This window comes from Pseudomonas sp. 7SR1, from assembly GCF_900156465.1.
Lineage (GTDB): Bacteria > Pseudomonadota > Gammaproteobacteria > Pseudomonadales > Pseudomonadaceae > Aquipseudomonas.
Map to the genome: position 1 here is coordinate 2,426,654 of NZ_LT707064.1, position 56,390 is coordinate 2,483,043.

Here is a 56,390-nt window from a genome sequence, read left to right on the forward strand (position 1 = left end):
GTTGTTATGGGTCACCGTAAGGATGTGACCCACCAGCTGGGTCATGAACATCCCGCCGATGGCGGCGCACATGCCGCCGAAGCCGAACACGGTACTCATCATGTGCTTGGGGGTGTAGTCCATCACCAGGCTCCAGATGTTGGCGGTCCAGGCCTGGTGGGCGCCAATGGCCAGGGAGATGGCGAACACCGCCATCCACAGGTTGCTCGCACCGGCGGCCATGATCACGCCGACGATGCAGCAGGCGAACAGCAGCATGGAAACCAGCCGCGCCTTGATCGGGTCGAGGCCGCGGCCGATCAGGAACGAGGAGAGGATGCCGCCGCCCACGCTGCCGAAGTCGGCGGTGAGGTAGATGATGATCAGCGGGATGCCCATCTGGGTCACGTTGATGCCCAGGTTGTATTGCTGGTTCAGGAACGGTGGCAGCCAGTAGAGGTAGAACCAGAACACCGGAGCCGTGATCGAGTAGGCCAGGGCGAAGGCCCAGGTGCCGCGCATGCGCAGGATCCGGGAAAACGGTACGCGGACCTGGGGCGGTTCGACTTCGCGCTGGATGTAATCCAGTTCCGACTGTCTGACCGTGGGGTGGTCTTCAGGATTGAAGTATTTCAGGCCCCAGAACAGCAGCCAGATGCCGCCCAGCGCGGCCATGCACAGGAATGCGGCCTGCCAGCCCCATACGTGCAGCACCAGCGGTAGCAACATCGGTGTGAACATGGCGCCGACGTTGGTACCGGCGTTGAAAATACCGGTGGCCACCGCCCGTTCGCCCGCCGGGAACCACAGCCGCGTGGTTTTTACACAGGCCGGGTAGTTGGCGGCCTCCGTAAGGCCCAGGATGAACCGGCAGATCATGAAGCCCATTGCCGAAGTGGCCAGGCCATGAGCGCCGGTGGCCAGGCTCCAGAGCAGCACGGCGCAGAAGAACACGCGCTTGACGCCGATCCGGTCGATCAACCGTCCCTGCAGCACGAACCCTACGGCATAGCCCACCTGGAACCAGAAGTTGATGTTGGCGTAGTCCATCGCCGTCCAGCTCATTTCCTTGGCGAGGATCGGCTGCATGACGCCCAGGGCGGCGCGGTCGATGTAGTTGAGGGTGGTGGCGAAAAATACCAGCGCGAGCATGCCCCAACGGGTCTTGCCCACGGCCATGGCGCCGCGGATCTTGGCGCCGATGCCGCTGGTCGTGTCCCTCAGGCCGGCAGTCAGGAGGGAGCTTTGGGAAGGATTCATAGCATGTACCCGTTTTTGAAATTCTTATGGGTGAACGTATTGACCGTTGATTCCGACGGTCTGGCCGGCATCGACGTGGGGCCGATGGTGCGCAGTGGACAAAAAATCGTCAATTCGGTGATCGGCATTTCGTTCGATAATCGCACATAAAACTAACTGAATGGTACGTATTGAATTGCCGAATGAAGGGGGGCGTCCAATAATCGGCACACTAAAAAGGCGCCACGAGCGCTGTTCCAAGCGGCGCATTCTGTCGCCCATGCCTGTCCGGGAGCCCAAGCCATGCAGCGTTCCATTGCCACCGTTTCCCTGAGCGGTACCCTGCCGGAAAAACTCGAGGCCATCGCCGCCGCCGGTTTCGACGGGGTGGAAATCTTCGAGAACGACCTTCTCTATTACGATGGCAGTCCTCGGGAAATCCGGCAGATGTGCGCCGACCTCGGCATCGCCATTACCTTGTTCCAGCCGTTCCGTGATTTCGAAGGCTGCCGTCGCGATCGCCTGGCGCGCAACCTGGAACGAGCCGAGCGCAAGTTCGACCTGATGCAGGAATTGGGCACCGATCTGGTGCTGGTGTGCAGCAACGCCTCGGCCGACAGTGTCGGCGATGAGCGGATTCTGATCGATGACCTGCGCTTGCTGGCCGAACGGGCCGGCGCACGGGGTTTGCGCATCGGCTACGAAGCGCTGGCCTGGGGCCGGCACGTGAATACTTATCAACAGGTCTGGAACATCGTGCGCCAGGCCGATCACCCCAGCCTTGGCGTGCTGCTGGACAGTTTCCACACGCTGTCTCTCAAGGGCGATCCGCGGGCGATCGCCGAGATTCCTGGCGACAGGATTTTCTTCGTACAGATGGCCGACGCGCCGATCCTGGCGATGGATGTCCTGGAATGGAGTCGGCATTTCCGCTGCTTCCCGGGGCAGGGCGAGTTCGACTTGCCGGGCTTCCTGGCGCCGATCATCAAGAGTGGCTACACCGGACCGCTGTCCCTGGAGATCTTCAACGACGGCTTTCGCGCCGCGCCGCCACGGGCCAATGCCGCCGATGGCTTGCGCTCATTGTTGTACCTGGAAGAGAAGACCCGCCAGCGCCTGGCTGAAGAAGCCGCGCCCGCGAGCAATACCGATATTCTCTTCGCCACGCCGCCGGCCAGTGACTACAACGGCATCGAATTCCTCGAGTTCGCCGTGGACGACGCCCTTGGGGCCAAGCTGGCTCACTGGTTGGAACGGCTGGGCTTCGTCAAGGCCGGCCAGCATCGCTCCAAGAACGTCAGCCTGTTGCGCCAGGGCGATATCAACCTGATCCTCAACTGCGAACCCTATTCCTTTGCCCACAGCTTTTTCGAAGCCCACGGCCCCTCGCTGTGCGCCACCGCCCTGCGGGTCGACAGCAGCGCCAGCGCCCTGGCCCGGGCGGTGGCCTACAAAGGCCAGCCCTATCGCGGGTTGGTGGGGCCCAACGAGCTGGAACTGGCGGCGGTGCGGGCGCCGGATGGCAGCCTGATCTACCTGGTGGATCGGGGAACGGATGTCTATGCCACCGATTTCAACCTGCAACCCGGCGCGGTCATCGGGGCCGGGCTCAAGCGTATCGACCACATGGCCATGGCGTTGCCGGCGGACAGCCTTGACAGTTGGGTGCTGTTCTACAAGAGCCTGCTGGATTTCGAGGCGGACGACGAAGTGGTGCTGCCTGACCCCTATGGCCTGGTGAAGAGCCGGGCCCTGCGCAGTCGCTGCAGTTCGATTCGCTTGCCGCTGAACATTTCCGAGAACCGCAACACGGCGATCTCACATGCGCTGTCGAGTTATCGCGGTTCCGGGGTGCATCACATCGCCTTCGACTGCGACGACATCTTTGCCCAGGTCAGTCGTGCCAAGGAAGCTGGCGTGCCGCTGCTGGATATTCCCCTCAACTATTACGACGACCTGGCGGCACGGTTCGATTTCGATGACGAGTTTCTCAGCGAGCTGGCGTATTTCAACGTGTTGTATGACCGTGATGCCCAGGGAGGCGAGTTGTTCCACGTCTACACCGAGCCGTTCGAGGGACGCTTCTTCTTTGAGATCATCCAGCGCAAGAACGGCTATACCGGCTACGGTGCGGCCAATGTCGCGGTGCGGCTGGCGGCCATGGCCAAGTCCCGCAGCGGCGGTTTGCGGCACGCCAAGTTGTAGGTAAATCGTAACCGCGACGGTAAACGGCGACCCCGTGGCTTCCTTCACTGCACGGAGCGGCCCATAATCGCCAGCCTGTGCAGTGATGGCCGTGAGCCCACAATGACTATGAATTCAGAACTTCCCGCTGGACTCGACGAGCCTGTCGTCGTGCCGCGCAAGAGTCGCAAGAACAACCCGGAGAAAACCCGGGAGAACATTCTCCAGGAAGCCATCGTCGAGTTCGTCCAGCAAGGCCTGGCTGGTGCCCGGGTCGACGCCATCGCCGAGCGCATCCACACTTCCAAGCGCATGATCTACTACTACTTCGGCAGCAAGGAGCAGTTGTATGTCGAGGTGCTGGAAAAACTCTACGGCGACATCCGTAATACCGAGAGCCGCCTGCACCTGGCGGAGCTGGCACCGGTCGACGCGATCCGGCGCCTGGTGGAGTTCACCTTCGACCACCATGATCGCAATGTGGATTTCGTGCGCATCGTCTGCATCGAGAACATCCATAACGCCGAATACGTGAAACAGTCAGGCGCGATCAAGGCGATGACCAGCACGATCCTCGATTCCCTGGGTGTGATCCTGCGCCGGGGCGCGGAAGAGGGTGTGTTCCGCGCCGGTCTCCAGCCGCTGGATGTGCACCTGCTGATCAGTTCGTTCTGCTTTTACCGGGTGTCCAACCGCCAGACCTTTGGCGAGATCTTCCAGATCGATCTGTCGGACGAGAAGATCAAGCAGCGGCATCGCGAGATGGTCTGCGAGTCGGTGTTGCGCTACCTGCAACCCTGACCTCTTCTGGAAGCGAGCTTGTGTGGGAGCGAGCTTGCTCGCGATAGCGGTCGATCTAGCCCCACTGATTGCGGCCAGCACACCCTCATCGCGAGCTCGCTTCCACAACTAATTTCCACAAGCAATTATCACCAGGCTTCAGTGATTCATGCTTTGGAAGTGCTCCAGCATCCGCTGCGCATCCGGGGCCACGCCACTGAACAGTTCGAATGCCTTGACCGCCTGGAATACCGCCATGTTGCCACCATCCAGGGTGCGGCAGCCCAGGGCGCGGGCGTTGCGCAGCAGTTCGGTTTCCAGCGGGAAGTAGACGATTTCCGCGACCCACAGATCGCCCCTCAGCAAACCGGCCGGCACCGGCGTGCCGGGCAGCTTCGCCATGCCCATGGGGGTGGTATTCACCAGGCCATCCGCCTCGGCCATGGCGCTGGCCAGATCGTGGCCGACCCGGGCTCGATCAGCGCCGAAGTGCTGGTTCAGGTTGTTCGCCAGGGCTTCGGCACGGCTGGCGTCCACATCGAAGAGGCTCAATGTCTGTACGCCTTCGGCCAACAACGCATGGGCGACAGCCGCACCGGCGCCACCGGCGCCCATCTGTACCACGCGTCGACGCGAAACATCGTTCAAGCCGCGGCGAAATCCTTCGGCGAACCCGAGGCAATCAGTGTTGTGCCCGATGCGCTTGCCATCCTTGAGCACCACCGTATTCACGGCGCCGATACCCCGGGCCTCGCAAGACAGCTCATCCAGCAGCGGGATAATGGCCTGTTTGCAGGGAAAGGTGATGTTCAAACCGGTAAAACTCATGCGTTCGGCCGCCGTCAGCAGGTCAGGCAGGGCGCCGCTGTCGAGTTTCAATGCATCGAGGTCGATCAGGCGATACAGGTAGCGCATGCCCTGGGCATCGCCTTCGCGCTCATGAAGGGTCGGCGTGCGGGAAGCCTGGATGCCCGCACCGATCAGGCCGGCCAGTACGGTGGTGTTCGACATGCTCATTGCCCCTTCAACCGCTGACTGAAATGTTCCAGGGCCATCCGATAGCCCTGGCTGCCGAAACCACACAGCACGCCGATGGCCACCGATGAGACGAAGGAGTGATGCCGGAAGGCCTCCCGGGCATGGACGTTGGACAGGTGCACTTCGATCACCGGGACTTCACTGGCGACCAAGGCGTCGCGGATGGCGACCGAGGTGTGGGTCCAGGCCGCCGGGTTGATGACGATACCGGCGCAGCGGCCGCGGGCGCCGTGGATCCAGTCCAGCAGTTCGCTCTCCTGGTTGGTCTGGCGAAACTCCACCGCCAGGCCGAGTTCGTCAGCGGTGCGCCCACACAACGCCGAGATATCCGCCAGGGTCTCGTGTCCGTAGGTAGCCGGCTCACGAGTGCCGAGCAGGTTCAGGTTCGGGCCGTTGAGCACCAGAACGATCGGAGGCATCGCAATTTCTCCACATTTTTATTGTTGGCGTCGGCCGGGTTTCAGCCGCTGGAGATAAATTGTACTAGATGGTTAATTTGGTCAAACAAAGCCGACGTCATCGGCCATTAAGTGTTCGATGATCGAACAAAGGCCATTACCGGTTTGGCGGGGGGCAAATTGTGGCGAGGGGATTTATCCCCGCTCGAGCGCGCAGCGCTCGCAAGCTTTTGCAGGACTCAAGAGCTTGGGGCTGCTTCGCAGCCCAGCGGGGATAATCCCTTCGCCACAGGGTGGTCCTTCACCACAAGAGGAAGGACTTACCGTCGGGTCAACAACACCCCGGATTCCATATGATGGGTCCAAGGAAATTGATCGAACAACGCACAACGCACGATGCGATGGGTGTCGTGCAGTTGCGCGATATTGGCGGCGAGGGTTACCGGATTGCAGGAGATGTACAGGATGTTCTCGAACCGCCGGGTCAGTTCGCAGGTGTCCGGGTCCATGCCGGCGCGGGGCGGGTCGACGAAGACGCTGCCGAATTCGTAGCTTTTCAGGTCGATGCCTTGCAAGCGGCGGAACGGGCGGACTTCGTTCAGGGCTTCGGTCAGTTCCTCGGCCGAGAGGCGCACCAGGGTGACGTTATCCACCGCGTTTTCGCTGAGGTTGCTCAATGCCGCGTTCACGGAAGTCTTGCTGATCTCGGTGGCCAGCACCTTGCGCACGCGGGTCGCCAGGGGCAGGGTGAAGTTGCCGTTGCCGCAGTACAACTCCAGCAGATCGTCGGTGCGATCTCCCAGTGCATCGTAAGCCCAGTTGAGCATTTTCTGGTTCACCGTGCCGTTGGGCTGGGTGAAGGCACCTTCTGGCTGGCGATAGCTGAACGTACGGCCGGCCACGTCGAGTTTTTCCACCACATAGTCATAGCCGATCACTTCCCGCTTGCCCTTGGACCGACCGATGATGCTCACGCTCAGGTCGCTGGCCAGTTTCGAGGCGGCTGCGTGCCAGTGTTCATCCAGGGGACGGTGATAGCACAGGGTGATCATCGCGTCGCCGGCCAGGGTCGTCAGGAACTCCACCTGGAACAGCTTATGGCTCAGCGGTGCGCTGGCTTGCCAGGCGGCCTTGAGTTGCGGCATCAACTGGTTGATGCGCAGGCTGGCGATGGGGAATTGCTCGATGAGGATCGGCGTGCGCTTGTCGTCCTGGGAGAACATCGCGTAATGCCGTTCGCCGGCTTCGCGCCACAGGCGGAACTCGGCCCGCAGGCGGAAATGCTGCAAGGGGGAGTCGAACACCTCGGGCTGCGGTGCATCGAACGGAGCCAGCAGGTCGCGCAAGCGAGCGACCTTGTCCTGGAGCTGGCCGGCGTAGGCCTGGGAATCGAAAGTCATGCGTTGAACCAACCCAACTTGATCACGAACAGAATCGACAGGATGACCAGCGCCGGGTTCAACTCACGGCCACGACCGGACACCAGCTTGATGGCGGTCCAGGCGATGAAACCGAAGGCGATGCCATTGGCGATGGAATAGGTGAACGGCATCGCCAGTGCGGTGATCACCACCGGTGCGGCAACGGTGATGTCGTCCCAGTCGATTTCCGCCAGGCCGGAGGTCATCAGCACGGCCACGAACAGCAGGGCCGGCGCGGTGGCGAAGGCCGGGACGCTGGCGGCCAGCGGCGAGAAGAACAGTGCCAGCAGGAACAGGACCGCCACGACGATGGCGGTCAGGCCGGTGCGGCCGCCGGCGCTGACGCCTGCCGCCGATTCGATGTAGCTGGTGGTGGTGGAGGTGCCCAGCAGCGAACCGGCCATGGCGGCGGTGCTGTCGGCGATCAGCGCACGGCCCATCTTCGGCATGTGCCCGTCCTTGCCCATCAGCCCGGCGCGCTTGGCGACGCCGATCAGGGTACCGGAGTTGTCGAACAGGTCGACGAAGAGGAAGGCGAAGATCACGCTGACCAGGCCGATGTCCAGGGCGCCCTTGATGTCCAGTTGCAGGAAGGTCGGGGCCAGGGACGGCGGAGCGGAAACGATGCCGCCGAACGGGGTGAAACCCATCAGGATCGAGACGATGGTCACTGCCAGGATGCCGATCAGCACCGCGCCGCGCACTTTCAGTGCCTCAAGGCCCACGATCAGGATGAAACCGAGGGTGGCAAGGATCGGCGCGGGCTGTTTCAAGTCGCCGAGGCCGACCATGGTTGCCGGGTTCTTGACCACGATGCCGGCGTTGTTCAGGGCGATCAGCGCCAGGAACAGGCCGATACCAGCGGCGATGGCCGAGCGCAGCGGCAGCGGGATGCTGTTGATGATCCATTCGCGGATGCGAAAGATCGACAGCAGGAAGAACAGCACGGCGGAAACGAAGACCGCGCCCAGCGCCACCTGCCAGGTATGGCCCATGTGCAGGACCACTGTATAGGTGAAAAAGGCGTTCAACCCCATGCCCGGCGCCAGGGCGATCGGGTAGTTGGCGATCAGGCCCATGACCGTCGAGCCGATGGCCGCCGCCAGGCAGGTGGCGACGAACACCGCGCCCTTGTCCATGCCGGTCTCGCCGAGGATGCTCGGGTTGACGAACAAGATGTAGGCCATGGCCAGGAAGGTCGTGACGCCCGCCAGGATCTCGGTCCGCACGTTGGTGTTGTGTGCCTTGAGTTGAAACAGCCTTTCCAGCATGTCTGCTCCCCGTGGCGCGCCGGGCGCCGTGAATGTATCGACCCCAACAGCAAAGCACAGGTCGCCGATGGCGCCCGTGAATTTGCTGCGGGTCGGAAAAAGCCGCGCATCATACCAGCAGGATGGCGTTATGGCTGCGATCGTCGCCGATGTTTTGCCAAGGCAATAAGTGGGCCATACTGCCCGCGGTTCCGGGAGATCTCTATGCATCGCATGAAAACAAACCTGGCGATTGCCATGGCTTGCACACTGGGCCTGTGGTGGCCCGCACAGGCGGCCAATGCCGCGTCGGCCGCGCCCTTGAGCGAGGTCAAGGTGCTCAAGGTCGAATCGCCGGCCTGTGGCTTCGAGGATATTTCGCAAGGACAGGCCCAGACCCGTTGCGACCATCGCGCGCCGAACATCAAGGTCTACGTGCTGGAGGTCGGCTATGGCCATCAGCCCCATGTCACGCTGGACGGCTTCGAGGTCGACGGCACTCGCTCGCCGGTATGCGCGTACAGCAACGGCAATCTCAACGATTGCACCGCCAGCACCAAGGTGGTCGGCTATCTGTACGTCTTCGACCTCAAGGACAAGCAGGAGGGCACCTTCAGTTTCAGCAACACCTCGATCAACGCACCGGGCAACCGCCTGTCGACCCAGTTGTACATCAAGTAATCTCGCCTGGCCGCGCAGGGCTGCCGAGGCTGCGATTTCCTTGCAAGGGCCCTGGGCCCGATCAAAAGATCGCCACCTTTGGCAGTGCCTACTAGGCTTTCAAGAGTCACCCAGCGGAGAGTCACCATGATGCCTGGAACCAGGATTCCCAGAGCCTTGATTGCCGTCGCCGAAGGCGTCGACGACCTGCAGGCGGTCACCCTGATCGATGTGTTGCGTCGGGCCCAGGTCGAAGTGGTCGTGGCGAGTATCGAAGGGCGGCGAATGCTCACCTGCGCCCGCGGTACCCGACTGACTGCCGATGGCATGCTGGTGGATATGCTGGTGCAGGATTTCTACCTGATCGTGCTGCCTGGCGGCATCATCGGCGCCCAGCACCTGGCGGCTCACCAGCCTTTGCAGCAGTTGGTCAAGGACCAGGCCGCCGCCGGGCGTTTCTTCGCCGCCGTCGCCGAAGCCCCGGCGCTGGCGCTGCAAGCGTTCGGTGTGCTGCGCCAGCGCCGCATGACCTGTCTGCCCGCCGTGAGTCAGCAATTGTCCGGATGCACCTTTGTCGACCAACCAGTGGTGGTGGACGGCAACTGCATCACCGCCCAGGGCTCGGCGGCCACCCTGGCGTTTGCCCTGACGCTGGTGGAACAGCTTTGCGGCAAGGGTGTACGGGCAGTAGTGGCGGCGGAGTTGCTGGCCTGAAGAATTTTCCTGGCGAGGGGTTTTATCCGCTGGGCTGCGAAGCGGTCCCGGGGTCGCTGGCAACAACATCGGCGAGCGCTGCGCACTCGATCGGGGCGCGATGTTTCGCTCAATCCCCTCGCCGCAAAAACCATGGACAGCGACGTTCACTCTGACTGGCCGGCATCGGGCAAGTCCTGCAGGTCTTCGCAATCGCCTTGAACGCTCTGCCTCTCGCTGAAGTCGTACCCCTTATGACGGCGGTTTCCCAAAACGCCGCGTGTACGACCAACCGTGAGGTGTCCCATGAGCGCGACCCTGTCCGAAGCGACGCAGGCGTCCTTCGTCCATCATCCGATTCGCCTGGTACTCAACGGCCAGGCGCGTGAACTGCAAGTCTTGCCCTGGACCACGCTGCTGGACCTGCTGCGCGAGCAGCTGGACCTGGTAGGCAGCAAGAAAGGCTGCGACCACGGCCAGTGTGGAGCCTGCACCGTGCTGCGCGACGGTAAGCGGATCAACGCCTGCCTGACCCTGGCGGTGATGTGCGATGGCGCCGAGCTGACCACCATCGAAGGCTTGGCCGGCAATGGCCTGCTGCACCCCATGCAGCAGGCGTTTATCGAACATGACGCCTTTCAGTGCGGCTATTGCACCCCGGGGCAGATCTGTTCGGCGGTGGGACTGGCCAACGAAGGCCGGGCGCGCAATCGTGGGCAGATCAGCGAACTGATGAGCGGCAACCTTTGCCGCTGCGGCGCCTACAACAACATCCGCGACGCCATCGAAGAAGCCTTGCCGCTCTGTCCCCGCCCGGAAAACCAGAGGGACGATCAATGAATCCTTTCCAGTACAGCAAGCCCGACACCGTGCAGGCGGCCATCGACCTGGCGAGCCCGACCTCACGCTTCATCGCCGGCGGCACCAACCTGCTGGACCTGATGAAGGAAAACCTCACCCGCCCCGCACACCTGATCGACATCACTGGCCTGCCACTGGCAGACCTCAGCGAAACCGCTTCCGGCGGGGTGATGATCGGTGCCTTGGTCAGCAATGCCGACCTGGCCTGGCACCCTTGGATCGAGCGCCGTTATCCACTGCTCTCCCAGGCGATTCTGGCAGGCGCATCGCCCCAGTTGCGTAATATGGCGAGCACCGGCGGCAACCTGTTGCAACGCACCCGTTGCTACTACTTCTATGACGCCGGCGCACCCTGCAACAAGCGCCAGCCCGGCAGCGGCTGTCCGGCCCGGAACGGCTTGAACCGGATCCACGCGATTTTCGGCGCCAGTGACCAATGTGTCGCGACGCATCCCTCCGACATGTGTGTCGCCCTTGCCGCGCTGGAAGCGGTGGTGCATGTCCTGGGCCGGGGCGGGGCGCGGACCATCGAGTTCGCCGATTTCCATCGCCTGCCCGGCGAGGCACCGGAGCGGGATAACCAGTTGGCCGACGATGAGCTGATCACCGGGATCGAATTGCCCGCCGCCGGTTTCGCCGGGCATAGCCATTATCTGAAGATCCGGGACCGTGCTTCCTACGCCTTCGCCCTGGTCTCGGTAGCGGTGGCGCTGGAGTTGGACGGGCCGATGATCCGCGAGGCGCGCCTGGTGCTGGGAGGCGTGGCCCACAAGCCCTGGCGCGACCGTGCCGTGGAGAATTGGCTGCGGGGCCAGGCCGTGAGTCGCGAGACCTTCACGGCCGCCGCCGATGCGCTGCTGCAAAACGCCGAGCCGCTGGAACATAACGGCTTCAAGGTCAGACTGGCGCGTCGGGCGGTTGTCCGGGCCCTGAGCGACGCCGCATTGGGAGGGCAAAGCCGATGAACACTTCGAGCAGATCCATGGGGCAACCGCTGGACCGGGTCGACGGCTTGCTCAAGGTCACGGGGCAGGCCCGCTATGCTGGCGAATACCCCGAGGACGGCCTGCTGCATGGCAGCGTCGTCTCTGGTACGATCGCCCGCGGCCGGGTGGTGCGCATCGATGCGTCCCGGGCCTTGGCGCTGCCCGGCGTGGTGGCGGTGATCGACCATACCAACCGCCCGAAGATCGCCAGCTACGACGAGCCCTACCAGGACGCCGATGCGGCGGACGGTTCGCCGTTCCGGCCCCTGTTCAACGATCAGGTCCTGTACAGCGGGCAACCCTTGGCCCTGGTGGTCGCGCAAAACCTGGAACTGGCCCGCTACGCCGGTTCGCTCGTTGAAATCGAATACGAGGCCCAGGAGCATCAGACCGACCTGGCCATCCTGCAAAACGAAGCCCATCCGGCGCCAGCCGAACTGCCCAAGCCCCGTGGGAATTTTCAGGGCGAATATGCGAGTGCAGCCATCAGTGTGGATGTCTCCTACAGCACCCCGGTGGAGCATCACAATCCGATGGAGCCCCATGCTTCCACGGTGCTGTATCAGCCTGACGGCAGCCTGCATATCCACGACAAGACCCAGGGCACGCAGAACTGCCAGGCTTATGTGCAGAAAGTCTTCGGCCTGGAGAAAGAACAGGTGCGGGTGTTCGCCGCCTTTGTCGGTGGCGCTTTCGGCTCCGGATTGCGACCCCAGTATCAATTGCCCCTGGCGGTGATGGCCGCGCTGGCGCTCAAGCGATCGGTGCGGGTCAGCCTGACGCGCCAGCAGATGTTCACCTTTGGCTACCGGCCACGGACCTTCCAGCGCCTGCAGTTGGGCGCAGCGGCCAACGGGCGTTTGCTGGCAGTGGCCCACACCGCCATCGGCCAGACGTCGCGTTTCGAAGACTTCACCGAACACGTGGTGGAATGGAGCGGCATGCTCTACCACTGCGACAACGTGCAGTTGACCTACAAGCTGGCGCCACTGGATGTCTACACGCCACTGGACATGCGCGCTCCCGGTGCGGCCCTGGGTTTGATCGGCCTGGAGTGCGCCATGGATGAACTGGCTTGCGCACTGGCGATCGATCCGGTCCAGTTGCGCTTGATCAATTATGCCGAGCGTAACGAGAACGAAGGCAAGCCGTATTCCAGCAAGCAATTGCGTGAGTGCTACGCCGAAGGCGCTCGCCGGTTCGGCTGGGGCCAACGCAATCCGGAGCCGCGCAGCATGCGCGAAGGCCGGCAACTGGTGGGCTGGGGCATGGCCAGTGGTGTCTGGGAAGCGATGCAACAGAAAGCCAGTGCCCGTGCATCCCTGGACGCCGAGGGCAAATTGACGGTCAGCAGCGCCACCACGGATATCGGTACGGGCACCTATACGGTCATGACCCAGATTGCCGCAGAGACGTCAGGCGTTTCCCTTGAAGATGTCACCTTTGTCCTCGGTGACTCCTCACTGCCGACCGCGCCGTTGCAGGGTGGCTCGTTCACCGTTTCGTCGGTGGGCACCGCGGTGCAACAGGCGTGCGCAGCCTTGAAGGAAAAGCTGCTGGCGGTGGCCCGACAAACCTGTCCGGACTTCAGCGGCGCGACAATCGAGCAAGTGACGTTCGCCGACGGCCAGCTTCGCCTGGGCGAAGCCAGCGTGTCCTTGGCGCAGTTGGCGCGCGACAGTGGCGAGACGCCGCTGCAGGCACAGGTCACCGCCGAGCCGGATGAAAAACGCCAGGCTTATGCCACCGCGACGCATTCGGCGGTGTTCGTCGAGGTGCTGGTGGATGAAGACCTGGGCACGGTCAAGGTCAACCGGGTGGTGAGTGCCATCGCCGCCGGGCGGGTGATCAACCCGAAGACCGCCCGCAGCCAGATCCTGGGTGGCGTGGTGTGGGGCGTCGGCATGGCCCTGCATGAAGAAACCCTGACCGATCATGCCCTGGGCCGGCCCATGAACCACAACCTGGCCGAGTACCACGTGCCGGTCAATGCCGACATCGGCGACATCGACGTGGTGTTCGTCGATGAGCACGACGAAATCGTCAACGCACTGGGTTCCAAGGGCGTTGGCGAAATCGGCATCGTCGGTGTGGCGGCGGCCGTGGCGAATGCGATCTATCACGCCACCGGCAAGCGGGTGAGGGATTTTCCCATCACGCTGGACAAACTGCTCTAGGCTCAGTAAGCAAAAGGCCTGCGCGACGATCATGCAGCGTTTAAAACCGGCTCGCCTGATCGCCGCCCGGCGACTTTTCGCAGGGCCTAGTCCTTCGGCTCGTGCATCCGGTCGCGGTTGGCCAGGGTCGGGAACAGCTTGATCCACACGCCAGTCACCAGCAGCGTGCCGACCCCGCCCATGACCACTGCCGGCACGGTGCCGAACCAGTGGGCGGTGAGACCGGACTCGAATTCGCCCAACTGGTTCGAGGCGCCGATGAACAGGCCATTCACCGCACTGACCCGGCCGCGCATTTCATCCGGGGTTTCCAGTTGTACGAAGGAGGCGCGGATCACCATGCTGATCATGTCCGCCGCGCCCAGGACCACCAGCACCGCCAGGGAAAACCAGAAGGACGTGGAGAGGCCGAATGCGATGGTGGCCACGCCGAACACGCCTACGGCGGTGAACATCACACGGCCGACCTTGCGTTCCACGGCGAACCGCGCCAGCCACAGCGACATCAGCAAGGCGCCCACCGCCGGCGCCGAGCGCAGCAGGCCCAGGCCCCAGGGGCCGGTCAGCAGAATGTCCTTGGCAAACACCGGCAACAAGGCCGTCGCGCCTCCCAGCAGCACCGCGAACAGGTCCAGGGAGATGGCCCCGAGGATGTCCGGGCGGCTGCGAATGAAGCGAATCCCGGCCAACAATGAATCCAGGGTGGCCTTGCCTTTGTTCAATGGCGTCTGGCGGGCGGGCAGGTTGAGCATCAGGCAGCAGGCGATCAGGTAAAGCACCACGGTCGGCCCATAGACCCAGACACTGCCAAAGGCGTAGAGCAAGCCTCCCAGCGCCGGAGCGACGATGGTGGCCGATTGCTGGGCCGATTGTGCGGCGGCCACGGCACGGGGGAACAGCTCGGCAGGCACGATGCTGGGCAGCAACGCCTGGGTGGTCGGCATTTCGAAAGAGCGGGCGGCCCCCAGCAGGAACGCGAGGATGAAGATCATTTCCCGGGTGACCTGGTCGGTGGCGCTGCCGATGACCAGTGCCAGGGCGATCATCGCCTGCACTGTCTGACAGATCGCCGCGACCTTGCGTCGGTCATAACGGTCGGCCACATGACCGGTGTGAAGCATGAACAGCACCCGTGGCGCGAATTCCACCAAGCCCACGAGCCCAAGGTCCAGGACATTGCCGGTCAGTTGGTAAAGGTTCCAGCCTATGGCGACGGTGAGCATCTGGAAGCCGCTGGCAGTGAAGATCCGGGCCAGCCAGAAGGCGATGAAGGGGCGATGGTGACGGAGCAGCAAGGGCGCTTGGCTGGGCATCTATGACGGGTCCGGTGATGAGGGCATCGAGATTATCACCAAGCTGTAACCGGAAGTTGCGGTTGCCGGAAAAAATAGTTAGCCAAGCATCAATCTTCCACACGCCACCGCTTTCTGTGGGCGAGGGGATTTATCGTGGCGAGGGGATTTATCCCCGTTCGAGTGCTTAGCACTCGCCAACTGGCTGAAATGGATGGGGGCTTTCTCGCAACCCCGCGGGGATAAATCCTCTCGCCACAAGGGACTTCACCATGCCCACAGCTCTGATCGGGCACTGAGACAACCTGTCACGCGACAAAAGACCACGCCGTTCATCGGCAATAATGCGACTACTCTTTGAGCATTGCTTGATCCAGATCAACACCGCTCCGAGGCGTTGGCCTGGAGGCCATCTGGCCAGATACCTGCGTCGTGACGGTTTTAAAAAGAACGATTTGAAAGGCATCGCACTCCATATCCGAGGGGCCGTGATGCAGGCCCCACCCGCAGCCGGTTTTACCTGACAGAGGAAGACTTATGTTCGGTTTGGAGGCGCTCGATCTCGCCCGGATCCAGTTTGCATTCACGATCTCGTTCCACATCCTGTTCCCGGCCATCACGATCGGCCTGGCGAGTTACCTGGCGGTGCTCGAAGGGCTGTGGCTCAAGACCCGCGACGACACCTATCGTGACTTGTACCACTTCTGGTCGAAGATCTTCGCCGTCAACTTCGGCATGGGCGTGGTGTCCGGATTGGTCATGGCGTATCAGTTCGGGACCAACTGGAGCCGGTTCTCGGACTTCGCCGGTGCGGTCACCGGGCCGCTGCTGACCTACGAGGTGCTCACGGCATTCTTCCTCGAAGCGGGCTTCCTCGGCGTGATGCTGTTCGGCTGGAATCGCGTCGGCCGTGGCCTGCATTTCTTTTCCACGGTGATGGTGGCGATCGGCACGCTGATCTCCACCTTCTGGATCCTGTCCTCCAACAGTTGGATGCAGACGCCGCAGGGGTACGAAATCGTCGATGGCCGGGTGATTCCGGTGGACTGGCTGGCGGTGGTGTTCAACCCGTCATTCCCTTACCGCTTGCTGCACATGTCTACGGCGGCGTTTGTCGCCACGGCATTCTTCGTCGGCTCCTCGGCTGCCTGGCACCTGCTGCGCGGTCGCGACAACCCGGCCATCCGCCGCATGCTGTCGATGGCGATGTGGATGGCGTTGCTGGTGGCGCCAATCCAGGCGGTCATCGGTGACTTCCACGGGCTCAACACCCTCAAGCATCAACCGGCGAAGATCGCGGCCATCGAAGGCCACTGGGAGAACGTCGGCAATGAGCCAACCCCGCTGATCCTGTTCGGCTGGCCGGACATGAAGGAAGAACGGACCAGGTTCGCGGTAGAGATTCCCTACCTGGGCAGCTTGATCCTGACCCACAGCCTGGACAAGCAGGTGCCGGCCCTCAAGGAATTCCCGCCCGAGGATCGCCCGAATTCGACCATTGTGTTCTGGTCGTTCCGGATCATGGTGGGCCTGGGGCTGCTGATGATCTTCACCGGTCTGTGCAGCCTCTGGCTGCGTCGTGGCGGCCGGCTCTATCAGTCGCGACCGTTCCTGCACATGGTGCTGTGGATGGGCCCGTCCGGGTTGATCGCGATCCTGGCGGGCTGGTTCACCACCGAAATCGGTCGCCAGCCCTGGGTGGTCTACGGCCTGATGCGCACGGCCGATGCTTCGTCCGGTCACAGCTTCGCCCAGATGAGCATCACCCTGGTGCTGTTCGTGGTGGTGTACTTCGCGCTGTTCGGTGCCGGCCTGAGCTACATGATGCGTCTGGTACGCAAGGGCCCGGTGGCCCACGAAGCCGAGCCGACCGATGGCGGCCCGGGCCAGAAACGCACCCCGGCCCGGCCACTGTCAGCCGCCAACGAAGGTGGCGACGATGTGGACCACAACGACCGCTCGAACAAGGGGAATTGAGTCATGGGTATTGATCTTCCGCTGATCTGGGCCGTGGTCATCATCTTCGGCATCATGATGTACGTGATCATGGACGGCTTCGACTTGGGGATCGGTATTCTCTTCCCCTTCATCAAGGGCGAGCGCGACCGCGATGTGATGATGAACACCGTGGCGCCGGTCTGGGACGGTAACGAAACCTGGCTGGTGCTGGGCGGCGCCGGTCTGTTCGGGGCGTTCCCGCTGGCTTATTCGGTGGTGCTCTCGGCGTTGTACCTGCCGTTGATCCTGATGCTCATCGGCCTGATCTTCCGGGGCGTTGCCTTCGAATTCCGCTTCAAGGCCAAGGCCGACAAGCGCCACCTCTGGGACAAGGCCTTCATCGGCGGCTCGCTGGCGGCCACTTTCTTCCAGGGGGTAGCGCTGGGCGCGTTCATCGACGGCTTCGAGGTGGTCAATCGTCAGTATGCCGGGGGCTCCCTGGACTGGTTCACGCCGTTCACCGTGTTCTGCGGCCTGGCACTGATCGCTGCCTATGCCTTGCTCGGTTGCACCTGGCTGATCATGAAGACCGAAGGCAAGCTGCAGGAACAGATGCACGACCTGGCCCGGCCGCTGGCGTTCGTGGTGCTGGCGGTGATCGGTATCGTCAGCATCTGGACACCGTTGGCCCACGCCGATATCGCGGCCCGCTGGTTCACCCTGCCGAATCTGTTCTGGTTCCTGCCGGTGCCGATCCTGGTGCTGGTAACCATGTACGGGCTATTCCGGGCGGTGGCCCGCAACGCCAACTACACACCGTTCATCCTGACCCTCGTGCTGATCTTCCTTGGCTACAGCGGCCTGGGGATCAGCCTGTGGCCGAACATCGTGCCGCCTTCCATTTCGATCTGGGATGCGTCTTCACCACCCCAGAGCCAGGGGTTCATGCTGGTCGGGACGCTGTTCATCATTCCGTTGATCCTGGTGTACACCTTCTGGAGCTACTACGTGTTCCGGGGCAAGGTGACCCATGATGACGGTTACCATTGATTGACCTGCGAGGTGTTGCGGATGGCCAAGCCAGAGCTCAAAGACATCGAAGCCGCTGAAAAGAAGCCGCTCTGGCAGCGGCTTGGCTGGCTGGTGGGGATCTGGGCGGGCAGTGTGCTGGCGTTGTTCATCGTCGCCAGCCTGATGCGCATGTTCATGAACGCCGCCGGCCTGACCACCCATTGATCGCCGATGGGAGCGAGTCGGGCTCGCATCCCGCGGTCGCTACTTGCGGGCTTTGAGAATGACGAATTTCGGCGTCGCGGCCACTTGCTCGACGCCCCGGAACAGCCGCGCCAGTTTGCTGTGATAACCCAGGTGCCGGTTGCCGACGATGTACAGCGCGCCGCCGACCACCAACGCCTCGCGAGCCTGCTGGAACATCCGCCAGGCCAGGAAGTCGCCCACCACCTGTTGTTGATGGAAGGGTGGATTGCACAGCACCACGTCCAATGACTGCGCAGCTTGCCCGGCCAGGCCGTCACCGGCCCGCACGGCCATCTCGCGCTCGCCCAGGGCCGCTCGCCAGTTCTCGGCGGCCGACTGCACGGCCATGTAGGATTCATCCACCAGGGTGTAGTGGGCCTGTGGGTTCTGCAGGGCGCTGGCAATGGCCAGCACGCCGTTGCCGCATCCCAGGTCCGCGACTTGGGCGGCCCCCAGGTTCTTCGGCAGATGCGGCAGGAACGCCCGGGTGCCGATGTCCAATCCTTCCCGGCAGAACACGTTGGCGTGATTGAGCAGTTCGATCTTCGGTTCTTCCAGCAGGTAGCGGGTAGGGTAGGGCGATACCGCTGGCGCTCTGTCGGCTGGTGTGGCGATCAGCAAGCGGGCTTTCTTCACCGCCAGCGAGGCCTGCACCGGGCCGATGTAGCGCTCCAGCAGATCACCCGCGGCCCGGGGCAGGTGCTTGACCATGGCTGCGGCGATCACCTGGGCGCCGGGCGCCAACTGACCTTGCAGGCGGATCAGTTGTTCTTCCAGCAGGGCCAGGGTCTTCGGCACTTTGATCAGGACACGGTCGAAGGGCCCGACCAACGGTTCGCTGGCCGGCAATGTAGGCACCGCATCGAAAGCGCGTCCATTGCGCACCAGGTTCTTTTCCAGTGCCTGCAAGGCCAGGAACGAGTCGCTGCTGCTGATCACATCGACCTTGCCGGCCAGGCTGGCGGCCAGGGCACCGAAACCGTCATTGAGCACCAGGACCCGGGTACTCGTGGCCGGTTGCTGCTCGGCCAGATGAGCGAGCAGATATTCATCGGCCGCATCGAAGGCCTGCAGCGGTTCGTTCTGCTGTTCGGGCTGGCGGATCAGGTCGAGCTGGGCGAAGGGGCTGTCAAGCAGGGGCATGGCTGGGGACTCTGGCAATCGACGGATGTCCCGCTGCCCTGGGGCAGGTGTTCGCAGCGGGACCGCCTGAATGAACTGCGTCGCGTGCTAGGCGCGTCATCATTCAAGTGGAGCCGTGAATGGTACGTTTTTTTGCTGTGCAATACTCGTGGGTTTTCAGGCTGACGGTGTGGGTTCGCTCTCAAATCACATGAATGTGGGCCGCCTTGGCGACGGCTGAAATCTTGTTGCTGACGTTCAGTTTGCGCATGCAACTGCACACATGAAAGTTAACGGTGCGTTCGGAAAGGCACAGGATTCTGCCCACTTCCGACGCGGTCTTCCCTTCGGCGGACCACCTGAGCACTTCGATCTCCCTGGGCGATAAATGGCATTTATGCGTGGTTTCGGCGACATCCGACATTTTTTTACTGGCCAGTGCATGCAACCGCTGACTGGCGAAAATGGCGTAGCCGAGATTCCCGTAATGCTCCTCTATATCGATCGGACAATGAGTCCGGGCAAGACTGAACAGGCTGCAATAAACACCGTGATCGTCATGGACGGACTGAGTCCAGCCGTACCTGAGGCCTTGTCGGTTAAGTTCGTGCCATAACTTGGGCGCTTGGGCGAAGAGGTTTTCATCCCAGAGGATTGGAAGGGGTGATTGATTGCAGTGTGCTACTATCGGATCGTTCGAAGCATACCCGTTCTGTTCATATAATCGGTCCCATCCATAGGGATAGTTATTCAGGTTTACCTTGGTGGTATGGTTGCTGGGGCTGCCGAGATAGGCCGCAAATGCGCAAAACTCAAATCCTTGATTGTTAAAGAAATTCAAGACCAGGCGATAGGCGGCCTGGAGGTCTTTTTCGCAAGATAACTTCCTCAACTGTAAGTCCTTCCACTTGTCCATCACACTCTCCTGGGTTGACGTTCAGCTGCGTGGATCCAATCTTGGGGGTGCGAAAGAACAGTGTAGGACTTTTCCTAACTTGTAGTTAGATTTTTTAATGTTGCTTACACGAAGCTACGTTGGATTAAACACTTTGAATAATTGTTACCGTTACAGGTCTCGTATATTTGTATAACTTCTGTATACGAGCTGAAGAGCTGGCAATGAGTTTATGACTAAATGCCACTACTCTCTGTCGGTGGTTACGGCGCTCACTTTGCGGGACACTGTGGCCTTTCGTTCCTTTGGAGTGGCTCATGACCGACAGCGCAGAGAAGTTCACCCGCCAGACCTTGCTGGAGGTGCGACCATTGACGCCTCATCTGTTTACCCTGCGGACGTCCCGGGATCGTGGCTTCCGTTTCACGGCAGGTCAATTCGCCCGGCTGGGGGTCGTCAAGGCGGATGGCAGCACCGTCTGGCGCGCCTATTCCATGGTCTCTTCGCCGTTCGACGAGTTTCTCGAATTTTTTTCCATTGTCGTTCCCGGCGGTGAATTCACCAGCGAACTCAGCCGCCTGGAACCGGGTGACAGCCTGCTGGTGGAGCGCCAGGCCTTTGGCTACCTGACATTGGACCGCTTTGTGGACGGCAGGGACTTGTGGCTGTTGTCCACCGGAACAGGGGTCGCGCCGTTTCTTTCGATTCTCCAGGATTTCGAGGTCTGGGAAAGATTCGAGCGGATCGTCCTGGTGTACAGCGTCCGCGAAGCGCGGGAGCTGGCGTATCAGGAGCTGATCGACGGGCTGGCTCGGCGCGATTACCTGGCCGAGCACGCGCACAAGTTTCGTTTCATCGCGACGGTCACCCGCGAGCAGCATCCGGGCACGCTCAATGGGCGTATTACCACGCTGATCGAAAACGGTGAGCTGGAGCGGGCCGCCGGTGTCGCGCTGACCCCGGAGCATTCGCGGGTCATGCTGTGCGGCAACCCGCAAATGATCGACGACACGCGCAAGCTGCTCAAGGCCAGGGGGCTGCAACTGAGCCTTACCCGCCGGCCGGGCCAGGTGGCAGTGGAGAATTACTGGTAGGAACAAGGCGTCGCCAGGACGCCTCGTTCAATGCAGATCGATCAGGGCCGTTCGTTCTGGGCCTTGAGCAGGTCGCGGATTTCGCTCAGCAATTGTTCTTCCTTGGTGGGTACCGGCGGCGCGCTGGGTGCCACGGCCTCTTCGCGCTTGAGACGGTTGATCGCCTTGACGCCCAGGAAGATGGCGAAGGCGACTATGATGAAGTCCACGGTGGTCTGGAGGAACTTTCCGTAGGCCAGCACCACGGCCGGGGCGTCGCCCTGTGCGGCCTTGAGGGTGATGGCCAGGTTGCTGAAATCCACGCCGCCGATCAGCAGGCCGATGGGAGGCATGATCACGTCGCCAACAAATGAAGAAACAATCTTGCCGAACGCAGCCCCGATGATGATCCCGACGGCCATGTCGACGACATTGCCTTTGACCGCGAAGGCCTTGAACTCGCTTAGCACGCCCATGAGTGATTCCTTGTGACTGATGAGGTTGGGTGGCAGTGTAATTCAGCCGGATGCGTCTCGCTCGAAACGCCTGCTTACAAAACACTTCGTTATCGACCCGGTTCCGGCCTGAAAGTTTACAAAGTGCCATCAATCGCGCGTGATACGCGCTTTCCCGTCGGTTCCCCATAACGTTTTTTCTATCGGAGCGGTATGGCATTTCTATTTAGGTTTTGCTTTTTCGGGCACTAGCCTCTGACAAGCGCACATGGATGCGCTCTATAACATCAGAGGAAATTCCTATGAATACTTCCCTTGGCGGCGGGGCTCTTTCCCACCGTCGCGCCCTTTTTGCACTGACCGCCGGCCTGCTGTCCCTTTCCGTCAATGCGGCCACCCTGACCCGGGATAACGGGGCGGCAGTTGGCGACAACCAGAACTCGCAGACGGCGGGTCCCAACGGCCCAACCCTGTTGCAAGACGTGCAACTGATCCAGAAACTCCAGCGCTTCGATCGGGAACGCATTCCAGAGCGCGTGGTCCACGCCCGTGGCACGGGTGCCCATGGCACCTTCACAGTGTCCAACGACCTCAGTGACCTGACCAAGGCGAAGGTCTTCGCGGCAGGCCAGACCACGCCGGTATTCGTGCGTTTTTCGGCCGTGGTGCATGGCAACCATTCGCCGGAAACCCTGCGCGACCCCCGTGGCTTCGCCACCAAGTTCTATACGGCCGACGGTAACTGGGACCTGGTGGGGAACAACTTCCCGACCTTTTTCATCCGCGACGCCATCAAGTTTCCCGATATGGTCCATGCGTTCAAACCCGACCCAAGAACCAATCTGGATGACGATTCACGTCGTTTCGACTTCTTCTCCCATGTTCCCGAGGCGACGCGTACCCTGACCGAGCTGTATTCCAACTCCGGCACGCCGGCCAGTTACCGTGAAATGGACGGTAATGGTGTTCATGCTTACAAACTGGTGAATGCCAAGGGTGAAGTTCATTACGTCAAGTTTCATTGGAAAAGTTTGCAAGGTCTGAAAAACCTCGACCCGAAAGAAGTTGTGAAAGTTCAGGGGCAGGATTACAGCCACATGACCAATGACTTGGTCACGCATATTAACAAGGGCGACTTCCCCAAGTGGGACCTGTATGTCCAGGTGCTCAAGCCGCAAGAGTTGTCCAAGTTCGATTTCGATCCGCTGGACGCCACCAAGATCTGGCCGGGAGTGCCGGAGCGTAAAGTCGGGCAGATGGTTTTGAACCGTAACCCGGCGAATGTCTTTCAGGAAACCGAACAGGTGGCCATGGCGCCTGCCAACCTGGTGCCTGGTATCGAACCTTCCGAGGACCGTCTGTTGCAGGGTCGGGTGTTCTCTTATGCCGATACCCAAATGTACCGGGTAGGCGCCAACGCATTGCAGTTGCCCATCAACGCACCCAAGGTTGCAGTGAACAACGGTAACCAGGACGGCGCGATGAACCTTGGCAGCACCAGTACCGGCGTCAACTATCAACCGAGCCGCCTGATGCCTCGCGACGAGCAGCCTTCGGCACGCTACAGCCAGACCGCGCTTGGCGGCAGCACCCAGCAGGCGAAGATCCAGCGTGAGCAGAACTTCAAGCAGGCCGGTGACCTGTACCGCTCGTTCAACCAGAAGGAGCGCAACGACCTGATCGAAAGCTTCGGTGGGTCGCTGGCGACCACCGATGACGAGAGCAAGCACATCATCCTGTCCTTCCTCTACAAGGCTGACCCTGAATATGGCACCGGCGTGGCCCGGGTTGCCAAGGGCGATCTGGCCCGGGTCAAGGCACTGGCGGAAAAACTGACCGACTGATCCACCTGCGCAAAACCTGTGGGAGCGCGTTCGCTCCCACAGTCACAGGCCCAAGGAGTCGCGCCGATGCGTCTGTTTCTCTTATCGCTGCTCGCCGCCTGGTCATTGAACGGGTGGGCCGACCAACCCGTGCCTACCGACCCGGTGGCGGTGCAGGAACAATTGCAGGCTTATTATTTCGACGCCGCCCGGCGGGGTGACGTGCCGATGCTCGAGACCTTCATCGAAGCCGGTTATTCGCTCGATACCCAGGATGAAAAAGGTTACACCGCCCTGATCCTGGCGGCTTATCACGGCCATGGCCCGGCGGTGGAACGGTTGCTGGCCGCTGGCGCCGATGCCTGCGCCCAGGACAAGCGGGGAAATACCGCACTGATGGGCGCCATCTTCAAAGGCGAGGTGCAGATTGCGCGTCGTTTGCTGTCTACCGATTGCAGTCCGGACCAGCGCAACGGCGCGGGGCAGACCGCGGCGATGTACGCCGGCCTGTTCAAGCGCGCTGAATTGCTCGAGGCCTTGAAGGCCAAGGGGGCAGACCTCGAGGCCCGGGACCCTTTGGGCAATACGGCGGCGGATCTGGCCAAGGGTGAAATCAGAATGCCGGCCCCACGTTGACGAACTGGCCGTTCGGGTCGTCGTCTGGGCTATCATCACGGTTTTTACCCGGAGTTCAGATGGCCAAGGCAAAGCGCATGTATGGCTGCACCGAGTGCGGCGCGACCTTTCCCAAATGGGCCGGCCAATGCAGTGAATGCGGTGCCTGGAATACCCTGACCGAAACCATGGTGGAAAGCGGCGGTGCCGCGGCGCCCACAGGGCGTACGGGCTGGGCTGGCCAGCAGGCGCAGATCAAGACCCTGGCCGAAGTCAGTGTCGAGGAAATCCCGCGCTTTTCCACGGCGTCCGGTGAGCTGGACCGCGTATTGGGAGGCGGACTGGTGGACGGTTCCGTGGTGTTGATCGGCGGGGACCCCGGCATCGGTAAATCCACGATCCTGCTGCAAACCCTGTGCAACCTCGCCACCCGCATGCCTGCGTTGTATGTCACCGGCGAGGAATCCCAGCAACAGGTCGCCATGCGGGCCCGACGCCTGGGCCTGCCTCAGGATCAATTGCGGGTCATGACCGAGACCTGCATCGAAACCATCATCGCCACGGCTCGCCTGGAAAAGCCCAAGGTGATGGTGATCGACTCGATCCAGACGATCTTCACCGAACAATTGCAATCGGCACCGGGGGGCGTGTCCCAGGTGCGGGAAAGCGCGGCGCTGCTGGTGCGTTACGCCAAGCAGAGCGGTACGGCGATTTTCCTCGTGGGCCATGTCACCAAGGAGGGCGCGCTGGCGGGGCCGCGCGTGCTGGAGCATATGGTGGATACGGTGTTGTACTTCGAGGGTGAGTCCGATGGGCGGCTGCGTTTGTTGCGGGCGGTGAAGAACCGCTTCGGCGCCGTCAACGAGCTGGGTGTGTTCGGCATGACCGACAGGGGGCTGAAAGAAGTCTCCAACCCTTCGGCGATCTTTCTGACGCGCGCCCAAGAGGAAGTGCCGGGCAGCGTGGTCATGGCGACCTGGGAAGGCACCCGCCCGATGCTGGTGGAAGTGCAGGCGTTGGTGGATGACAGCCATCTGGCGAACCCACGCCGGGTCACCCTGGGCCTGGATCAGAACCGGCTTGCCATGTTGCTGGCTGTCCTGCATCGCCACGGAGGTATTCCTACCCATGACCAGGATGTTTTCCTCAACGTGGTGGGCGGCGTCAAAGTGCTGGAAACCGCTTCCGACCTGGCCTTGATGGCGGCGGTGATGTCCAGCCTGCGCAATCGACCGCTGCCCCACGACCTGCTGGTGTTCGGTGAAGTGGGGCTGTCAGGTGAGGTTCGGCCGGTGCCCAGTGGGCAGGAGCGGCTCAAGGAAGCGGCCAAGCACGGTTTCAAGCGCGCCATCGTGCCCAAGGGCAATGCGCCCAAGGAAGCACCAGCGGGGTTGCAGATCATCGCGGTGACACGCCTGGAACAGGCGCTGGATGCGTTGTTCGAGTAACCCGGGAGGCTTTGCAAGGCCCTTTGTGAAGAGTGGGCTTGTCTGTGCTGAGGGGACTGTGTGTGGTAAGGGGAGTTATCTGTGGCGAGGGGATTTATCCCCGCTGGGCTGCGAAGCAGCTCCCGAATAAGCGACGCCAATCGACCTGAAACACCGGGTTGTCAGGTTTTAGGGCCGCTGCGCAGCCCAACGGGGATAAATCCCCTCGCCACAAGGGATCGGCGCTGATTCAGATATGGATCAGCGCCCCCAGTTCCCGCTCCAGCTCATCATTATCGGCCAGGTTCAGTTCCACCAGCCGGCGCAGATGGGCGATGGAGTCCAGGTCGATATGCTCGCAGACGAAGCCCAGGTGGCCGTGGTCGTCATGCATCAACCGGACTTCCATCTTCACCTTCACCTCGTTGCTCAGGTGAATGTCGGCGGTAAAGGTATGCTCGGGATCTCCCAGCCAGGGTTCGGGCTTTTCGATCAGCAGGCCCTTGAGGGACAGGTCCAGCAGTTCCACCGGCCATTTGTTGGACCCCTGGATCAGTTCGGTCCGGGCATGGAATTCAATTCGTACGAAGCGGCGGCGATCGCTCATTACGCTTTCCCTCTCGAAGATTCATTGACTATAGACGCCAACGGGCGGGGCATTGCCACCGTTCGCCCGCCGGCAGACGAATGTCGGGTATGGCCTTTGTCCGGGTTAGCGCTAAACTCCTGTGGCTGTCTTTCTTGTCCACCCTGGCTGGAATATAAAAATGAAAAACAATAATAGCCCGCTGCGCCATCTGCCCTGGCTACTGCTGGCCGTCGTGGGAGCGTGCGCCCTGGGCGTCGTGGCCTTGCGTCGAGGCGAGGCGATCAACGCCCTCTGGATCGTCGTCGCAGCCGTGGCCATCTACCTGGTCGCCTACCGCTACTACAGCCTTTTCATCGCCAACAACGTGATGCAACTCGACGCGCGCCGGGCCACTCCCGCCGTGCTCAACAACGATGGCCTGGACTATGTCCCGACCAACAAGCACATCCTCTTCGGCCACCACTTCGCGGCGATTGCCGGCGCGGGGCCGCTGGTCGGGCCGGTGCTGGCGGCGCAGATGGGCTACCTGCCCGGCACGCTCTGGCTGATCGCCGGCGTGGTGCTGGCCGGTGCGGTGCAGGACTTCATGGTCCTGTTCCTGTCCACCCGCCGCAACGGTCGCTCCCTGGGCGACATGGTGCGCGAGGAAATGGGCCGTATCCCCGGCACCATCGCGCTGTTCGGCTGCTTTTTGATCATGATCATCATCCTCGCGGTGCTGGCGCTGATCGTCGTCAAGGCCCTGGCCGAGAGCCCGTGGGGGATCTTCACGGTGATGGCGACCATCCCGATCGCGATGTTCATGGGCATCTACATGCGCTACATCCGCCCGGGCCGCATCGGTGAGATCTCCCTCATCGGCGTGCTGTTGCTGCTGGGTTCGATCTGGCTGGGCGGGCAGGTGGCCGCCGATCCGGTCTGGGCCAAGGCCTTCACCTTTACCGGCGTGCAGATCACCTGGATGCTGATCGGCTACGGCTTTGTCGCGGCGGTGCTGCCGGTGTGGCTGATCCTGGCGCCGCGGGACTACCTGTCCACGTTCCTCAAGATCGGTACCATCGTCGCCCTGGCGATCGGCATCCTGATCACCATGCCCGAGCTGAAGATGCCGGCGCTGACCCAGTTCACCGACGGCACCGGCCCGGTGTGGAAGGGCGGGCTGTTCCCGTTCCTGTTCATCACCATCGCCTGTGGCGCGGTGTCGGGCTTCCATGCGCTGATTTCATCGGGCACCACGCCCAAGCTGCTGGATAACGAAGTCAATGCCCGTTACATCGGCTACGGCGGCATGCTCATGGAGTCCTTCGTGGCGATCATGGCCATGGTCGCCGCTTCGGTGATCGAGCCGGGCGTGTACTTTGCCATGAACAGCCCGGCGGCCATCGTCGGCACCGACGTGGTGGCCGTGGCGCAGACCGTCAGCAACTGGGGCTTTGCCATCACGCCGGACGCGTTGCAGGCGGTGGCCAAGGACATCGGCGAAACCACCATCCTGGCCCGCGCCGGCGGTGCGCCGACCCTGGCGGTGGGTATCGCGCAGATCCTGCACTCGGTGCTGCCGGGTGAGAACACCATGGCGTTCTGGTACCACTTCGCGATCCTGTTCGAAGCGCTGTTCATCCTCACCGCGGTGGACGCCGGCACCCGTGCCGGGCGGTTCATGCTGCAGGACCTGCTGGGCTCGTTCGTGCCGGCCCTCAAGCGCACCGAATCCTGGCCCGCCAACCTGATCGCCACCGCCGGTTGCGTGGCACTGTGGGGCTACCTGCTGTACCAGGGCGTGATCGACCCGCTGGGTGGCATCAACACCCTGTGGCCGCTGTTCGGCATCTCCAACCAGATGCTGGCGGGGATCGCCCTGATGCTCGGTACCGTGGTGCTGATCAAGATGAAGCGCCAGCGCTACGTCTGGGTCACGCTGCTGCCGGCGACGTGGCTGCTGATCTGCACCACCACCGCGGGCCTGATCAAGCTGTTCGACGCCAACCCGGCGATCGGCTTCCTGGCCCTGGCGCGCAAGTACAACGATGCCCTGGCCGCCGGCCAGGTCCTGGCCCCGGCCAAGAGCGTGGAGCAGATGCAGCACGTGGTGTTCAACGCCTACACCAACGCCACGCTGACGGTGCTGTTCCTGTTCGTGGTCTTCAGCATCCTGTTCTACGCGCTCAAGGTCGGCATCGCCGCCTGGGGCACGAAAGAGCGCACGGACAAAGAAGCGCCATTCCAGGCCCTGCCGGACGCGTAACCAGAGGATTGCAACGATGTTCAATGACTTGAGTCGCCTCGGTAAATACCTCGGTCAGGCCGCCCGCCTGATGGTCGGCATGCCCGACTACGACAACTACGTCGAGCACATGCAAACCAAGCACCCGGACAAGCCGCTGATGGACTACGAGGCGTTCTTCCGCGAACGCCAGGAAGCCCGCTACGGCGGCAAGGCCGGGCCCAAGTGCTGTTGAACCGCTGATTGCCGGCGGATGATGCAACCCTTGTGGGAGCGAGCTTGCTCGCTCCCACAGTTGTTTCTGGGGGGCTCAAGAGGTGCATACACCACAGACCTCTTTGTGAGGTGACCTCAGGATTTGCTTACGCCACGGATCCCTTGTGGGAGCGAGCTTGCTCGCGATGGCGGAGTGTCAGTTAATGATAATGTCCACTGACCCGATGCCTTCGCGAGCAGGCTCATCCCCAAAAATTGCTTTCCTTTCAGCTATCAAGGAGATTCAGTTTGTCCTCTCCCATCCCGGTCACCATCCTCAGTGGCTTTCTCGGCGCCGGCAAGACCACGCTGTTGCGTCATCTGCTCAAGGCCGAGCACGGCCTGAAAATCGCTGTGATCGAGAACGAATTCAGTGATGCCGGCATTGATACCCAATTGCTGGGCGATGAGCCGGTGCAGGTCATGACCCTGGCCAACGGTTGCGTGTGCTGCACCATCCACACCGACCTGACCAAGGCCCTGTACCTGTTGCTCGAACGGCTGGACAGCGGCGAGATCGCGTTTGACCGGTTGGTGATCGAGTGCACCGGCCTGGCCGATCCGGCGCCGGTGGCCCAGACGTTTTTCATCGATGAGGAACTGCGTGAGCGCTACATTCTCGACGGCATCCTGACCCTGGTGGACGCGGCCCATGCCGACCTGCACCTGGCCCAGGCCATCGCCCAGGCCCAGGTCGGGTTCGCTGACCGTCTGCTGCTCAGCAAGACCGATCTGGTGGACGCTGCGCAAGTGCAAGCGCTTGGTGAACGCCTGACCCGTATCAACCGGCGGGCGCCCATCCGGGTCGTGGAGCACGGCAGGATCGATCTGGCCGAGCTGCTCGATATCCGCGGCTTCAATCTCAATGCCGACCTGGGCGCGGGATTCAGCCTGCGACCGGTCCTCAAGCCGGCCACGGCAGATCGCATCAGCAGCCTGGTATTGCGCACTGACAAACCACTGGACATCGACAGGCTCAGCACCTTCATGAACCAGTTGCTGGAAGACCATGGCAAGCAATTGCTGCGTTACAAGGGTGTGCTGAACATTGCCGGAGAATCCCGGCGCCTGGTGTTCCAGGGCGTGCTCAAGTTATACGGTTTCGATTGGGACACCGAATGGGCACCGGACGAGGCCAGGGAAAGCGTGATCGTTTTCATTGCCGATGAGCTGCCGGAGGAAAAAATCCGCGCAGGTTTCGAAGCCGTCCTGCTTTGATGTTCCCCAGACTGCGGGCGTTGTCCATTCAGGTTTGCTCCGTGCAACGTCCGGCCCGCCTTGCCCGGCCAAGGGGCAAACCCCATGGCGAGGAGACGAATCCCTCGCCATCAGGATCCGCCAGCGTTGACCGTTCGTCATTCTCGTTGCGGGCTCAGGAGCGTTTTTTATCGACGACGCTCAGGATGAAGGTTATCCGGGATTTCTCTTCCGTTTCAGCGAGGTATATATAAGGCGAACCGCGTACTTTCATGCCGCCTATATACTTCTTATTGGCTGTCATCAGTGAAACAGGCAAATGACGCGCGTTGATATCGGCCCGCGTGATGACTGTGTCCTGATGGTCGATCAGCGTGAATGCCGTGGGCGTGTCAATGTTCGGGTCATTTACCCCCAGTACTTCGAGCCAACGGATGCCAATCAACTTATTGTAATGCTCGCCTCGGTTTCTGATGTGCAGCCTGTAGCCATCTGCCGTTGCGCTGAAATGCAGTCTCAGCGGTCGTGGTGCCGCGCCTCCTGCATTGGCTCGCAAGCCCAGCAAGCTCGAGTGGTCCAGGGTCTGTGGCCTGCCGGTGAAGAACCCGCCGCTGAAGGAACTGACGGAGGCCAGCGCAGGCTTGCCGTGGAGTACTTCCAGCAGGTTTACGTGGTTATCGGGCAGGCGGAGGGTTGCATCAAAAGAAAGATTACGGTCCATGTAATATTCGAATCCTTTGTGAAGTTCACGAGTTGTAGCGTTGTTCGGGGTCGATATTAATGGAATTTCCCAAGGCTATTGCCGGTCGGTGTATTGCAAGGCGTAAAGTGTTAAAAAGTGGAAGTTTCTGAATGGCTTGGAGTTATTACCCACTCCAGGGCGGCATTGAATGAAAAAGGCCCGCATCTTTCGATGCGGGCCTTTTTAATGACGGTTGAACGGGCTGATCAGGCGCCGTATACCGGCAGTTTCTTGCAGATGGCCTTGACCTTCTCACGTACGGCGTCGATGACCGCTTCGTTGTTCAGGTCGGCCAGGATGTCGCAGATCCAGCCAGCCAGTTCCTTGCACTCGGCTTCCTTGAAGCCACGAGTGGTCACGGCCGGAGTACCGAAGCGCAGGCCGGAAGTGACGAACGGGGAGCGTGGGTCGTTTGGCACCGAGTTCTTGTTCACGGTGATGAACGCCTTGCCCAGCGCGGCGTCGGCGTCTTTGCCGGAGATGTCCTGCTTGATCAGGGACAACAGGAACAGGTGGTTCTCGGTCCCGCCGGACACCACGTCGAAGCCGCGCTCGATGAACACGCCGGCCATGGCCTTGGCATTCTTCACCACCTGCTGCTGGTAGGCCTTGAACTCAGGCTGCAGCGCTTCCTTGAAGCAGATCGCCTTGGCAGCGATGACGTGTTCCAGGGGGCCGCCCTGGGCGCCCGGGAATACGGCGGAGTTCAGCTTCTTCTCGATGTCGGCGTTGGCGCGCGCCAGGATCAGGCCACCACGTGGACCGCGCAGGGTCTTGTGGGTAGTGGTGGTGACCACGTCGGCGAAAGGCACCGGGTTGGGGTAGACACCAGCGGCGACCAGGCCGGCCACGTGGGCCATGTCCACGAACAGGTAGGCACCGACCTTGTCGGCGATTTCGCGGAAACGGGCGAAATCCAGAACCTGCGAATAGGCGGAGAAGCCGGCCACGATCATTTTCGGCTTGTGTTCGAGGGCCAGACGCTCGACTTCGTCGTAGTCGATCAGGCCGTTGCCGTCGATGCCGTACTGGATGGCGTTGTACAGCTTGCCGGAGGACGAAACGCTGGCGCCGTGGGTCAGGTGACCGCCGTGGGCGAGGCTCATGCCCAGGATGGTGTCACCGGCCGACAGCAGGGCCAGGTAGACGGCTGCGTTGGCCTGGGAGCCGGCGTGGGGCTGGACGTTGGCATAGTCGGCGCCGAACAGTTGCTTGGCGCGGTCGATGGCCAGTTGCTCAACTACGTCTACGTACTCGCAACCACCGTAGTAGCGCTTGCCCGGGTAGCCCTCGGCGTACTTGTTGGTCAGAACCGAGCCTTGAGCTTCCATCACCGCGGGGCTGGTGTAGTTTTCCGAAGCGATCAGCTCAATGTGCTCTTCCTGGCGCTGAGCTTCTTGCTCCATGGCGGCAAAGAGATCGGCGTCGTACTTGGCAATAGTCAAATCACGGCTGAACATGGCGGTCCTCAAGGATCGGGGGCAGAAAAGGGGGGCATTCTAACCCAACCGGTTTTGGAAGGCATATGAAAGGACGTCATGTCGCGGACGAATGGGATTCAAGCGCCATGCTGCGTGGCCTTGGCGGGCCCTATCGCGAACAAGCTCGCTCCCACAGGGTGATAGGCACGCAGGTCAACATGTGGGAGCGAGCTTGCTCGCGATGAGGCCACCACAGGCACCGAAGAACCTCAGTCGAGCATGAACAACGCATCATTGCTGAACTGTGCTTCGAACCGATTGGCCGGCATCGGGCGGCCGAACAGGTAACCCTGGACCTCATCACAGCCATGTTCGCGCAGGAAATCGAGTTGTTCGTGGGTCTCGACCCCTTCGGCGATCACCGCCAGGTTGAGGCTGTGGGCCATGGCGATGATCGCCCGGGCGATCTGGGCGTCCTGTTCGCCGGAGGGCAGGCCATCGACGAAGGTCCGGTCGATCTTCAGCACGTCGATGGGGAATTGCTTGAGGTAGTTGAGCGACGAATAGCCGGTGCCGAAGTCATCCACGGCGATGCTCAGGCCGAGGTTCTTCAATCCGGCCAGGATCTGCATGGCCTCGCTGACCTCACGCATCAGGATACTTTCCGTCAGTTCCAGCTCCAGGCAGGCCGGCGGCAGGCCGGTGCTGCGCAGGATGTTGGCGATGCGCGTGCCGAGCTGGCCGTCGGAGAACTGCCGGGCCGAGATGTTGACCGAGACCTTCGGCACCCGGACCTTGGCCTGGTGCCAGGTCTTGAGCTGCCGGCAGGCCTCGCTGATGACCCAGTCGCCGACATCCACCACCAACCCGAGCTCCTCCAGCACCGGGATGAAGTCCCCTGGCGGCACCAGCCCGCGGCGCGGATGACGCCAGCGCAGCAGGGCCTCGGCGCCGGTCAGGCGTTTGCCGTCGCCGCTGAACTGCGGTTGGTAATACAGCACGAATTCGTTCTGTTCCAGGGCGTGGCGCAAGTCGCTTTCCAGTTCCAGGCGCTCCAGGGCGCTGGCGTTCATATCGGCCTGGTAGAACTGGAAGTTGTTCTTGCCGCGTTCCTTGGCGTGGTACATGGCCGTGTCGGCGTTTTTCATCAATTGGCTCAGTTCGTTGCCGTCCTGTGGGCTCAGGGCGATACCGATACTGGCGGTGACGAAGAATTCCCGGCCTTCGAGGACAAATGGCCGGACCAGGCTGGCAAGGATCTGTTCGGCGACGTTGATCGCCCGGTTCAGCGCCATTTCCCGGCTGGCCCGTGGTTGCAGCAGCAGGGTGAACTCGTCGCCGCCCATGCGGGCCACGGTGTCGTCGTCGGCGACGCAGCCCAGCAGCCGGGTTGCCATCTCCTTGAGCATCCGGTCGCCAGCGGCATGGCCCAGGGAGTCGTTGATCGGCTTGAAACGGTCCAGGTCGAGGAACATCAGCACCACCCAGGTCTTCTGCCGTTCGGCCGATTGCAGCGCGGTATGCAGGCGGTCCTGGAACAGCGTGCGGTTGGGCAGGTGGGTGAGGGCGTCGTAATAGGCCAGGCGATGAATGCGCTGCTCGCTGGCCTTGCGCTCGCTGATGTCGCTGAAGAAACACACGTAGCTGGCCAGGTCGCCTTCGTCGTCCAGCACCGCCGTGATGCCGACCCAGGCCGGATAATGCTCGCCGTTGCGGCGCTTTAGCCAGACTTCGCCTTCCCAAGTGCTGTGCTGTTGCAACTGTTTGAGTACGTAGCGCAGGTGGGCTTCCTGCTGGTCGTCCACGGTCAGCATGTTGGGCAACTGGTCGAGCACCTGCGACACCGCGTAGCCGCTGACACGGCTGAAGGCTTCGTTGGCCTGGACGATATAGCCGGCCGGGTCGGTGATCAGGATCGCCGACGTGGAGTGCTCGAACACCGTGGCGGCCATGCGCAGGTCCTTCTCGGCGCGCCGTTGCTGGCTGATATCGCGGCCGACGCCGAGTACGCCTTCGAATGCGCCCAGATCGTCCCACACCAGCACCAGTCGCAACTCGATAGGGATTTTGCGGCCGTCGGCCCGCAGACAGTCGAACAGGAACAACTGGGTCTGCATCTGGTTGCGCAGCTCGGCCAGTTGCTCGGGCTTGTCGAGGGCCTTGCTCAGGCGGTCCATCAGGGTGTAGATGCCGGTCAGCTGTTGCGGATTGGCGATGGTCGATTGCCAGCCGTTCTGGAAGATCCAGTCGGCGTTATAGCCCAGCACGGCTTGCACTGACGGGCTGACGTAGTTGAGCGAAAGCTTGTTGTCGGTGGAGAAAATCACGTCGCTGATGCTTTCGGCGAGCATCCGGTAGCGCTGCTCGCTGTCGCGCAGCGACTCACTGGCTTCGATCTGTTCGGTGATGTCCTTGGCCACGCCGATGATCCGCGTCACCTGGTCGTGGCGGTCCCGGGCCAGGGCCTGTTCGCGGATCTCGAAACGGCGCCACTTGCCATTGCGATGGCGAAAGCGCAACTGGCACTGGAGCAATTGGCTGTAGCCGCCTCGTCGTTGGTCCTGGCGCAGGTCCTGATAATGGTCGGCGTCGTCGCTGTGCAGCAGGATTTCCCAGAAGTACTCGCCCATCTGGTGCAGTTCGGTACGGTCGTACCCCAGGGTCTGGCCCAGGTGGTGGTTGCTGAAGATCATCCGCTGGCTGATGACGTCCTGCACATAGAGGTGGTCCGGCACGGTGCGCACCACGTCGGACCAGAAGCCTTCGCGTTCGAGCAGGGAGAGTTCGATCAGCTTGCGGCTGGTGATGTCGTTGATGCTCAGGATGACGGCGTTGTAGTCCTCCTGTTTTTCCGGCAGGCGCAAAACCAGCCACAGGTGTTGATCGCGCCCATGGGCGTCCTGGAGCTTGATTTCCAATTCCAGTTGCTTGTGGGGATCGAGCAGGGCTTCCAGGAGTTTCGAACCGACGGGGCTGCTGTCCTGGGGACCGTTGCCCACCAGCAGTTGCCAGGCCTGCCCGCAGGAATCGACATTGAGCAACCGCAACGCCATCTGATTGACTTCGGTGATGCGCACTTCCTGCTGCAACTGCTCGAGTTGGTGCGGGACTTTCATCCAGGTGCGCAGTTGATCGCCGTTATGCAGGCCGGCCTTGGCGAAGAATGACTTGAGCCCCGACAGATCGAGTACGCACAAGGCCACGCCGGTGCCTTCGAAGATGTCTTGATAGCGCCGGCGACCTTCGTGCAACTGCCGTTGACGGCGGCGCATGTTGAGCAGCGCGATCACCGGCAGCATCGAGAAAGCCAGCCCCAGCAGGCACTTGCCGATGAAGGCCGGCAACAGTTGCTCGAGCACCTGCCGGCGGTCGAATAGCCCGCGCAATTGCCAGTCGCTGCTGCTCAGGGGCACGGTCAATACGGTATTGTCCAGATCCTCGGGCGACAGGTGTACCGGGGTGACCGAAGGGTGGCTCTCGTCGCGGCTGATGATCTGCCGGTTGAGGCGGTTTTCCACCAGCCACAGTGGACGCAGGCCTGTATCGGCCTGCTTGGTCAACGTGGCGAAGAAGCTTGGGGTCAGGCGCAGGGCCCAGTAGCCGCGAGTACTGCCGGAAGCCTGGTGCAACAACAGGTGCACCACGGAGCCGTCGTCGGCATTGCTGAAATAGTGCGCCTGGGCGTGGCTGCGGCGCACCAGTTCGGTCAGGTAGCTGGCGTCGTGGCTGTCGGCGTCGCTGTCGCTGAGCACCCGGCCGGAGGGGCTGAGCAACGCCAGGCTGCGCAGTTCAGGCAGCGATTGCTGGAGTTTGCGCAACAGGGCCTGCTGTTCGTCGGCCGTTTGCGGTTGTTCGACGATCGGTAGCAGGTTGAGGGCGATCTGCGCATTCAGGGCCATGTTCAGGCTGACTTGCGCGGCCAGGTCGGCGGTGTAGTCAATGGTGTACTGGCGTTGTTGCTGCTGGGTAACACGCAATTGGTCGAGCAACTGCCAGAAGAGCAATCCGAGCAGCAGCAATACCAGCGTGGCCAGGGCGCCCTTCAATGTCCCGCGCAGGGGCGAGCCAGGCACAGCATCCGGTGCACGTGGGGACAGAGTCGGTGTGACGTTGGACAAGCTGTAATCCTGCAGTTTGCTGGACTGGCGCGACGTGCACTATAAGCTGGACGCCCGAAGGGCGGCTAGCATGCCTTGAGTTGTGGCAAAGTGCCAGTCCCTGGCGGCTGGACCTTGACGGACGGTTGAGGTAGCTTTGCCGGTCAAACCAGGCTTTGTAAGAAAGTTCGCCGAACGGCGGTCAGGCAAGCCGCAGGCACCTTTCCTACAAACCCAGGAGCGCACGCTCAGATTCCCAGGCTTTATCTGCCCGCAGGCATTGATGACCGTCAACTGCCGGCGCCGCGCATGGCCCGGCTCGTTCTTTTCACCTGTCACAGACGCTAGGTTCACCATGGCTCAATACGTCTTCACCATGCATCGGCTGAGCAAAGTTGTTCCGCCGAAGCGGGAAATCCTGAAAAACATTTCATTGTCATTTTTCCCCGGCGCCAAGATCGGCGTGCTGGGCCTCAACGGTTCGGGTAAATCCACGCTGCTGAAAATCATGGCCGGCGTCGATAAGGAATTCGATGGCGAAGCCCGCCCGATGCCGGACCTGAACATTGGTTACCTGCCTCAGGAACCGCAACTGGATCCGACCAAGACCGTTCGTGAAGTGGTCGAGGAGGCCGTCAGCGCGATCAAGGACGCCCAGGCACGCCTGGATGAGGTCTATGCCGCCTACGCCGACCCGGACGCCGATTTCGACAAGCTGGCCGCCGAACAGGCCAAGCTGGAGGCGATCCTGCAGGCCAGCGACGGCCACAACCTGGAGCGCCAGCTGGAAGTCGCCGCCGATGCGCTGCGCCTGCCGGCCTGGGACGCGAAGGTCGAACACCTGTCCGGCGGTGAAAAGCGCCGTGTGGCCCTGTGCCGCCTGCTGCTGTCCGCTCCGGACATGCTGCTGCTCGACGAACCGACCAACCACCTGGACGCCGATTCCGTCGCCTGGCTCGAACATTTCCTGCACGACTTCCCGGGCACCGTGGTGGCGATCACCCACGACCGTTACTTCCTGGACAACGTCGCCGGCTGGATCCTGGAACTCGACCGCGGCGCGGGCATTCCTTACGAGGGCAACTATTCGGGCTGGCTGGAAGCCAAGTCCGAGCGTCTGGCCCAGGAATCCAAGCAGCAGTCGGCCCATGAAAAAGCCATGAAGGAAGAGCTGGAGTGGGTGCGCAAAGGCGCCAAGGCCCGCCAGTCCAAATCCAAGGCTCGTCTGCAACGCTTCGAGGAAATGCAGTCCCAGGAATTCCAGAAGCGCAGCGAAACCAACGAGATCTACATCCCGGCCGGTCCGCGCCTGGGTGACAAGGTCATCGAATTCAAGAACGTCACCAAGGGCTACGGCGATCGCGTGCTGATCGACAATCTGTCGTTCTCCATGCCCAAGGGCGCCATTGTCGGCGTGATCGGTGGTAACGGTGCGGGTAAGTCCACGCTGTTCCGCATGCTGATGGGCAAGGAGACGCCGGATTCGGGCACCATCGAAATCGGTGAAACCGTACAACTGGCCTGCGTCGACCAGAGCCGCGAAGACCTGGATGGCAGCAAGACTGTGTTCCAGCAGATCTCCGACGGTTCCGACCAGATCCGCATCGGCAGCTATGAAATCCCGTCGCGCACCTATGTGGGGCGCTTCAACTTCAAGGGTGGCGACCAGCAGAAGTTCGTCAAGGACCTGTCCGGCGGTGAGCGTGGGCGTCTGCACCTGGCGCTGACCCTGAAGGAGGGTGGCAACGTCCTGCTGCTCGACGAACCGTCCAACGACCTCGACGTCGAAACACTGCGTTCCCTGGAGGAAGCCCTGCTGGACTTCCCGGGCGCCGCCATTGTGATCTCCCACGACCGATGGTTCCTTGACCGCGTGGCGACTCACATCCTGGCGTACGAAGATGACTCCCAGGCGGTGTTCTTCGAGGGCAACTACACCGAGTACGAAGCCGATCGCAAGAAACGCCTCGGCGAAGCCGCTGCCCAGCCGCATCGTGTACGGCACAAGAAACTGGCCTGATCAGCCTGTGGAATTGTTGTAGGCGTGGCTTGCCTGTGCAGGCGTCGGTTCATTCAACATCCGTGTTGCCTGTTCCGCCGCCTTCGCGGGCAAGCCCGCCACGATGCTTGCGCTAGCTCATAATGCCGTGTTCGAAAGGGCCTGGCGGAGGCCATGAGGGTTACCCCGGCTCTATTGCCAGCACTTCGATCGCCAGATCCCCCACCGGTCGTTTCCAGACCACTTCTTCTCCGACCCTGGCTCCCAGCAATGCCCGTCCCAGGGGCGAGCCCCAATTGATCAGCCCACTGGCCGCATCGGCCTGGTCTTCGCCCACCAATTGCACCCGCTGCTCGTGATCATGCTCGTCGACAAAGGTCACCCAATGTCCGATCCGCACCTGGTCCGATGACGTTGGCGTCACCACCTGTGCACTTTTCAAGCGCTGGTTGAAATAGCGCAGATCCCGTTCGATATCCGCGATGCGCTGCTTGTCCGCCTGCTCCTGCCTGGCCGTCTGTTGGCTGTGCAGAGCCTGCAACTGGGCGACCCGGGCCTGCAGTTGGGCAAGCCCGGCGGGGGTGACGTAGTTGATCTGCGCGCTGACCTGGCGTTCGACCGGCTGATCGGCCTGGGCCGCGGCGTTGTCTTCGTTGACGAAGGCACGACTCATGGTTTTTCTCCTTTCCTGGAGTTTGGGCCATGCTGGCAGGCTTTTGGTTTCCCCGAATGCCTGTATGCGACTCACTGCGAGCGATAAGCCCGGGCGGCGTCCCGATCCTTTTCCTGCTGCCAGGCCCGCTCGCGCTCGTCCCAGTGCCGTTCGCGGTAGGCATCGCGCTCTTCGCTTTCGCGCATGGCCAGGCATTGGCGCAAGCCATCCTGCCAGCCTTCGGCGTAATGGGCGTCCTTGAGGTAGCGTGGAACGTCCTTCCTGAACTGGCCGGTGATCACGCCGGCTGCCTGACGGCCACTGCTGCAACCATCATCGAAGCCGTCGGCGAACGCTGGAGGAAAGCCCCGTGCGATCAGGTCCTGGTGGGTGGTTTCACAGCCACCGAGCAGCATCAGCACAGCCATTACCGTCACTACGCGCCTCATCGATCGCCCTGCCTTGCCCATTCATGGAGAAAGTCTAGAAGTCGATTTGTCGGGCCGACGTGAAAGCGTTGTGATGAATCCGTTCACCGAGCGAGCGGTCGTGGGCCGATCAATAGTGGTACCACTTGACCTCCAGCATCACCTCGTTCTCCGGCGAGGCCAGGTGGCTGAACTCGCGCTGTGCACTCAGACGCAGACCAAGGTTGCGGGACAGTTCCCATTGTTGATTCAGGCTCACGCTGCGGCGTACCTCTCCATTGGTGAAGTAGTCGCCCTTGGCCTCCAGGCTCAGGTTGCCCAATGGGTTTTTCCACAGCACGCCGCTGTTGAAGCCGGCGGCCGGGGCGATGAACTGAGCGAAGTCGTTGTTGTGTTCCACCCGCACCGTGCCCAGGGCAAACCCGAGCACGTCTTCGCCCAGCGCCCAGGTGCCCCCGGCACCGCCATTGACGTGGCTGACCAGGGTTTCATCGTCATGCTTGCCCGGCACTCGCTCCAGGCCTCCCGTGACCTGCCAGGACCACGGCTGTAGCAGCTCGTTGCGCGGGGTCAGGGAGCGAATGGTCGCCAGGTCCAGTTGCTGGACCTGCCAATCGTTGCCTTCGTACTGGCGCAGTTTCAATTGCAGGATCTCGATCTGCGCCCCCAGCGGGAAACTCTCGGCATTGTCATTGAGGTCGTGGTAGGCCATGCGCAAGCCATATTCACCGAACGCCCGATCGCCCCGGGTACCAAGGCCGGCTTGCCATGTGCGCGATTGATGACCGTCCTCGGGCAGACCCGGCTGCGGGATATCGAGCTCCGGGGCAGGATTGCGGTTGATGGCCCTCAACAGCTCGAAGCTGCGCTGGGCCCGCTGTGGGTCGCGCTCCTGACCATTGGCTCGGTACCGTTCCAGACGATAGGCCGCGTCGACCACCAGGGCCTGGCGCTCGCGAGGCAGTGCCCTGAACCCGGGCGTTTGCAGGTTCTGCTGGTCGGCGCTGACCTTCAGGACCCATTGCTGTTCGTCGTCATCGAGCGGCTCGGCACGACTGAGCAGTTCCCGCTCGCGGGACGGCCGATACTGGATGCTCTCCACCAGGCCAGCGTCCTTCACGGCCTTGACGGTGTCGGTGGGAATCGCGGTCAGCGGGAACTGTTCGGTCAGGCGCAGGCCGGGGCGAGCCACTTGCAGCAGTTCCAGCAGGCGATAGGAGCAATTTTCGTCGAAGAAAAAGTAGTCGAACCGGATCTGCTTGAGCTCCCAGACATGCTCGACCATCCGCTCGGTTTCCGCCTGGCTCAGGTTGAGGCGGTATTCCCACAGGTCGCGGTTCTCCAGGCTGCGGTATTCAGAGAGCTTTTCCTGGTAGGGCACCAGGGCGAACAGGCCGGGATAGCCTCCCATCAGGCCTTTCCAGGCGTAGAGCAGGCTGTTGTCGGAGCCCTCGATGTAGGCACCGAAGTTGATCGCGTAGCTGAGCAGGGCGGTCTTGTCGCTCTGCACGTCGGCCTGGTCGATACGCAACAGGGTGTGGCCGAACATCGACGAGGGGCTGTTCAGGTACGCCGCGGGAAAGATCATCACTGCGCTATGAGGAGAGACGTCCTTGAACCATTGGGTGAAATCGCTGCAGTTGACCACCGGCAGGTCCGTCAGGTTGAGCTGCGCCTTGAGCCATCGCGTGCGTGCCGGGTACACGCATTGGGCGTGCTGCTGGCCGGCGTCGGCCGGGCCGTACAGGGCTTGCAGCGTGGCGCTCAACTCGTGGTCGGGGTGTTCGTTGCCGTCAGGGGCGAGGAAGAATTTCTCGTCGTTGATATAGCTGCGCCAGCCGCCCAGCTTGGCGGTTTCGTAGTGGCCCAGGGAAATCCAGAAGGGGTCATTGGCCAGTTGCTGCAAACGTTGGGTGTCGACATGAGGCGCGGCGGACAAAGGGGCGCACACACAGAGCGCCAGCCAGGCAAGGCGTTTGAGCATAGTCGGCTACTTGGAAAGTCAAAAAATAAAAAGACCGGAAGGGGGGCCTCGAAAAGAAAACCCGCTCCCCGAAAGGAGCGAGTGGGGTCGAGCTTAAGCTTGAGTAGCGTACTTGGCCAGGCGAGGATCGTTTTTCAGCACGGCCAGGGTGTTGGTATGCACATCTTCTGCGGTCACGTCAGCCTTGCTGAAGATCTGCTGGAAGTGCTCGTGGGTAACGGCGGAGAAGTGGGCACGGTCTTCCGGTGCCACACCCAGTACCACGGCATAGGTGGTCAGCGCTTCGCCCTGCCCCTTGGCCATGTCTTCGGACAGCTCGTTCATCATGCCATTCATGGCCAGCCAGGACTTGCCACCGTAGGTCAGTGCTGCGTTGGTGGAGCAACCATTGGTGCCGGAGGTCATGCCGAAGGTGGCGTTGCCGGAAGTGCCGTTGGTGGTGGATGCCAGGAAGTGAGCCGGGGTGCCACGCTGACCTTCGAACAGCATGTTGCCCCAACCGCAATCCGGACCGCCTGGCGCCTGAGCCATGGCGTTGAGGGATACAGCGGTGAAGAGAGTACCGAGAAGAATCCGTTTCATAGCTATGTTCTCTTTTATGTGCATACCAATCGGACAGGGTCTGGCCCGAAGGGCCAGGCGCCAGTGGGCCGGTTATTCATCCAGCCGCGCAAGTTGGAGTTTAGGCACGATCCGAGGGTTCCGTGACATTTTGCAAAAAACTATCCATAAACCCATGTATTTTCTGGCCCGCGCCCCGGGTGAACGTCTTGACTATGCTTTGGCCTGAGGCGCTCCTTGCCAGTGCGGTGCGGGGGGCGCCAGAATGCCGCTATCTGCCCCGCCTGATGTAAGGAAGCCCGATGCCTGATCCTGTTGCTGCCAGCCTGCGTCTAGCGCCCGAAGCGCTGACTCGTCCGTTTTCCGCTGAACAGTTCAGCTTCTCTACCACCAATGATCTGGAGCCCTTCCGCGGTGTGCTTGGCCAGGAACGTGCGGTCGAAGCCTTGCAGTTCGGCGTGGCCATGCCGCGCCCCGGTTACAACGTCTTTGTCATGGGCGAACCCGGTACCGGCCGGTTTTCTTTCGTCAAGCGCTACCTCAAGGCCGAAGGCAAGCGCATGCAGACCCCGGCCGACTGGGTCTACGTCAACAACTTCGACGAGCCTCGTGAACCCCGGGCCCTGGAGCTGCCTTCGGGAACCGCTGGCGCTTTCATCGCCGATATCAACGGCCTGATCGACAACCTGCTGGCGACTTTTCCTGCGGTCTTCGAGCACCCGTCCTACCAGCAGAAAAAAAGTGCCATCGACCGCGCGTTCAACCAGCGCTACGACCGTGCCCTCGATGTGATCGAACGCCTGGCGCTGGAGAAGGATGTCGCGCTGTACCGCGACAGCAGCAACATCGCCTTCACCCCGATGAGCGAAGGCAAGGCCCTGGACGAAGCGGAATTCGCCCAGTTGCCGGAGGCCGAGCGCGAGCGTTTCCATGAAGACATTTCCAGCCTGGAAGAGCGCCTGAACGAGGAACTTGCCAGCCTGCCGCAATGGAAGCGCGAGTCCAACAACCAGTTGCGCCAGCTCAACGAAGAGACCATCACCCTGGCCCTGCAACCCCTGCTGGCGCCGCTTTCGGAGAAATATGCCGAGAACGCGGCCGTCTGCGGTTACCTGCAGGCGATGCAGGTCAACCTGCTCAGGACCGTGGTCGAGCAACTGGTGGACGACAGCAAGACCGACGCCATCGCCCGCAAGTTGCTGGAGGAGCAATACGCCCCGAGCCTGGTCGTAGGGCATCCGGCGAGCGGTGGCGCACCCGTGGTGTTCGAGCCGCACCCGACGTACGACAACCTGTTCGGACGCATCGAGTACAGCACGGACCAGGGCGCGCTCTACACCACCTACCGGCAGTTGCGTCCCGGCGCCTTGCACCGGGCCAATGGCGGCTTCCTGATCCTCGAAGCGGAAAAAATGCTTGGCGAGCCATTCGTGTGGGACGCCCTCAAGCGCGCCCTGCAATCGCGCAAGCTGAAGATGGAATCACCGTTGGGTGAGCTGGGCCGGGTGGCCACGGTGAGCCTGACGCCGCAACACATTCCGTTGCAGGTCAAGGTCGTGATCATCGGCGCTCGTCAGCTGTACTACGCCTTGCAGGACCTGGATTCGGATTTCCAGGAAATGTTTCGCGTGCTGGTGGACTTCGACGAAGACATCCCCATGGGCGACGAGAGCCTGGAGCAGTTCGCCCAGTTGCTCAAGACCCGCACCTCGGAAGAGGGCATGGCGCCGCTGACCGCCGATGCGGTGGCGCGCCTGGCCACCTACAGTGCGCGCCTGGCCGAACACCAGGGGCGCCTGTCGGCGCGCATCGGCGATCTGTTCCAGTTGGTCAGCGAGGCGGACTTCATCCGTCAGTTGGCCGGGGACGAAATGACCGATGCGGGCCACATCGAGCGTGCGCTCAAGGCCAAGGCCACCCGGACCGGGCGCGTTTCGGCGCGGATCCTCGACGATATGCTGGCGGGAATCATCCTGATCGACACCGACGGTGCCGCCGTGGGCAAGTGCAACGGCTTGACGGTACTGGAGGTAGGCGATTCGGCATTCGGCGTACCGGCGCGGATTTCCGCCACGGTGTACCCGGGCGGCAGCGGCATCGTCGACATCGAGCGGGAGGTCAACCTGGGCCAGCCGATCCACTCCAAGGGTGTGATGATCCTCACCGGTTACCTGGGCAGTCGCTACGCCCAGGAATTTCCCCTGGCGATTTCCGCCAGTATCGCCCTGGAGCAATCCTACGGTTACGTCGACGGCGACAGCGCTTCCCTGGGGGAGGCCTGCACGCTGATCTCGGCCTTGTCGAAGACGCCGCTGAAGCAGTGTTTCGCCATCACCGGGTCGATCAACCAGTTCGGCGAAGTACAAGCGGTGGGCGGGGTCAACGAGAAGATCGAAGGTTTCTTCCGTCTCTGTGAAGCTCGCGGGCTGACCGGCGAGCAGGGGGCGATCATTCCCCAGGCCAACGTCGCCACCCTGATGCTCGATGAAAAAGTGCTGGCGGCCGTGCGGGCAGGGCAGTTCCACGTCTATGCGGTGCGCCAGGCCGACGAAGCGCTGAGCCTGTTGGTCGGCGAACCTGCCGGTGAGCCGGATGAAAACGGCGAGTTTCCCGAGGGCAGCGTCAACGCCCGGGTGGTGGAGCGACTGCGGGTGATTGCGGAAATGGTCAGTGAGGAGGACATCAAGGAGGCGGAGAAAGAGCAGGCGCAACAAGCGCTGGCAGAGACCAAGCCGGCCTGATACGACTGCCGTTCACCTGGTGCTGATCGGGAATGGGCTGGCTGGCCAAGGTGGTTGTTCGGTGAACATGCCGTTGACTGAAACACCGCCATTGCGAGCCAGCCCGCTCCCGCAATGATTGGGTCAACTCAAGAAAAGCCATCGCTTTGGCGTCAATATTCACACTATGACCATTCGGCGCATTCTGGTCTTGGTGGGCTTGCTGGCGGAACTTTTCTTCTATCCTCAGTTCAAGGATAGCGAGAGATCATCATCGGATCGAAACAGCCTCTCGGGGCTGAACACCGTATCACTGAGGGGCGCCGCCATGTCGCGCAACCTTTGCCTTACCCGTCAATGCCTGGGCCTGGTCACCCGGATCGAATGCGCCATCCGTCCGCTGGCGGGCGACAACGGCATGTGGACCTTGCTCTTTGCCGCCGGAATGGCCGGCGAACAACCTTCCGCTCTCAAGGCCCAAGGGCCTTTCCCAGGCCCGAATGCGGCCGAGTCCATCCTCGATACCATCGTCCAGAGCCTGACATTGCATGGCTACGAACTGGCCGACGACCCTCAGATCTGGTGCCTGCACATGCAAGCCCAGCTGCGTGAAATCAATGGCGGGCGCAGTCGCAACGGCGGCTTCGAGTTCCGTCCACCCCGTTGAGCGCCGGTGCCGGACCGTTTCATTAAGTAAGAATTTGATACAAGGGCAGGGCCCAGGGACGGGCCCGGCGTTTGTGGGGCAGATGGTGGCTGGTATACTCGCCGCCATTTTCAGCCCTGGTGTGAGAATCAATGGAACGCTTTATCGAAAACGCAATGTACGCCTCCCGCTGGCTGCTGGCGCCGATCTACTTCGGGCTGTCCCTGGGTTTGCTGGCGTTGGCGCTGAAATTTTTCCAGGAAGTCTTTCACGTCATCCCCAATGTGTTCTCCATGGCCGAGTCCGACCTGATCCTGGTGCTGCTGTCGCTGATCGACATGGCGCTGGTGGGTGGCCTGCTGGTGATGGTGATGATTTCCGGCTACGAGAACTTCGTCTCGCAACTGGACATCGATTCCGACAAGGAAAAGCTCAACTGGCTCGGCACCATGGACTCCTCTTCGCTGAAGATGAAGGTCGCGGCCTCCATCGTGGCGATCTCGTCCATCCACCTGCTGCGCATCTTCATGGACGCCAAGAACGTCGATCCCGAGCACCTGATGTGGTACGTGATCATTCACATGACCTTCGTGGTGTCGGCCTTTGCCATGGGGTATCTGGACAAGCTGACCAAGCACTGAGGCCAGCCCATCGTCCTGGCGCAGCGCCCGTCTGTCTAAAAACAGGCGGGCGTTGTCGTTTCTGGCGGGGTATCTTTGATGCAAGGGCACGTCACCCGCCGCGGCATCTGTGCTAGTCTGCTCGCCCTTTTGGTTCCGGGCGCTTCGGGAGGCGCTGTGTCACGCACGGCGATTTCCCGAGCCGTCCGCATAGCGGAGCAGCACCATGTCCGAAGTTAACCTGTCCACCGACGAAACCCGCGTCAGCTACGGTATCGGCCGTCAGCTGGGTGACCAGCTGCGCGACAACCCACCGCCGGGCGTCAGCCTGGATGCGATCCTGGCTGGCCTGACCGACGCTTTCGCCGGCAAGCCGAGCCGTGTGGGCCAGGAAGAAATGTCTGCCAGCTTCAAGGTCATCCGCGAAATCATGCAAGCCGAAGCCGCCGCCAAGGCTGAAGCCGCTGCTGGTGCAGGTCGCGCTTTCCTGGCTGAAAACGCCAAGCGCGATGGCGTCACCACCCTGGCGTCGGGGCTGCAATTCGAAGTGCTGACCCAGGGCGAAGGCGCCAAGCCGACCCGTGAAGACCAGGTGCGTACCCACTATCACGGCACCCTGATCGACGGCACTGTGTTCGACAGCTCCTACGATCGTGGCCAGCCTGCCGAATTCCCGGTGGGTGGTGTGATTCCGGGCTGGACCGAAGCGTTGCAACTGATGAACGCTGGCAGCAAATGGCGCCTGTACGTGCCGAGCGAACTGGCTTACGGCGCTCAAGGCGTTGGCAGCATCCCGCCGCACAGCGTATTGGTGTTCGACGTCGAGCTGCTGGACGTCCTGTAAGACCCTGCCCGGTCTTGCACTGGGCAAATGCATGTGGGAGCCGGCTTGCTCCGGGCCGCGGTCCGATGAAGATGGACTGCCAGGCGACGTTGTCGTTAACGGCCACACGGCCTTAGCGAGCAAACCCGCTCCCCCCATGAGCTGCGCATTCATCCGTGCAGCCTGCCATTGAAATCGCCAGTGGGGCGCAACGCCCGGGCGTAGCAGAACAGGAACAGATTGCGCACCAGCTCCTTGAGCACCAGCGGCTCGCTGGAGTTCAGGCTGTTGAGGTCCAGGTCACCCTGGTCCTGCAGTTCGCTCAGGGCCTCTTCCTCAAGTACCGCACAGACTTCCCCGGTTTCCCGATGCAGGATCCTGAGGTAGGGGTGTGGGCGGTCCAGCCAGGCATCGATCAAATAAGTCATGGTTCTCATCTCCTTGATGGGTCTGATGAGAATAATTCCTATTCGCTAAATAGCAAGCGTCTATTTGTGTTCCGATTTTTTTTCGGACGATGGGTTGTGATGGTTCGGATGGCTGGCGTTTGGCCAAGGTGCTAGTCACGGGGCTAAAGCGGGGAGGGGGTAGGCACCATCCCACGCAGGGCGCGGGATGGAATACAGAAGGCTCAGACTTTTCTGACGAACTCGGATTTGAGCTTCATCGGGCCGATGCCGTCGATCTTGCAGTCGATGTCGTGGTCGCCGTCGCACAGGCGGATGTTCTTCACCTTGGTGCCTACCTTGACCACCAGGGAAGTGCCCTTGACCTTGAGGTCCTTGATCACGGTGATGGTGTCGCCGTCCTGCAGGACGTTGCCGACCGAATCTTTTTTCACGGTGTCGTCGGCTGCCGCTTCAGCTTCGCCGCTGGCGGACCATTCGTGGGCACACTCCGGGCAGACCAGTTGGGTACCGTCTTCGTAAGTGTATTCGGAATTGCATTTCGGGCAGGGTGGCAACGTGCTCACTAAGGTTCCTTGGGTATCAGGAGGGCAAAAGGGCGCACATTATATAGGGTTTTGTTGTGGGAGGGTGACGTCGCTGCGTTTGGAGGCCTTTGGCAAGGGGATTTGTCCTCGCTGGGCTGCGTAGCAGCCCCAAGAGCGGTGCTCAACTCCATCTGCCTGGGACACGGGGAATGACCTTTAGGGCTGCTTCGCAGCCCGGCGGGGATAAATCCCACGCCAGAAAAATCCCAGGGATGTCAGTGGGTGCGGGCGACCGCGAACTCGCTCAGTTCCACCAGTGCGTCGCGATATTCGCTGGCCGGCAGGGCATCGAGGCATTTGATGGCGCGGGCGACATAGTCACGGGCCAGTTGCGCGGTGTAATCCAGCGAGCCGGATGCCTCGACGGCCTCGCGGATGCTTTCCAGATCCTCGATGCCACCTTTCTGGATCGCCTGGCGTACCAGCGCTGCCTGCTCGGGGGTGCCTTCGCGCATGGTATAGATCAGCGGCAGGGTCGGCTTGCCTTCGGCCAGGTCGTCGCCGACGTTCTTGCCCAGGGTCTCGGCGTCGCCCTTGTAGTCCAGCAGGTCGTCCACCAGTTGGAAGGCTACGCCCAAATGGTCGCCGAAGGTGCGCAGGGCTTCGCTCTGTTCGGCGTTGGCGCCGGCCAGGGCGGCGGCGCTGTGGGTCGAGGCTTCGAAAAGCATGGCGGTCTTGCCGCGGATGACTTCCATGTAGGTTTCTTCCGTGGTGCTGGCGTCGCGTACCTTGGACAGCTGCAGCACTTCGCCTTCGGCGATGATGCGAGTGGCCTGGGACAGGATCTTCATGACCGGCATCGAGCCCAGCTCGACCATCATTTCGAACGAGCGCGAGTACAGGAAGTCGCCCACCAGCACGCTTGGGGCATTGCCCCACATGGCATTGGCGGTGGAGCGGCCGCGGCGCATGCCGGACATGTCCACCACGTCGTCATGCAGCAGGGTAGCGGTGTGCAGGAACTCGATGGTGGCGGCCAGCAGGCGCAGGTCGTCGCCCTCCCGGCCCAGGGCCTTGCCGCACAGGAGCACCAATAAAGGACGCAGGCGCTTGCCTCCGGCCGAGGTGATGTAGTCGCCGATTTTCGATACCAGCGGCACTCGGGAAGTCAGCTGCTTCTTGATGATGCCGTCGACGGCACTAAAATCGTCCGCCACTGCGCGGTAGAAAGCTTGGGGTTGCATCAGCGAGAGGCGCTCCAGAAGGGTTGCGCGGCATGCTAGGACCCACACCCAGGCCTGTCAAGGCGTGAAGCTTTGGCGGGATTGGCGGCCACTTGCAAGGCTTCGTCGGCTTGCGTACAATCGCGCACCCTGAACTTCCTGGGCAGCACCTGCCTTACGCAATTGCATCCCGGGCCTTCCAGCCCATGCAGCCATGCCAGCCAATACCTTTTCCTATAAAGCGCTGGGTGAGCAGGATTATCGGAGAAATACCATGTCGTATGCAGTAATCGTTACTGGTGGCAAGCAATACAAGGTCGCCCCAGGTGAATACCTGAAGATCGAAAAACTGGAAGTCGCCACTGGCGAATCCGTGACTTTTGATCGCGTTCTGTTGGTCGCCAATGGCGACGACGTGAATATCGGCGCTCCAGTCGTTGCTGGCGCTACCGTTGTGGCTGAAGTGATCTCCCAAGGTCGTCACGATAAAGTCCGCATCATCAAGTTCCGTCGTCGTAAGCACCACATGAAGCGTATGGGCCACCGCCAGTGGTACACCGAGATCAAAATCACCGGTATTCAGGCTTAATTTCAGCCTAATTCCTCACTAGGAGAATTGAACTCATGGCACACAAAAAAGCTGGTGGTAGTACCCGTAACGGTCGCGACTCAGAAGCCAAACGCCTTGGCGTGAAGATGTATGGCGGCCAGGCTATCAAGGCAGGCAACATCATCGTGCGTCAGCGCGGCACCCAATTCCACGCTGGCTACGGCGTAGGCATGGGCAAGGATCACACTCTCTTCGCTAAAATCGAAGGCGTGATCAAGTTCGAAGTAAAGGGCGCCTTCGGTCGTCGTTACGTAAGCGTTATCGCAGCTTAATAGCGAGATCGCTGGAAAAGCCCTGTCTTGCGACGGGGCTTTTTCGTTTGTGGGGTGAGTCTCTTGCAAAGCTGTTTGTATGGGCTGTCGGCGCTGCAGTTGGGCGTGAATCAGGCCGCTGCGCTCATTTTTGCAAGAGTCTTATGTCTTGTTTTTTTCGGCTCGTCCATATGACGAGAGGCGTGTGTCATGAAGTTTGTTGATGAAGTATCGATTCGAGTGAAGGCTGGTGACGGCGGCAATGGTTGCATGAGTTTCCGTCGGGAAAAGTTCATTGAAAACGGCGGTCCGAACGGCGGTGATGGCGGTGATGGCGGCTCGATCTTCATGGTCGCCGACGAAAACCTCAACACCCTGGTGGATTATCGCTACACCCGGCATTTCGATGCCGAGCGCGGCTCCAACGGCGGCAGCACCGACTGCACTGGCAAGAAAGGCGAGGATCTGGTCCTGCGCGTGCCGGTTGGTACCACGGTGATCGACTCCGCCACTCAGGAAGTGATTGGCGACCTGACCAAGCCGGGCCAGCGCCTGCTGGTGGCTCATGGTGGCTGGCATGGGTTGGGAAACACTCGTTTCAAGTCCAGTACCAACCGTGCGCCGCGCCAGACCACGCCAGGCAAGCCCGGCGAGCAGCGTGACCTGAAGCTGGAAATGAAAGTGCTGGCTGACGTGGGGCTGCTGGGTCTGCCGAACGCGGGCAAGAGTACCTTCATTCGTTCGGTCTCGGCCGCCAAGCCAAAGGTCGCCGATTATCCGTTCACCACCCTGGTGCCTAACCTCGGGGTGGTCAGCGTCGATCGTTGGAAGAGCTTCGTGATTGCGGATATCCCGGGTCTGATCGAAGGTGCTTCCGAAGGTGCCGGCCTGGGGATTCGTTTCCTCAAGCACTTGTCTCGTACCCGTCTGTTGCTGCACCTCGTCGATATGGCGCCGCTGGACGAAAGCTCCCCCGCCGATGCCGCCGAAGTCATCGTCAACGAGCTGGCCAAGTTCAGTCCGGCCCTGGTCGAGCGCGATCGTTGGCTGGTATTGAACAAGTGCGACCAGATCCTTGAGGAAGAGCATGAGGAGCGGGTCAAGGAAATCGTCGATCGCCTGGAGTGGGAAGGTCCGGTCTATGTGATCTCGGCCATTGCCAAAGAGGGCACCGAGCGCTTGTGTCACGACATCATGCGTTACCTGGAAGATCGCGCCGATCGCCTGGCCAATGACCCGGCCTACAAGGAAGAGCTGGCCGAGCTTGATCAGCGTATCGAAGACGAGGCGCGTGCGCAGTTGCAGGCACTGGATGACCAGCGTGCCTTGCGTCGCAGTGGCGTGAAGTCGGTCCATGACATCGGTGACGACGATTGGGACGAAGAAGATGTGGATGATGAAGATGGTCCGGAAATCATCTACGTGCGCGATTGATCTTCTTCCGGTGTCGGTCGTTTGAGGCGGCACTGATGAAATGGCTGACACGCAGGCGGGTTTAACTGCTTCGGCCGGTGGTATCATCGCTGTCAGCCGGTTTCCAGGGCGCCGCTCATTCGAGCGGCGTTTTGGTATCTGTAGAACGCAAATACGAATAATCCCATGGGTGGCGCTGGGTCGCGTCGTCCGCTGGCAAAGGTTGAAGATGATGCGGAGCAAGGTGACGGGTGCGCAGCGTTGGGTCGTGAAGATCGGCAGCGCACTGCTGACGGCGGATGGCAAGGGCCTGGATCGCAAGGCGATGGCGGTGTGGGTCGAGCAGATGGTGGCCTTGCATGAGGCTGGCGTCGAGCTGGTATTGGTCTCCTCGGGGGCTGTGGCGGCTGGCATGAGTCGTCTGGGCTGGACATCGCGACCCAGCGCGATGCACGAATTGCAGGCCGCCGCCGCTATCGGCCAGATGGGGCTGGTGCAGGCCTGGGAGTCCAGTTTTGCCGAGCATGACCGCCATACGGCGCAGATCCTGCTCACTCACGACGACCTGTCCGACCGCAAGCGCTACCTCAATGCGCGCAGTACCCTGCGGGCGCTGGTGGAGCTGAAGGTGATTCCGGTGATCAACGAAAACGACACGGTGGTCACCGACGAGATCCGCTTTGGCGATAACGATACCCTGGCGGCCTTGGTGGCGAACCTGGTCGAGGCTGATCTGCTGGTGATCCTCACGGACCGCGACGGCATGTTCGATGCGGATCCGCGCAACAATCCCGATGCCAGATTGATCTACGAGGCTCGTGCCGACGATCCTGCACTGGATGCGGTTGCCGGTGGTACCGGTGGTGCATTGGGGCGCGGTGGTATGCAGACCAAGCTGCGCGCCGCACGCCTTGCGGCGCGTTCCGGAGCGCACACCATCATTGTCGGTGGGCGCCTGGAGCGGGTGCTGGATCGTCTGAAGGCGGGAGAACGCATCGGCACCCTGCTTTCGCCTGAGCGCGGCATGCTGGCCGCTCGCAAGCAGTGGCTGGCGGGCCATCTGCAGACCCGTGGCACGCTGGTGTTGGATGCGGGGGCCGTGGCGGCGCTGTCCCAGGGTAATAAAAGTCTGTTGCCGGTGGGCGTAAAGCTGGTCCAGGGCAGTTTCCGTCGTGGCGAAATGGTTGTGTGCGTGGCGCCGGACGGTCGTGAGATCGCCCGCGGCCTGGCCAATTACAGTGCGCTGGAAGCCCAGAAAATCATCGGCCAATCGTCTGATGCGATTGTTGGCCTGCTGGGTTACATGGCTGAGCCCGAGCTGGTTCATCGTGACAACCTGATTCTCGTCTAAGGAAAAATCATGGGTTTGGCTAAAGGATTGATCGGCTTGCTGTTGGCATTGCCGCTGCTGGCTTCGGCCGAGGAAATCGGTCAGGTCTCGACGGTGTTCAAGTTCGTCGGGCCGAACGACCGGATCGTGGTCGAGGCGTTCGATGATCCCAAGGTGGATGGGGTGACCTGCTACCTGTCTCGGGCCAAGACTGGGGGCGTCAAGGGTGGCCTGGGCTTGGCCGAGGACCGTGCCGAGGCGTCCATCGCCTGCCGTCAGGTCGGGCCGATCAGCTTCAAGGGCGAGCTCAAGGATGGGGAAGAGGTGTTCAGGGAGCGCACTTCGCTGGTCTTCAAGACCATGCAGGTGGTGCGATTCCTCGACAAGAAACGCAATACGCTGGTGTATCTGGTCTACAGTGATCGGATCATCGAGGGTAGTCCCCAGAACGCGGTGACGGCAATTCCGATCTTGCCGTGGGCTCACGCTCAATAACCCTGCCCGTCGATCGCTCGTGCGGGAGCAGGCCTGCTCCCGCATTTTTGATGTGCCTGTCCAATTGCAGGCAATAAAAAACCGACCCTGGGGTCGGTTTTTTAACGAGCGCGTCGCTTAGGCAGCAGCGGCAACGTTCAAGGCCTTTACGTGGCCATTCAGGCGGCTCTTATGGCGAGCAGCCTTGTTCTTGTGGATGATGCCTTTATCGGCCATACGGTCGATAACAGGCACAGCCAGAACGTAAGCAGCTTGGGCTTTTTCAGCGTCTTTTGCGTCGATGGCCTTAACTACGTTTTTGATGTAGGTACGAACCATGGAACGCAGGCTGGCGTTGTGGCTGCGACGCTTCTCAGCCTGTTTTGCACGTTTTTTGGCGGAAGGTGAGTTGGCCACCGTCGAGCTCCTCGAAAGACTTTTTGGGAAATAGCAAACAAAATAGGCCGCGAATCATGCCGATGAGTTGGGGTCTTGTCAAGGGCGGGTGACGCGTTCCGCTGAATGGCAGGTACATCGCACCGGATGATTTCTTTCCGGCGTGCGACCTGTAAACTCGCGGGCTTTGGCGCAGTGCTGTTGGCGGCGCGGAGTATCGCACAAGTGGGCGCGTTGTTCGCCTGCTGTTTATCGACAGGCAAAAACTCTTTTCATGAATCTGCTCAAATCGTTGGCTGCCGTCAGCTCTATCACGATGCTTTCCCGGGTCCTGGGGTTCGTTCGCGATACGCTGATCGCACGGATATTCGGCGCCGGTATGGCCACCGACGCCTTCTTCATCGCCTTCAAGTTGCCCAACCTGCTGAGGCGGATTTTCGCCGAAGGTGCGTTTTCCCAGGCGTTCGTGCCCATCCTGGCGGAATACAAGAACCAGAAGGGCGATGAAGCGACCCGTACGTTCATTGCCTATGTCAGCGGTTTGCTGACCCTGGTGCTGGCCCTGGTGACTGCGGCCGGCATGCTGGCCGCGCCCTGGATCATCTGGGCCACGGCGCCGGGCTTTACCGATACCCCGGAGAAGTTCCAGCTCACCACCGACCTGCTGCGGGTGACCTTTCCTTATATATTGCTGATTTCCCTGTCATCCCTGGCCGGGGCCATTCTCAATACGTGGAACCGTTTCTCGGTGCCGGCCTTCGTGCCGACCCTGCTCAACGTCAGCATGATCATATTTGCGGTCTTCCTGACGCCGTATTTCGATCCGCCGGTGATGGCGCTCGGCTGGGCGGTGCTGGTGGGAGGGCTGGCGCAGCTGCTGTATCAACTGCCTTACCTCAAGAAGATCGGCATGCTGGTACTGCCTCGCCTGAACCTGCGCGACAGCGGCGTCTGGCGGGTGCTCAAGCAGATGCTGCCGGCGATCCTGGGGGTTTCGGTGAGCCAGATTTCCCTGATCATCAACACCATCTTCGCCTCGTTCCTGGTGGCCGGTTCGGTGTCCTGGATGTATTACGCCGACCGACTGATGGAGTTACCGTCCGGTGTACTGGGCGTGGCCCTGGGCACGATCCTGTTGCCAACCCTGGCCAAGACCTACGCCAGCCAGGATCGCCAGGAGTACTCGCGGATTCTCGACTGGGGCCTGCGCCTGTGTTTCGTGCTGGTGCTGCCCTGCGCTCTGGCATTGGGGATCCTGGCCGAGCCACTGACTGTTTCGCTGTTCCAGTATGGCCAGTTCAAGGCGTTCGATGCCGCCATGACCCAGCGCGCCCTGGTCGCCTATTCGGTCGGGCTGCTTGGCATCATCCTGATCAAGGTCCTGGCGCCAGGTTTCTATGCTCAGCAGAACATCCGCACGCCGGTGAAGATTGCCATCTTCACCCTGGTGATGACCCAATTGTTCAACCTTCTGCTGATCGGCCCCCTGGCCCATGCCGGCCTGGCCCTGGCGATCAGCATCGGCGCCTGCCTCAACGCCGGGCTGCTGTTCTATCAGCTACGCAAGCAGAAAATGTATCAGCCGCAGCCGGGCTGGGGAAAATTCGGCCTCAAGCTGCTGATCGCCGTGGCGGTGATGTCGGCGGTCCTGCTGGGGGGGATGCATTTCATGCCGGCCTGGGGCGAAGGGCAGATGCCCGAGCGTTTCCTGCGCCTGGGTGTGCTGGTTGTCGCCGGCGTGGTGGCGTATTTCGGCATGTTGCTGCTGCTGGGCTTCCGTCTGCGGGACTTCAATCGCAAGGCCTTGAGCTGAGGCTTGGGCAGCGGTTTTGTCGGTTCGATCACTTTGGGTTACGGTGCTGCCTGTCGTTGACCGCCGGGTGTGGTTATAATCGGCCACTTTATGAGCAAGAAGCGCGTTATGCAGCTGGTTCGAGGCCTTCACAACCTGCGTCCCCGGCATCGGGGCTGTGTCGCCACCATTGGCAACTTCGACGGTGTTCACCGTGGCCACCAGGCTATCCTGGCGCGGCTGCGCGAGCGTGCGCTGGAGCTGGGCGTGCCCAGTTGCGTGGTGATCTTCGAGCCTCAGCCCCGGGAGTTTTTCGCCCCGGACACCGCCCCGGCCCGCCTGGCCAGGCTGCGAGACAAACTGCAGCTGCTGGCGGCCGAAGGCGTCGACCGGGTCCTTTGCCTGGCGTTCAACCAACGCTTGAGCCAGCTCAGCGCAGCCGAGTTCGTCGAGACCATCCTGGTGGATGGCCTGGATGTGAAGCATCTGGAAGTGGGCGACGATTTCCGTTTCGGTTGTGACCGGGCAGGGGATTTCGATTACCTGCAGCGGGCTGGCGCCGTCCATGGTTTTACTGTCGAAGCAGCGCAGACCGTCGAGATGGATGGCCTGCGTGTCAGCAGTACTCAGGTCCGCAATGCCCTGGCGGCCGCCGACTTCGAACTGGCCGAGCGCCTGCTCGGCCGGCCATACCGGATTGCCGGGCGGATCCTGCATGGGCAGAAGCTGGCGCGCCAGTTGGGCACGCCAACGGCCAACGTGCAGCTCAAGCGTCGTCGCGTACCGCTGACCGGGGTGTTCCTGGTGAGTATCGAGATCGACGGCAAGGCCTGGCCCGGCGTCGCCAACATTGGCGTACGACCCACGGTCCAGGGAGATGGCAAGGCCCATCTCGAAGTACATGTTCTGGATTTTGCCGGCGATCTGTATGACCGGCGTTTGACGGTGGTTTTCCACCATAAGCTGCGTGAAGAGCAGCGTTTTGCCTCTCTGGAGGCGCTCAAGGCGGCGATCCATGCCGATATCGCCGCCGCCCGTGCCCTTGTCGCAACCAGCGCCAATCGCTAATGAAGAGCCTTAAATGACCGACTATAAAGCCACGCTAAACCTTCCGGACACCGCCTTCCCTATGAAGGCCGGCCTGCCTCAGCGCGAACCACAGATTCTGCAGCGTTGGGACAGCATTGGCCTGTACGGAAAGTTGCGCGAGATTGGCAAGGACCGCCCGAAGTTCGTCCTGCACGACGGTCCTCCGTACGCCAACGGCACCATTCATATCGGTCACGCGCTGAACAAGATCCTCAAGGACATGATCGTCCGTTCCAAGACCCTGTCGGGTTTTGACGCACCTTATGTCCCGGGCTGGGATTGCCACGGCCTGCCGATCGAGCACAAGGTGGAAGTGACCCACGGCAAGAACCTGGGCGCGGACAAGACCCGCGAACT

Annotated in this window: 52 protein-coding genes (2 of these 52 running past the window's edge); 31 read left to right on the top strand and 21 right to left on the bottom strand. The window is 61.5% G+C overall.

Translation table 11 applies throughout. The features are described 5' to 3' along the window. A protein-coding gene (locus BW992_RS11065) for an MFS transporter (protein ID WP_076406226.1) crosses the window boundary here: on the bottom strand, positions 1-1,239 show its 5' portion. It extends 99 nt beyond the left edge of the window; the window shows 1,239 of its 1,338 coding nt (coding positions 1-1,239); it begins with the start codon at positions 1,237-1,239; its stop codon lies off the left edge, out of view. Between the two features lie 3 nt (positions 1,240-1,242). Between BW992_RS11065 and BW992_RS26895 the strand changes: the two genes are divergently transcribed. The 3 genes from BW992_RS26895 to BW992_RS11075 all read left to right on the top strand — a co-directional run bounded on the left by BW992_RS26895 (position 1,243) and on the right by BW992_RS11075 (position 4,203). Beyond that, positions 1,243-1,389, top strand: coding sequence for a hypothetical protein (locus BW992_RS26895; protein WP_156682195.1), 147 nt, complete (start codon positions 1,243-1,245; stop codon positions 1,387-1,389). 132 nt (positions 1,390-1,521) lie between these two features. Beyond that, positions 1,522-3,423, top strand: a complete 1,902-nt coding sequence (quiC, locus tag BW992_RS11070) for a 3-dehydroshikimate dehydratase QuiC (RefSeq protein WP_072395997.1) — start codon at positions 1,522-1,524, stop codon at positions 3,421-3,423. A 102-nt stretch (positions 3,424-3,525) separates the two neighbouring features. After that, a complete protein-coding gene (locus tag BW992_RS11075; RefSeq protein WP_072458841.1) occupies positions 3,526-4,203 on the top strand; it encodes a TetR/AcrR family transcriptional regulator in 678 nt (225 codons plus the stop codon). Positions 4,204-4,341: 138 nt separating this feature from the next. Here BW992_RS11075 and BW992_RS11080 read toward each other — a convergent pair whose 3' ends face one another. The 4 genes from BW992_RS11080 to BW992_RS11095 all read right to left on the bottom strand — a co-directional run bounded on the left by BW992_RS11080 (position 4,342) and on the right by BW992_RS11095 (position 8,310). Then, complete coding sequence (locus BW992_RS11080; protein ID WP_172834634.1) at positions 4,342-5,193, bottom strand: shikimate dehydrogenase; 852 nt, start codon at positions 5,191-5,193, stop codon at positions 4,342-4,344. Positions 5,194-5,195: 2 nt separating this feature from the next. Beyond that, positions 5,196-5,639 (bottom strand): type II 3-dehydroquinate dehydratase, encoded by a 444-nt coding sequence (gene aroQ / locus BW992_RS11085; protein ID WP_072396011.1) that lies wholly within the window; start codon positions 5,637-5,639, stop codon positions 5,196-5,198. Between the two features lie 299 nt (positions 5,640-5,938). Next, a complete protein-coding gene (trmA, locus tag BW992_RS11090) occupies positions 5,939-7,018 on the bottom strand; it encodes a tRNA (uridine(54)-C5)-methyltransferase TrmA (protein WP_076406230.1) in 1,080 nt (359 codons plus the stop codon). Next, entirely contained in the window at positions 7,015-8,310 is a 1,296-nt protein-coding gene (locus tag BW992_RS11095; RefSeq protein WP_072396015.1) for an NCS2 family permease, read from the bottom strand. Before BW992_RS11095 ends, trmA begins: the two co-directional genes overlap by 4 nt. Positions 8,311-8,523: 213 nt before the next feature. On the opposite strand from BW992_RS11095, the gene BW992_RS11100 reads away from it, so the two are divergent. The 5 genes from BW992_RS11100 (at position 8,524) to BW992_RS11120 (ending at position 13,666) form a co-directional block, all read left to right on the top strand. Beyond that, positions 8,524-8,970 (top strand): DUF4879 domain-containing protein, encoded by a 447-nt coding sequence (locus BW992_RS11100; RefSeq protein WP_072396100.1) that lies wholly within the window; start codon positions 8,524-8,526, stop codon positions 8,968-8,970. Positions 8,971-9,096: 126 nt separating this feature from the next. Then, positions 9,097-9,663 (top strand): DJ-1 family glyoxalase III, encoded by a 567-nt coding sequence (locus BW992_RS11105; RefSeq protein ID WP_076406232.1) that lies wholly within the window; start codon positions 9,097-9,099, stop codon positions 9,661-9,663. Between the two features lie 285 nt (positions 9,664-9,948). Beyond that, positions 9,949-10,482 (top strand): (2Fe-2S)-binding protein, encoded by a 534-nt coding sequence (locus tag BW992_RS11110; protein ID WP_072396019.1) that lies wholly within the window; start codon positions 9,949-9,951, stop codon positions 10,480-10,482. Next, complete coding sequence (locus BW992_RS11115) at positions 10,479-11,468, top strand: FAD binding domain-containing protein (protein ID WP_072396021.1); 990 nt, start codon at positions 10,479-10,481, stop codon at positions 11,466-11,468. The genes BW992_RS11110 and BW992_RS11115 overlap by 4 nt, the downstream gene beginning before the upstream one ends. Continuing rightward, complete coding sequence (locus tag BW992_RS11120; protein ID WP_072396023.1) at positions 11,465-13,666, top strand: xanthine dehydrogenase family protein molybdopterin-binding subunit; 2,202 nt, start codon at positions 11,465-11,467, stop codon at positions 13,664-13,666. The genes BW992_RS11115 and BW992_RS11120 overlap by 4 nt, the downstream gene beginning before the upstream one ends. 86 nt (positions 13,667-13,752) lie before the next feature. On the opposite strand, the gene BW992_RS11125 is transcribed toward BW992_RS11120, so the two are convergent. Next, on the bottom strand, positions 13,753-14,979 hold the full coding sequence (locus BW992_RS11125; RefSeq protein WP_072396025.1) for an MFS transporter: 1,227 nt from the start codon (positions 14,977-14,979) through the stop codon (positions 13,753-13,755). Between the two features lie 516 nt (positions 14,980-15,495). Here BW992_RS11125 and BW992_RS11130 point away from each other — a divergent pair. From BW992_RS11130 to BW992_RS11140, 3 genes are read left to right on the top strand one after another with little or no spacing between them, the layout of a single operon-like run. Continuing rightward, the gene (locus BW992_RS11130) at positions 15,496-16,935 is read left to right on the top strand and encodes a cytochrome ubiquinol oxidase subunit I (protein WP_072396036.1); all 1,440 of its coding nucleotides are present in this window, start codon (positions 15,496-15,498) and stop codon (positions 16,933-16,935) included. 3 nt (positions 16,936-16,938) lie between these two features. Next, positions 16,939-17,946, top strand: a complete 1,008-nt coding sequence (gene cydB, locus BW992_RS11135; RefSeq protein ID WP_053151661.1) for a cytochrome d ubiquinol oxidase subunit II — start codon at positions 16,939-16,941, stop codon at positions 17,944-17,946. A 21-nt stretch (positions 17,947-17,967) separates the two neighbouring features. Continuing rightward, positions 17,968-18,132 (top strand): DUF2474 domain-containing protein, encoded by a 165-nt coding sequence (locus BW992_RS11140; RefSeq protein WP_072396102.1) that lies wholly within the window; start codon positions 17,968-17,970, stop codon positions 18,130-18,132. Positions 18,133-18,171: 39 nt separating this feature from the next. Here BW992_RS11140 and BW992_RS11145 read toward each other — a convergent pair whose 3' ends face one another. Together BW992_RS11145 and BW992_RS11150 are read right to left on the bottom strand one after the other, a co-directional pair. Next, positions 18,172-19,296 carry a methyltransferase gene (locus BW992_RS11145; RefSeq protein WP_076406234.1) on the bottom strand — a complete coding sequence of 375 codons (1,125 nt, stop codon included), beginning with the start codon at positions 19,294-19,296 and terminating at the stop codon, positions 18,172-18,174. A gap of 181 nt (positions 19,297-19,477) precedes the next feature. Beyond that, positions 19,478-20,191 (bottom strand): autoinducer binding domain-containing protein, encoded by a 714-nt coding sequence (locus tag BW992_RS11150; protein ID WP_072396050.1) that lies wholly within the window; start codon positions 20,189-20,191, stop codon positions 19,478-19,480. A gap of 296 nt (positions 20,192-20,487) precedes the next feature. Here BW992_RS11150 and BW992_RS11155 point away from each other — a divergent pair, with 296 nt between their 5' ends. Beyond that, complete coding sequence (locus BW992_RS11155; protein WP_072396057.1) at positions 20,488-21,264, top strand: ferredoxin--NADP reductase; 777 nt, start codon at positions 20,488-20,490, stop codon at positions 21,262-21,264. A 41-nt stretch (positions 21,265-21,305) separates the two neighbouring features. Here BW992_RS11155 and mscL read toward each other — a convergent pair whose 3' ends face one another. Next, positions 21,306-21,719: a large-conductance mechanosensitive channel protein MscL gene (gene mscL, locus BW992_RS11160; RefSeq protein ID WP_072396058.1), complete on the bottom strand. Its 414-nt coding sequence runs from the start codon at positions 21,717-21,719 to the stop codon at positions 21,306-21,308. A 281-nt stretch (positions 21,720-22,000) separates the two neighbouring features. On the opposite strand from mscL, the gene katB reads away from it, so the two are divergent. The 3 genes from katB (at position 22,001) to radA (ending at position 25,584) form a co-directional block, all read left to right on the top strand. Continuing rightward, a complete protein-coding gene (gene katB / locus BW992_RS11165) occupies positions 22,001-23,542 on the top strand; it encodes a catalase KatB (RefSeq protein ID WP_072431378.1) in 1,542 nt (513 codons plus the stop codon). Between the two features lie 66 nt (positions 23,543-23,608). Beyond that, a complete protein-coding gene (locus BW992_RS11170; protein ID WP_072396082.1) occupies positions 23,609-24,157 on the top strand; it encodes an ankyrin repeat domain-containing protein in 549 nt (182 codons plus the stop codon). Between the two features lie 59 nt (positions 24,158-24,216). Next, a complete protein-coding gene (gene radA, locus BW992_RS11175; RefSeq protein WP_072396084.1) occupies positions 24,217-25,584 on the top strand; it encodes a DNA repair protein RadA in 1,368 nt (455 codons plus the stop codon). A gap of 229 nt (positions 25,585-25,813) precedes the next feature. Here radA and BW992_RS11180 read toward each other — a convergent pair whose 3' ends face one another. Continuing rightward, positions 25,814-26,170, bottom strand: a complete 357-nt coding sequence (locus BW992_RS11180) for a PilZ domain-containing protein (protein ID WP_072396086.1) — start codon at positions 26,168-26,170, stop codon at positions 25,814-25,816. Positions 26,171-26,330: 160 nt separating this feature from the next. Between BW992_RS11180 and BW992_RS11185 the strand changes: the two genes are divergently transcribed. The 3 genes from BW992_RS11185 (at position 26,331) to yjiA (ending at position 29,849) form a co-directional block, all read left to right on the top strand. Next, positions 26,331-28,397: a carbon starvation CstA family protein gene (locus tag BW992_RS11185; RefSeq protein WP_072431377.1), complete on the top strand. Its 2,067-nt coding sequence runs from the start codon at positions 26,331-26,333 to the stop codon at positions 28,395-28,397. A 16-nt stretch (positions 28,398-28,413) separates the two neighbouring features. Then, the gene (locus BW992_RS11190; RefSeq protein WP_072390895.1) at positions 28,414-28,611 is read left to right on the top strand and encodes a YbdD/YjiX family protein; all 198 of its coding nucleotides are present in this window, start codon (positions 28,414-28,416) and stop codon (positions 28,609-28,611) included. A gap of 269 nt (positions 28,612-28,880) precedes the next feature. Continuing rightward, positions 28,881-29,849: a GTPase gene (yjiA, locus tag BW992_RS11195; protein WP_072398580.1), complete on the top strand. Its 969-nt coding sequence runs from the start codon at positions 28,881-28,883 to the stop codon at positions 29,847-29,849. 154 nt (positions 29,850-30,003) lie between these two features. Here yjiA and BW992_RS11200 read toward each other — a convergent pair whose 3' ends face one another. The 3 genes from BW992_RS11200 to BW992_RS11210 form a co-directional block, all read right to left on the bottom strand. Next, complete coding sequence (locus tag BW992_RS11200) at positions 30,004-30,549, bottom strand: hypothetical protein (RefSeq protein WP_076406235.1); 546 nt, start codon at positions 30,547-30,549, stop codon at positions 30,004-30,006. Between the two features lie 227 nt (positions 30,550-30,776). Then, complete coding sequence (glyA, locus tag BW992_RS11205) at positions 30,777-32,030, bottom strand: serine hydroxymethyltransferase (RefSeq protein ID WP_053153674.1); 1,254 nt, start codon at positions 32,028-32,030, stop codon at positions 30,777-30,779. A 230-nt stretch (positions 32,031-32,260) separates the two neighbouring features. Next, on the bottom strand, positions 32,261-36,109 hold the full coding sequence (locus BW992_RS11210; RefSeq protein WP_076406237.1) for a sensor domain-containing protein: 3,849 nt from the start codon (positions 36,107-36,109) through the stop codon (positions 32,261-32,263). A 334-nt stretch (positions 36,110-36,443) separates the two neighbouring features. Here BW992_RS11210 and ettA point away from each other — a divergent pair, with 334 nt between their 5' ends. Beyond that, positions 36,444-38,108: an energy-dependent translational throttle protein EttA gene (gene ettA, locus BW992_RS11215; protein WP_072398583.1), complete on the top strand. Its 1,665-nt coding sequence runs from the start codon at positions 36,444-36,446 to the stop codon at positions 38,106-38,108. 160 nt (positions 38,109-38,268) lie between these two features. Here the strand turns inward: ettA and BW992_RS11220 are convergent, their stop codons facing one another. The 4 genes from BW992_RS11220 to BW992_RS11235 form a co-directional block, all read right to left on the bottom strand. Next, positions 38,269-38,760, bottom strand: coding sequence for a GreA/GreB family elongation factor (locus BW992_RS11220; protein WP_072398584.1), 492 nt, complete (start codon positions 38,758-38,760; stop codon positions 38,269-38,271). Positions 38,761-38,831: 71 nt separating this feature from the next. Further along, complete coding sequence (locus BW992_RS11225; protein ID WP_072398585.1) at positions 38,832-39,188, bottom strand: hypothetical protein; 357 nt, start codon at positions 39,186-39,188, stop codon at positions 38,832-38,834. 109 nt (positions 39,189-39,297) lie between these two features. Beyond that, on the bottom strand, positions 39,298-41,151 hold the full coding sequence (locus tag BW992_RS11230) for an Lnb N-terminal periplasmic domain-containing protein (protein ID WP_072459673.1): 1,854 nt from the start codon (positions 41,149-41,151) through the stop codon (positions 39,298-39,300). Between the two features lie 93 nt (positions 41,152-41,244). Continuing rightward, the gene (locus BW992_RS11235; RefSeq protein WP_024780764.1) at positions 41,245-41,733 is read right to left on the bottom strand and encodes a DUF3015 domain-containing protein; all 489 of its coding nucleotides are present in this window, start codon (positions 41,731-41,733) and stop codon (positions 41,245-41,247) included. A gap of 281 nt (positions 41,734-42,014) precedes the next feature. Here BW992_RS11235 and BW992_RS11240 point away from each other — a divergent pair, with 281 nt between their 5' ends. From BW992_RS11240 to BW992_RS11255, 4 genes are all read left to right on the top strand, one after another. Beyond that, positions 42,015-44,453, top strand: coding sequence for a Lon protease family protein (locus BW992_RS11240; protein WP_072398587.1), 2,439 nt, complete (start codon positions 42,015-42,017; stop codon positions 44,451-44,453). Positions 44,454-44,760: 307 nt separating this feature from the next. Then, positions 44,761-45,099, top strand: coding sequence for a PA4575 family protein (locus BW992_RS11245; protein WP_072398660.1), 339 nt, complete (start codon positions 44,761-44,763; stop codon positions 45,097-45,099). Positions 45,100-45,230: 131 nt separating this feature from the next. Next, a complete protein-coding gene (locus tag BW992_RS11250; protein WP_042731944.1) occupies positions 45,231-45,719 on the top strand; it encodes a TIGR00645 family protein in 489 nt (162 codons plus the stop codon). Positions 45,720-45,924: 205 nt separating this feature from the next. Next, positions 45,925-46,542, top strand: coding sequence for an FKBP-type peptidyl-prolyl cis-trans isomerase (locus BW992_RS11255; protein ID WP_072398588.1), 618 nt, complete (start codon positions 45,925-45,927; stop codon positions 46,540-46,542). Between the two features lie 149 nt (positions 46,543-46,691). Here BW992_RS11255 and BW992_RS11260 read toward each other — a convergent pair whose 3' ends face one another. From BW992_RS11260 to BW992_RS11270, 3 genes are all read right to left on the bottom strand, one after another. Then, positions 46,692-46,949 (bottom strand): PA4570 family protein, encoded by a 258-nt coding sequence (locus BW992_RS11260; RefSeq protein WP_072398589.1) that lies wholly within the window; start codon positions 46,947-46,949, stop codon positions 46,692-46,694. A 203-nt stretch (positions 46,950-47,152) separates the two neighbouring features. Continuing rightward, positions 47,153-47,494 (bottom strand): zinc ribbon domain-containing protein YjdM, encoded by a 342-nt coding sequence (locus BW992_RS11265; protein WP_072398590.1) that lies wholly within the window; start codon positions 47,492-47,494, stop codon positions 47,153-47,155. Positions 47,495-47,730: 236 nt separating this feature from the next. Further along, positions 47,731-48,699 (bottom strand): polyprenyl synthetase family protein, encoded by a 969-nt coding sequence (locus tag BW992_RS11270; RefSeq protein ID WP_072398591.1) that lies wholly within the window; start codon positions 48,697-48,699, stop codon positions 47,731-47,733. A gap of 253 nt (positions 48,700-48,952) precedes the next feature. Between BW992_RS11270 and rplU the strand changes: the two genes are divergently transcribed. The 5 genes from rplU (at position 48,953) to BW992_RS11295 (ending at position 52,777) form a co-directional block, all read left to right on the top strand. Beyond that, positions 48,953-49,267 (top strand): 50S ribosomal protein L21, encoded by a 315-nt coding sequence (rplU, locus tag BW992_RS11275; protein ID WP_007950961.1) that lies wholly within the window; start codon positions 48,953-48,955, stop codon positions 49,265-49,267. Positions 49,268-49,302: 35 nt separating this feature from the next. Further along, complete coding sequence (gene rpmA, locus BW992_RS11280) at positions 49,303-49,560, top strand: 50S ribosomal protein L27 (RefSeq protein ID WP_053153633.1); 258 nt, start codon at positions 49,303-49,305, stop codon at positions 49,558-49,560. A gap of 189 nt (positions 49,561-49,749) precedes the next feature. Continuing rightward, positions 49,750-50,973, top strand: a complete 1,224-nt coding sequence (gene cgtA, locus BW992_RS11285; protein ID WP_072432001.1) for an Obg family GTPase CgtA — start codon at positions 49,750-49,752, stop codon at positions 50,971-50,973. 211 nt (positions 50,974-51,184) lie between these two features. Next, positions 51,185-52,303: a glutamate 5-kinase gene (gene proB / locus BW992_RS11290; protein ID WP_072398593.1), complete on the top strand. Its 1,119-nt coding sequence runs from the start codon at positions 51,185-51,187 to the stop codon at positions 52,301-52,303. A gap of 9 nt (positions 52,304-52,312) precedes the next feature. After that, on the top strand, positions 52,313-52,777 hold the full coding sequence (locus BW992_RS11295; protein WP_072398594.1) for a CreA family protein: 465 nt from the start codon (positions 52,313-52,315) through the stop codon (positions 52,775-52,777). Between the two features lie 117 nt (positions 52,778-52,894). Here the strand turns inward: BW992_RS11295 and rpsT are convergent, their stop codons facing one another. Beyond that, on the bottom strand, positions 52,895-53,173 hold the full coding sequence (rpsT, locus tag BW992_RS11300; RefSeq protein WP_020798646.1) for a 30S ribosomal protein S20: 279 nt from the start codon (positions 53,171-53,173) through the stop codon (positions 52,895-52,897). Between the two features lie 253 nt (positions 53,174-53,426). Between rpsT and murJ the strand changes: the two genes are divergently transcribed. The 3 genes from murJ to ileS form a co-directional block, all read left to right on the top strand. Then, positions 53,427-54,965, top strand: coding sequence for a murein biosynthesis integral membrane protein MurJ (murJ, locus tag BW992_RS11305; protein ID WP_072398595.1), 1,539 nt, complete (start codon positions 53,427-53,429; stop codon positions 54,963-54,965). 108 nt (positions 54,966-55,073) lie between these two features. Next, positions 55,074-56,012 carry a bifunctional riboflavin kinase/FAD synthetase gene (ribF, locus tag BW992_RS11310; protein WP_072398596.1) on the top strand — a complete coding sequence of 313 codons (939 nt, stop codon included), beginning with the start codon at positions 55,074-55,076 and terminating at the stop codon, positions 56,010-56,012. Positions 56,013-56,025: 13 nt separating this feature from the next. Continuing rightward, positions 56,026-56,390, top strand: the start of a protein-coding gene (gene ileS / locus BW992_RS11315; RefSeq protein ID WP_072398597.1) for an isoleucine--tRNA ligase. 2,467 nt of this gene lie beyond the right edge of the window; the window shows 365 of its 2,832 coding nt (coding positions 1-365); the start codon lies at positions 56,026-56,028; its stop codon lies beyond the right edge, outside the window.

Bases quoted from the DNA above. Each gene is read 5' to 3' on its own strand.
- BW992_RS26895 (WP_156682195.1), top strand. From the start codon at position 1,243: ATGTACCCGTTTTTGAAATTCTTATGGGTGAACGTATTGACCGTTGAT.
- quiC (WP_072395997.1), top strand. From the start codon at position 1,522: ATGCAGCGTTCCATTGCCACCGTTTCCCTGAGCGGTACCCTGCCGGAA.
- BW992_RS11075 (WP_072458841.1), top strand. From the start codon at position 3,526: ATGACTATGAATTCAGAACTTCCCGCTGGACTCGACGAGCCTGTCGTC.
- BW992_RS11080 (WP_172834634.1), bottom strand. From the start codon at position 5,193: ATGTCGAACACCACCGTACTGGCCGGCCTGATCGGTGCGGGCATCCAG.
- aroQ (WP_072396011.1), bottom strand. From the start codon at position 5,639: ATGCCTCCGATCGTTCTGGTGCTCAACGGCCCGAACCTGAACCTGCTC.
- trmA (WP_076406230.1), bottom strand. From the start codon at position 7,018: ATGACTTTCGATTCCCAGGCCTACGCCGGCCAGCTCCAGGACAAGGTC.
- BW992_RS11095 (WP_072396015.1), bottom strand. From the start codon at position 8,310: ATGCTGGAAAGGCTGTTTCAACTCAAGGCACACAACACCAACGTGCGG.
- BW992_RS11100 (WP_072396100.1), top strand. From the start codon at position 8,524: ATGAAAACAAACCTGGCGATTGCCATGGCTTGCACACTGGGCCTGTGG.
- BW992_RS11105 (WP_076406232.1), top strand. From the start codon at position 9,097: ATGATGCCTGGAACCAGGATTCCCAGAGCCTTGATTGCCGTCGCCGAA.
- BW992_RS11110 (WP_072396019.1), top strand. From the start codon at position 9,949: ATGAGCGCGACCCTGTCCGAAGCGACGCAGGCGTCCTTCGTCCATCAT.
- BW992_RS11115 (WP_072396021.1), top strand. From the start codon at position 10,479: ATGAATCCTTTCCAGTACAGCAAGCCCGACACCGTGCAGGCGGCCATC.
- BW992_RS11120 (WP_072396023.1), top strand. From the start codon at position 11,465: ATGAACACTTCGAGCAGATCCATGGGGCAACCGCTGGACCGGGTCGAC.
- BW992_RS11125 (WP_072396025.1), bottom strand. From the start codon at position 14,979: ATGCCCAGCCAAGCGCCCTTGCTGCTCCGTCACCATCGCCCCTTCATC.
- BW992_RS11130 (WP_072396036.1), top strand. From the start codon at position 15,496: ATGTTCGGTTTGGAGGCGCTCGATCTCGCCCGGATCCAGTTTGCATTC.
- cydB (WP_053151661.1), top strand. From the start codon at position 16,939: ATGGGTATTGATCTTCCGCTGATCTGGGCCGTGGTCATCATCTTCGGC.
- BW992_RS11140 (WP_072396102.1), top strand. From the start codon at position 17,968: ATGGCCAAGCCAGAGCTCAAAGACATCGAAGCCGCTGAAAAGAAGCCG.
- BW992_RS11145 (WP_076406234.1), bottom strand. From the start codon at position 19,296: ATGCCCCTGCTTGACAGCCCCTTCGCCCAGCTCGACCTGATCCGCCAG.
- BW992_RS11150 (WP_072396050.1), bottom strand. From the start codon at position 20,191: ATGGACAAGTGGAAGGACTTACAGTTGAGGAAGTTATCTTGCGAAAAA.
- BW992_RS11155 (WP_072396057.1), top strand. From the start codon at position 20,488: ATGACCGACAGCGCAGAGAAGTTCACCCGCCAGACCTTGCTGGAGGTG.
- mscL (WP_072396058.1), bottom strand. From the start codon at position 21,719: ATGGGCGTGCTAAGCGAGTTCAAGGCCTTCGCGGTCAAAGGCAATGTC.
- katB (WP_072431378.1), top strand. From the start codon at position 22,001: ATGAATACTTCCCTTGGCGGCGGGGCTCTTTCCCACCGTCGCGCCCTT.
- BW992_RS11170 (WP_072396082.1), top strand. From the start codon at position 23,609: ATGCGTCTGTTTCTCTTATCGCTGCTCGCCGCCTGGTCATTGAACGGG.
- radA (WP_072396084.1), top strand. From the start codon at position 24,217: ATGGCCAAGGCAAAGCGCATGTATGGCTGCACCGAGTGCGGCGCGACC.
- BW992_RS11180 (WP_072396086.1), bottom strand. From the start codon at position 26,170: ATGAGCGATCGCCGCCGCTTCGTACGAATTGAATTCCATGCCCGGACC.
- BW992_RS11185 (WP_072431377.1), top strand. From the start codon at position 26,331: ATGAAAAACAATAATAGCCCGCTGCGCCATCTGCCCTGGCTACTGCTG.
- BW992_RS11190 (WP_072390895.1), top strand. From the start codon at position 28,414: ATGTTCAATGACTTGAGTCGCCTCGGTAAATACCTCGGTCAGGCCGCC.
- BW992_RS11200 (WP_076406235.1), bottom strand. From the start codon at position 30,549: ATGGACCGTAATCTTTCTTTTGATGCAACCCTCCGCCTGCCCGATAAC.
- glyA (WP_053153674.1), bottom strand. From the start codon at position 32,030: ATGTTCAGCCGTGATTTGACTATTGCCAAGTACGACGCCGATCTCTTT.
- ettA (WP_072398583.1), top strand. From the start codon at position 36,444: ATGGCTCAATACGTCTTCACCATGCATCGGCTGAGCAAAGTTGTTCCG.
- BW992_RS11220 (WP_072398584.1), bottom strand. From the start codon at position 38,760: ATGAGTCGTGCCTTCGTCAACGAAGACAACGCCGCGGCCCAGGCCGAT.
- BW992_RS11225 (WP_072398585.1), bottom strand. From the start codon at position 39,188: ATGAGGCGCGTAGTGACGGTAATGGCTGTGCTGATGCTGCTCGGTGGC.
- BW992_RS11230 (WP_072459673.1), bottom strand. From the start codon at position 41,151: ATGCTCAAACGCCTTGCCTGGCTGGCGCTCTGTGTGTGCGCCCCTTTG.
- BW992_RS11235 (WP_024780764.1), bottom strand. From the start codon at position 41,733: ATGAAACGGATTCTTCTCGGTACTCTCTTCACCGCTGTATCCCTCAAC.
- BW992_RS11240 (WP_072398587.1), top strand. From the start codon at position 42,015: ATGCCTGATCCTGTTGCTGCCAGCCTGCGTCTAGCGCCCGAAGCGCTG.
- BW992_RS11245 (WP_072398660.1), top strand. From the start codon at position 44,761: ATGTCGCGCAACCTTTGCCTTACCCGTCAATGCCTGGGCCTGGTCACC.
- BW992_RS11250 (WP_042731944.1), top strand. From the start codon at position 45,231: ATGGAACGCTTTATCGAAAACGCAATGTACGCCTCCCGCTGGCTGCTG.
- BW992_RS11255 (WP_072398588.1), top strand. From the start codon at position 45,925: ATGTCCGAAGTTAACCTGTCCACCGACGAAACCCGCGTCAGCTACGGT.
- BW992_RS11260 (WP_072398589.1), bottom strand. From the start codon at position 46,949: ATGACTTATTTGATCGATGCCTGGCTGGACCGCCCACACCCCTACCTC.
- BW992_RS11270 (WP_072398591.1), bottom strand. From the start codon at position 48,699: ATGCAACCCCAAGCTTTCTACCGCGCAGTGGCGGACGATTTTAGTGCC.
- rplU (WP_007950961.1), top strand. From the start codon at position 48,953: ATGTCGTATGCAGTAATCGTTACTGGTGGCAAGCAATACAAGGTCGCC.
- rpmA (WP_053153633.1), top strand. From the start codon at position 49,303: ATGGCACACAAAAAAGCTGGTGGTAGTACCCGTAACGGTCGCGACTCA.
- cgtA (WP_072432001.1), top strand. From the start codon at position 49,750: ATGAAGTTTGTTGATGAAGTATCGATTCGAGTGAAGGCTGGTGACGGC.
- proB (WP_072398593.1), top strand. From the start codon at position 51,185: ATGCGGAGCAAGGTGACGGGTGCGCAGCGTTGGGTCGTGAAGATCGGC.
- BW992_RS11295 (WP_072398594.1), top strand. From the start codon at position 52,313: ATGGGTTTGGCTAAAGGATTGATCGGCTTGCTGTTGGCATTGCCGCTG.
- murJ (WP_072398595.1), top strand. From the start codon at position 53,427: ATGAATCTGCTCAAATCGTTGGCTGCCGTCAGCTCTATCACGATGCTT.
- ribF (WP_072398596.1), top strand. From the start codon at position 55,074: ATGCAGCTGGTTCGAGGCCTTCACAACCTGCGTCCCCGGCATCGGGGC.